A 57671-nucleotide genomic window follows, 5' to 3' on the forward strand; every position below is an offset into this window, starting at 1 on the left:
CGGGATATCATAGTATTTTCTTAATTCAAAACATACATCAAATCCATCCATATTTGGCATCATGATATCAAGAATAACCATATCGACTTTTACGTCATCCATTTTCTGAAGTGCATCTACTCCATCAATTGCCTCATATGTTTGAAAACCTTCTCGTTCTAAAAATACAGAAACGAGTTCTCTAATGTGTGGATCGTCGTCTACTATTAAAATTTTAGGTATCAAAGGAACCATTTCCTTTCTACTTAGCATCTAATATATTTTTTAAAAATGAATCATCAGTGGAGTAAAATCCCACTGATGATTCATTTTATAATGCACCCTCTTTAATTTTCAATTGCTGCGTTGCAAACTCACGATACATATCATGCGTCTGTAATAATTCATCATGCGTACCACTACCTGTAAGATTCCCTTTTTCAATAAAGATAATTTTATCTGCATCTACAACAGTAGAAAGTCTATGTGCAATCACTAATGTTGTTCTGCCTTTCATTAAGTTATTTAATGCTTTTTGAACGACAGACTCAGATTTACTATCTAAGCTTGAAGTTGCCTCATCGAGCATAAGAATTTGCGGATTTCGAAGTAACGCTCGGGCAATAGCAATTCGCTGTCTTTGTCCCCCAGAAAGCTTCACACCGCGTTCTCCAACTTCTGTTGCATAACCGTTTGGTAAGTCATGAATAAATGCATCAACATATGCCATTGCTGCTATTTTTTCAATTTCTTCATCCGTTACTTCGCCCTCAACACCGTAACAAATATTATCACGAATTGTTCCATCAATTAACGGACTATCTTGTGATACGTAACCGATTTGACGTCGCCATGACTCTAATGAATAACTCGTAATTGATTCTTCCCCTAATTTAATGGCGCCACTAGTTGGCTCATAAAAACGTTCCAGTAATGAGAATAACGTTGTTTTCCCACTACCACTTGGTCCTACAATCGCTGTCACTTTCCCAGATTCAATTGTGAAATCAATATTTTTCAAAACTTGCTCTTCTTCGTTATACTCAAAATGTACATTTTCAAGAACAATCGGTTGCTTAGCATTTGTCACTTTCACACCAGTTTCATGATCTTCTACTTCATATTCTAAAATCGTACTAATTCTTTCCGTTGCACCAATTGCCTTTTGGAATTGTGTAAAGAACATAGATAATTGACTCATCGGCATTACAATTTGAACTAAATACAAAATAAACGCTACAAGTTCACCGGTTGTTAATGCACCGCTAGAAACTCGCATCCCGCCATACCCTACGATAATAACAAGTAGTGCCATTAAAACAAACGACATAACTGGCGAAATTAATGCTTGCACTTTCCCTTCTTTCAAACCAAATTGTAATAACTTTTGTATACCTGTATTGCCCGTTTCATATTCTCTTTTTTCTGTATTTGAAGATTTCACTAAACGAATTTCTGATAACACTTGCGTTAACACACTTGTAAAAGATGCCGTTTCATCTTGAAGCGCTTTTGAAATCTTATACATTTTTCGTCCAAGTGGAACTAAAATTAATACAGACAACGGAATAACCGTTAAAAGTAACGCAGTCATTTTCCAATCTAAAACAAATAATACAATTAACGATCCAACAATTGAAATACCGCCTGTTAATAAGTTTGACAAATGCTCAGAAATTAACGTTTTCACTACACCTGTATCATTCGTCATACGGCTAATTGTATCACCTGTTCTATTTTGATCGTAATAAGATACCGGCAAGATAAGTACCTTTTTCCACAAACGTTCTCTTAGTCCCGCTACAATCTTCTGCCCAATATAATTTAGTAAATATATAGACAACCCTGCCGCAATAGTTTGCATTACAAAGAAAGCAACTAATCCAACAATTTGTCCTGCACTAATTGAAGAAAGCGAAAAATTATCTACTAATCCTTTTGTAAGCATAGGAATAAATAAACTCGCTCCCGTAGAAAGCAAACTCATTAATAACGCAAAAACTAAAATTCCTTTCGGAGGATTTGTATCTTGAATAAGGCGTAAAAACTGCCTCCAACTCCCTTTTTTCTTCATTCCATTTCTAACTTCCATTCCTGTTCATCTCCTCGTGGTAAACAAAACTGTTCTTTCTAAAATTAGAATACGATACAAATGTAAACTGAATGTAAACACACTTTTTCTATTTTTACAAAATATACATAAAAACTCATCTTTACAACAGGTATAAACATCTGATATTATTACCTGGTACTTAATATTATTCTATGTAAATTATAGATAAATAATTTACAACACGATATAAATCTCCAGTTAGTGAAAGGAGTATCCTTTTTGCAAACAAATATACATTCTAAAAAGGAAACAATTATTTTTATTCATGGATTAGTTGGCAATCGTCGCGCCTTCAAAAAGGAGCAAAAACGTTTTTCTTCCTCCTACAACATTATAACTTATGACTTATTAGGTCACGGTGATGATAAAGGAGAAGCAATCGACTTTTCATTACAGCGCCTCGTAGATCAATTATTAAACTTATATGAGCAAGAAGGTATTAAAAAAGCACATATTTGTGCGCTAAGTTACGGCTGTTACATCTCTACAATTTTTGCACAAATGCATCCAGAAAAAGTATTAAGTATTTGTCATATTGGAGGACATTACAATAACCCTTCTCGTTTATATAATGTATTTCAAAATTTTTGGGAGAAGCGAGGAGATGAATACTCTAAATGGCTCTCTCAATACGCAAATACTATTTTTCCAAGTGGTATACTAAAAGCAAATCCGTTCGCAGTCATTTCAAGAAATATTTACTACCGTTTCGGATTACAATTACATTCATCCATAATTGCCCAGTCATTACGACATCGGTTAGAATTCGATTTAAAATCTAAATTAAAATCACTTCCTCACCCTATACTATGGGTAATGGGAGAGCATGATCATCTCTATAAATCTTGCCTATTTGATTTAAAATCTATTTTACCCAACGTTTTATATAAGGAAATACCTTTAGCAGGACATGCAGCGAACTTATTTCGTCCTAACTATTTCCATGACTTATATGATCGATTTTTAAATGGAAAGTTAAAATAAAAACTATTAAACCTCCAATTTATTCAACTATAAAAAGGCTTCCCAAGTTTCCTTGGAAAGCCTTTTCTCTATACAAAAAGTATATAAAACTACTTTTTCTTAGTATGCTTTTGTGTAACCAGCTAGATGTTTGCTCCAGTATGAATTATTTACTGAACTAATTTTCACACCTGTTGAAGTTGTTTCCGCACTAATAAACTCACCATTTCCTAAATAAACTCCCATATGAGTTAAACCACCAGCTTCTGTAGTATTGCTAAAGTATACTAAATCTCCTGGTTGTGGATTGTTAGTTTTTGTTAACTGAGCCCAATATCCCTTAACATTTGTGCGCTCTATGTTGTGACCTGTTTTATTTAATACATAGTAAATAAAACCACTGCAGTCAAAACCAGCAGGTGTTGTACCAGCAGTTCTGTATGGTTTACCCTTTAAAGATCTAGCGAATCCAGCGATTGAAGATGTATCTCCACCTGTTGTTGGTTTTTGTACGTCTTTACCTGGTTGTTGAACGTTATTTGTAACGTTATTGTTATTGTTATTTGTAACGTTGTTTACTCCGCCTTTTACAAACTTAACGAAGTCTGCACTTACGTAACCTGTGCGGCCGTTATGGTTAATTTTGTACCAACCATTTTCAGCGCCAGTAACGTTTAATACTTTACCATTTGTTACTCCACCGATTACAGCGTTGTATGTAGCTGGGCCTGTACGTACTTTTAAAGCACCAGTGTTAACAACATAAGAACCACCAGTGTGAACTGTTGTAGTATTGTTGTTTGTAGTTGGTTGTTGTGTTTCGTTAGATACAGCAGAACCACCTTTTGTTACGAAGTCTTTGCTTACGTATCCAGTTCCACCATTGAAGTTGATTTTAAACCAATCTTGTACTTCACCTACAACTTGTACTGTTTTACCTTTGTTTACAGAACCTAATACTGTATGAGATGTACTTGGGCCTGTACGTACGTTAAGTGAAGAAACGTTTACTGTGTAAGTACCTGTTCCTTGTTGAACAGTCGTTCCTGTTTTGCCACCAGTCGTTACGAAGTCACCACTTACATAACCTGTTTGACCATTTACGTTTACTTTGAACCAACCATTTTCTTGTCCAACTACTTGTAGCACTTGGCCTGATTTTACTTTAGAAATAACGTTATGTCCTGTACCAGCACCTGAACGAACATTTAATACATCAGCAGTTACTGTGTATTTTAATTCAGAAGTTGTTTCTACAGTTTTTGTTTCAGTTACAGTCGTTTGAGTTTGAGTTTGAGTTTGTCCATTAATTTCTTTTAGCGCTTCATTTGAAACTTGTGCATGAGCAGAATCCATTCCTGGAACTGCAACGCCAGCTACAGAAGCTGCTGCTAAACCTGCAATTACTTTTTTCATAAGTTGTCTTTACTTCCTTTCCCTACTATCCTCTTAAAAAAAACTAAAACTTTAATACTTTACAATATTATCAAAGTAAAATATTCATCCAGTTCCATTTTTTAGCAAGAGTTTTATTTTTCACACAGAGTTCATTTTAAATGAACAAAGTGAAATCCGTGTGAACTTCATGTGAACTTTATCATTAAACACAGTGTTTTTGCAATGTTTTTTTCAAATTTCTTATATATCGCATGAAAATTCGACATTCTATTTAATATTTTAATATAAAATATCCCTTTTCTATCTATTATAAAAAATTCTATTAACCTAATACAAACTCAAGTATGTATTTCCTTATAAAGCTTCTTACATAAAGTATACTTTCATCATGACAAAAATCACTCTATTTATCAATAGTATAATATTTTTAGAAAACTAAATTTCTATACTATCTACAATTTTGAAATAATTTGACGAATTGTAAGATTTATTTCACAAAAGCCATTTCTCCTTTAAAGAAAACACACACTATACCAACTGTTCTCTTTTTCCGATAATGGAATTTATAGGATGTTTATAGTATTATATACATATCTTAATAAAAAAGAATTTTAGCGAACTGATTAAAGTTTCATTTTATAAAATGAAACTTTAATCAGTAAGGGTTTTATACATCCTCCGCTAATTTTTAACCCTCACCACTCGGGCTGCCCGTTAATACGGATTTTTATTGGAATAAAAAGAGGAGGCATATTTGTGAGAAATATAATAGATGATCCAATACAAAAAAATATAGAGCTATACTATGCTTTTATTCAATTCGTTTCAATGATAACATTACAAAAAGTATCCGCTATTGAAACACGTAAAAATGAATTAAAAAATCAGATGAAAAATGCCGGACAAAAAAACCCTTATTATGTATAAAAAAAGGTGAACAGGTTATATTCCTGTTCACCTTTTATCAAATTATTTTATTTATAAATTTTCACACGGTTTTCTAACGGTTGGAATTCTTTTTCACCAGCCTGTACTACTGGTTTACCAAATGGCATTTGCGCAGTGAGTTTCCAATTTTCTGGAACACCCCACTCTTTTCTCACTTCTTCATCAATTAGTGGATTGTAATGCTGTAATGTAGCACCAAACCCTTCAATTTCTAAAGCTGTCCAAATTGCAAATTGTAACATTCCTGATGATTGCTGAGACCAAGTTGGGAAATTATCTTTATATAATGCAAAGTTTGCTTGAAGGCCTTCCACTACTTCACTGTCTTCAAAATATAAAACCGTTCCATAACCACTTTTAAATGCATTCATTTTTTCTTCAGTAGGTACAAAGTTATTTTCAGGTACAATTTTTCGTAACGTTTCTTTCGTAATATCCCATAATTTATCATGTTGTTCTCCTAATAAAACAACAACACGAGCACTTTGAGAATTAAAAGCTGAAGGTGTATGTTTTACAGCATGATAAATCACTTCTTGAATTTTTTCATCAGAAACTACTTGCTCTTTACTAATCGCATAAATAGATCTTCTGTCTTCAATTGCTGAGTAAAAATCTTTTGCCATCATAATTCCCTCCAATTTTCAATTGAGGCTATTTCATATGTATATATCATATTACGCCCCTCAAACTTATTATTAATAAGCTTATAACTTTATAATATCACAGCAACAAATAAACTCAAATGTTAACACTTGTATTTAGACTCTTTTTCCTTTTTAAAATGAAAATAAAAAGACTGTTTGTTGTTATCTAAAATTAGTAACAACAAACAGTCTTACTTATGTAGCGATCTAGATTCGTATTTTACTTACTTAATTAACTAATCCAAATGCATACGACATTAACTTATTTGTCTCTGTAAAACGTTTTGTTTTACTTGATGTCCCCATGACCACTGTAATAATTCGATTATCACCTTGCTTTGCAGTCCCAGTAAAACAGTATCCTGCACTATCTGTAAATCCAGTCTTTAGTCCGTCTATTCCTTCTATATATAAACTTTTATTATTTTTATTTAACATGTCGTTTGTGCTTATAACATTAATATTATTAAATGCTAGCTGACTTTGACGTAAGTGAGTCACTTCTAATATTTCCGGATAATCTTTTATAAGATGATAAGCCAATTGTGCTACATCACCAGCCGTCATTTTTGTTTCACTTCCATCTGGCTCTTGTAATCCAGAAGCATTTGCAAATTTAGCATGTTCCGACATTTTTAACTGTTTCGCTTTTGCATCCATAAGCTGAACGAAATCTTTCTCCGATTTTGCCATATATTCTGCTAAAGCCACAGCTGAATTATTAGCTGACTCAATCATTAATGCATGATATAAATCTTTAACAGTTAATGTGTCATTAACTTGTACTGGGATTCTCGCTCCCTCTGTTTGTGCCGCCTTCGCACTCATTTTCACTGGATCTTCCCAGCGAACTTTCCCGTTATGTATACTCTCTAGTAGGAGATACGCTGTCATCATCTTAGACATACTAGCTGGTGCAAAAGCTTCATTTTCATTATATTGATAAATAATATCTCCATCACTCGCATCGATAATCATAGCTGCTTTTGCGTTAATTTCTGGTGGGATGTACTTTGGCGGGACTACTTTTTCAGTAAATCCTGCTTTAGGTAGTTCTGCCACTTGCAAAGGTTGTCCCTCTACATTCGCTACGCTCTTTTGATTTCCTTGGAATAAGAACCAACATATCCCTAAAATAATGACTAATAGGACTGTCATCCTTCCCCATTTTAACCGATTCATTTCAAAACTCCTTTAGCAAACCTTTTATACACTCACATTTAACCTTATCAACAATTCCATTATACAGTCAAGGTAAAAGGTATATTTATTCATATACAGCAATGATTATTTTAATTTATTTATGTTAAACTTACAATGTTGAAACGTAAGAATATTCAATAATAAAATCTCGTAAATAAAGCGAAACTTTAATCAGCCCCCCAATCGGGCTACCCGTCAAATAGCGAGATAAACTATTTAATAGAAGGGATTCATACAAATGCTACTTCCAAAATCATTAAAATACGGAGACACAATTGGGATCTACTCCCCTTCTTCACCAGTAACCTACACTTCTCCAAAAAGATTTGAACGAGCAAAATCTTACTTACAACAGAAAGGGTTTCATATATTAGAAGGTTCATTAACAGGTCGATATGATTTTTATCGTTCTGGTAGTATACAAGAGCGTGCTGAGGAGCTAAATGTCTTAATAAGAAATCCTAATATTTCTTGTATTATGTCAACAATTGGTGGGATGAATTCAAATTCAATATTACCTTATATTGATTATGATGCTTTTCTAAAGAACCCTAAAATAATGATTGGGTATTCAGATGCAACTGCTTTATTACTAGCAATTTACGCCAAAACAGGAATCCCTACATTTTATGGACCAGCTCTCGTCCCTTCCTTTGGCGAATTTGAACCTTTTGTTGATTGCACATACAAATATTTTGCTGAAACTTTACTACATGATCATTCTCTTCCTTATCATATAAAACAACCATTATTTTGGTCAGATGAATTTATTAATTGGGAAGAAAAGACGAAGGAGAAAGAACTTCGACCAAACGATTGGATTTCAGTAATTGATGGAAAAGCTACTGGGCGTATTATTGGCGGGAATTTAAACACGATACAAGGAATTTGGGGTAGCCCCTATATGCCACATATTCAAGAAGGCGACATTCTCTTCATTGAGGACAGTTCAAAAGATGCAGCTACTATTGAAAGAAGCTTTTCATTACTTAAAATTAACGGTGTATTCGATAAAATTTCAGGTATCATTCTTGGAAAACATGAGCAATTTGATGATTGTGGTACAAATCGAAAACCTTTTGAAATACTATTAGAAGTACTTCAAAATCAAAGAATTCCTTTTCTAGCTGACTTCGATTGTTGTCATACACATCCCATGATTACCATGCCTATCGGTGTTCAAGTAGAGTTGGATGCAACAAATAAAACGATACATATTGTAGAACCTTGGAAAAAATGAATGCATAGCTTCTATTGTTTTACAATAAAAGCCATGATACTATATAATTTGGAATGTGAAAGATTAAACAAAATACGTTCCAATATCTATCATTAGAAAAATTAGGTATAAATATATATTTATATGCAAAAGAGAGTGAATAAATGAAACCAACTATTAAAAATTACGTATTTTTACATGTAGCTTTTTTGATATATTCTATCATTATGGTTTACATGAAATGGGCAGCTAAATTCCCCATTGCTTCCATCTCATTTTTTGTTGCTTATTTCGGACTAGTTATACTTTTATTCGGATATGCAATTTTATGGCAACAAGTAATTAAACATTTCGAAATTTCAAAAGCATATTCACATCGCGGAATTATTATACTGTGGTCAATGCTTTGGTCAGTATTTCTATTTGGAGATACGATTCAGTGGAATCATTTACTTGGTGCAGCTATTATTATTGTCGGAATTGTGGTGGTGACAAAAGATGAATAGTTATATGTTATTATTTATTTTCGGGATAATTTTAGCTAATTACTCACAAATATTATTAAAAAAAGCTACTTTGCAACAATACGATTCTAGAATAAAAGAATATGTGAATCCTTATGTTATTATCGGCTACTCTTTATTTGTAATTAACGCCGGATTAAATGTTATCGCCATGAAGGGTATGGCATTAAAACAAGCATCAGCATTAGAATCCTTAAGTTATATCATCATATTAATTTTCGGTTGGTATTTCCTAGGAGAAAAAATAACGAAACGTAAACTCATCGGCAACATGATTATTATCGTTGGTGTAATCGTTTATTGTATCCAATAGTAAAAAGCTCCGTTTATCACAAACGGAGCTTTTTACTATTGACCTAAATTTTGCACTTTATCTTTCAAATCTCGAACTTGATCTACCGTCTGCATAAGCTCAGAGTTTTTAAATTGCTCTACATCCACTTTCCCTTCTTCTATCTTTGTCATCGCCGTATCAATTAACGTATTTAATTTTTCGTTATATCCGACGATTTGTTGATGAAGATCCTTTGCTACATCAGGTGGCGTTAATTCATTGAATGCGGGTATATCTTGTTTAATTTCACTAAGCTTCGTTTCTAATTCTTTTCGAGCCTCGCTATCATTAATGGCCTTTTCTGCTAATGCTGGCGCATCATTTGCAAATGCACTTATTTCATTTACATAATCTGTCGCCTTTTGAGCATAATCTATGGAGTTCTTTCCTTCCTCCACTATTGAACATCCCATTAAACCAATTGAAACTATAAATACTAATAAAATTGATTTTATTTTCATTTTAGACCCCCTTCGTCCTTATAATTGTCTGTAATTTTCTCTATACATAACTTCTAGCTAAATTGTTTATAACCTTTTTCAAATAGCTATTTACCCTCTTACATGCCCTATTATCGTTACAACATCTATTTCTATATGTACGCTTATAATATCTTCAATTATATCCATATATCCTTGTCCTATAGCTGTTCCATAGTGTAATGTAAGCCCCTTCTTTTCATACACTGACTTTGGCACTGAAAAAATAAATCTCCTCAAGTTTCTTTCATCAGCTGGTTCCATAATTAAAACAATCCCATCCTCATCAAACATATACGCTCGCCCTCCAACTTTACATTCACTATGGCTCAGTATTGCCTTGGTCAGCAAAATTTAAAACACAATAAGTTAAGATACTCTCTGCTCTATCATAAAGTGAAACTTTAATTAGCCCTCACCAGTCGAATCTTTATCGGCAAATAGCGGGATAAAGTGAAAGTTTAATCAGTGAGGATTTTGTTCATCCCCCACTGGCTATCAGCCCGATCCCCACCTAACTTCTTTACTTCCGCTGAATTTTGAGGTAGGGTCTTACTGCCCGGCAAATAGCGAGATAAAAATAAAAAACATTCATTCTTTTTTGTTAAGAATGAATGCTTTTAAAAAATCAATTTCTAACTCTAGCATCTTTTTTTGACGAGGTTTTACTTTTCTTACGGGAACTCCAGCGTAAATATACCAATCATCTAAACTCTCTTTTACCATACTCATCGCACCGACTGCCGTACCTTCTCCTACCGTTACATTTGGAAAAATAATAGAATTAGCACCAATAATCACATGTTTTTTTAAAATAACTTTTTCTGCTTTCACATTCCTATATTGATTCGGGACGGTTGGACCCATTAATGTATTTCCACTGAAATCATCAAGTACTGCATATATGATTGTTTTAGCTGAGATGTTTGCAAAATCATGCATTTCAATCCCAACTTCCCCTCCATATAACGCTGTATACGCTGATATGTGCGAATAACTTCCAATTGTGATTTTACCACTTAAAATGCAAAAATCATCAATTCTTACATGATTGCCAACTGATATAGCACTCGGATTATATATACTTGCTTTTTTACTAACCAATACATTTTTCCCAACAGATAAAAATCCAACTTTCTTTAGTTCTTCTTGACTATAAAAACTATTCATCTACCGACACCACCTTCTGCTCTAAACAAATTACAATTTGCTCTACTAGTTCTTTCGTCATTCCTTCCCATAAAGGTAAACTTACGATTCGTTTTGCTATTTTATTCGTCTTTGTTAAATCTGTAGACTTATAGTTTTTAAAAAGAACTTGTTGGTGGCAAGATGGTGAAAAGTATAATCTAGCTTCTATTTTCTGTTTTTTCAGTTCTTCTATTACTTGTATGTTGCGAACTTCTTCTGGACAAATGATAGGCATAAATTGGTGAATAACTGCTTCTGTCTTTTGGACTTTCCACCCTTTTTTCATTAACCCAGTATTTTGTAACAACTGTTTATACCATTCAGAAATACGGCTGCGTTCTTTTAATTTTTGATCCCACTTTTTTATAGTCGCAATCCCAATAGCGGCTGCGTATTCAGACATTTTACAATTAAACCCCATCATCGTACATTCACGATTTTTATCAAATCCGAAATTCCCCATTCTTTTAATATGTTGTATATCTTCTTCGTTTTTACTATATATGAGCCCTCCTTCACCAATTCCGAAAGGCTTTGTTGCATGAAAGCTATATACGATCATTCCACTAAAATCTTGACCGTAATGCATCCCTCCATTCATTAAACCAAATCCCGGCGCCGCATCTACGACAACCGGAATCCCCTTCTTCTCTAATTCTTCATATTTTTCTAAGTTCATCCATGATCCAAAAGTGGCGTACGGGATAACAATCGCAACCTCTTCTTTTAATTCTTCTATTTTATCCAAAAGTACGGTTTTATCCATATACCAATCATCTATTGAAATATCAATAAAGTAAGGTTCCAGTCCACACCAAATAGCGGCTAAGGCAGTCGCAGGGAATGTAAAACTAGGCATGAGAGCATACTTTCCCTTTCTTCTTTTCTTTAGTTGAATAGCCGCCATTAACCCTAACGTTGCGTTTGCTACTGTTGTAACAGCTCCCCTGTTTTGAAAAAATGACGACATAATTGTTTCCTCAAAACGTTGATTTATAGGTCCATAATTCGTATATATGTGAGATGTATCAATTTCCTTCAATTCGTCCAAATACTCACTTACAGGTACAGTTGAAGCACGTAAAAAAGGAATATTCTCCATATCTATCTATTCCTTCCTATCATTTTCGGACAATATAGAGCATATCTGTTTCAGATAATCCAAATTTCCTAGCACTTTTCATTCCTTGTTTTTCCGCTATGTTATATAATTCTACCTTAAATCCTGCATTCATTAATCGTTGAATAAATCCCGATTGATTGTAAATTCTCACATGATCTTCTTGACCAAAAGCTAATTTCCTCAATTGTGGTGTTACAATTAATTCATTCTCTATAATAAAATCTACATTCATTACGATCGGTACTTGAATAATTCCCCATCCATTTGGCTTTAACACTCTATATAACTCTCGCATTGCTTTGTCATCATCAGGAACGTGTTCTAACACATGGCTACATAATATTACATCAAAAGTATTACTATCATATGTAATCCTTGTAACATCAATTTCCTTCATTAATGGATCCTTTGGTTCTAAGTCACCACATACATACGTAATATTTTTATACTCGTTAAACCAATCTCTTAACTTCGCTTCAGGTGCAATATGAAGCATTGTATAGTTTCTATTTAACAAGTCCGTTTCCGTTTCAATGTACGCACGATACAATCTTTCACGATCCATCGAATTGCAAACTGGACATATCCCTGTATCTTTATTCCACATCTCAAATTTATATTTCGGAAAATCATAATGCGCTGGCCAAGGTGAAAATTTTTCAAATTGTTGATTGCAATATTGACAATAACAAGATTCTTTCTCAAACATATGAGCAACTAACTTGTTTAACCCTTTTTTTATCTTTTCATTATAAATTTGATCTAGTTCGCCATTTCTTACTGCATCCTTAACTATAAATCCCGCATTTTCTAAACAATAAGATAAACTCTCTTTATACTCACTTTCGGAGCTTAAAAATCCACTATTATATGCATCTATAATTAATTCAATCCACTCTTCAATTGTCATTAAAATAAAATGCATTTGTTTTTGATTTTGTCCACTATGTTGTCTAAAATAACTAAGAGGTTCTTGCATATAAACTACTTTTCCTTTCCTCATCATATCTAGCCAAGTTGCAATGTCATTAATAGCAGAATAAGCCTTTCCTTTAAAATATCCAAACTTCCCGTCAAACAAATCCCGATTAAACAAAACAGTTGTCGGCTCACCAACTACATTTTTTAAGTTTTTTAACATATAATTTCCTAATTCTTTTCCTTCAAAAAGTGTAGTTTCTTTCGCGATTTTCATATTTAATGTTGAAGGTGGTAATATCTCTCCATTCTCATCAATCAGTTCACGATATGACGTCACAAATGAAATATTTTCTAACGTCAAAAAGTATTTCATCATTCTCTCGATCTTTTCATGATGAAATAAATCATCATCTAATAAAAAGTTTATATAGTCCCCATTCGCAAGTTCTACACACTTATTAAAGTTTTCGGCAACTAACGGCGTTTCATTTTTAACATATGTAATACACTCATATTCACGTAAGTACGGTTGAATCATAGCATTGACTTCATTATTTGTACTATCGTCAGAAATAATAATTTCAATATTTTCATATGTTTGATTCAAAGCGCTGTTGAGTGCTAATTCCAAGTAATAAGGTCTATTGTATGCAGGAATAAGTATACTTACTTTCGGTAATGAAGAATTATTATTTATATGTTGTTTTTTCTTTTCTATGTTTATTTTCTTCGCTCTAATTTTTTGGTAATAGTCTAATGTATATAATATCGATGATGGAACTATCCTTCTTGCATAATCTAGAAAATTAGTTATTGCTTTGTCTAACTCTTTTTCAGTGGATAAGAAACCATATTTTTCGCCTGCTATAATACTGTGTGAAAAATCTTCTAACCCATCCATCATTTTATTAGATTCATTTAACTGTTGATCTGGATGTAATCGAAAGTAACTAAGCGTTTCTGCTATATATACTGCTTTTCCTTTACTTAATAAAGATAACCATGAAGCTATATCTACGTTACATAAATACCGCCTCTTATCAAAAATTCCATATGGTTCTTGTAAATCATTTTTACGAAATAAAACTGTTGTCGGTTCTCCAATATAATTTTTTTGATCCACAATTACCTTATTTCCTAATTCTGTTCCCTCTATAATCGTATCTTCTTCAAATAAACGGACAGTCGAATAAATATGTCGTAGCTCTTTCCCTTTATCATCAATGACTTGACGATGAGATGTTACAAGCTTAATTTCATTATCTAAATCATTGAAAAAATACTTCATCATTTTTTCAATTTTATTCACATGAAATACATCATCATCCATTAAAAAATTTATATATTCACCGTTCGCTTCATTAAATAACATTAGCGCATTTTCAAATTGTCCGAGAGTTGATCTATTTTTTATATAAATAATATTTGAATGATCACATAAGTATTTTTGTAACACTTTTTCTGTTTCATCATTCGTGCTGTCATCTCCAACTATAATTTCTATATTAGGGTACGTTTGTTCTAACACACTACATAACGCCTTTTCAAAGTAAAGAGGACGATTGTACGTAGGAATTAATACACTTACCAACGGAAGTTGCTCTACCACCTCTTCATTTCTTTCAATACGAGTTCTCATTTTAACTCTCTCACCTCTTCGCATATTATTTATATACGCGACACAAAAATCACATTACTTTAACTGTATGGAGCCTATATACTTTTATGCAAACATGAAACAAAATATCATACTTTTCGTTCCTAAATAAACATATTTAATAACGCGGACATTTTATTTGCACCTTTTTTATTCATATGATCACTATCATAAAAATCATCATCACAAAATAATGGTGAATCAAATAGATCTATAATTTGAAAAGAATATTGAGTTTGAAAATCATTTATAACTTTATAAAAATCTTCTTTTAATTTCTTACTACTACAATTGAAATAATGTGAAGTAACAGGGAACACAACAATTAATGGCTTTATATCATTTTTCAACAGTAATTCTAAATATTTCTTAAAAATCATTTTATTTTCAACTAAAGTATGAGGATACGCCAATTTAGCATGTGAAGCTGCTCTTATTTTCCCGTGTTCTTCAAAAGGAATATGAAGAGAAGTAGTATTCCATTCAGCATTTATCCAAGGCAGTATCAATGATTCATCTTTTAGTTCGTCTAATAAAATATATTCAAAATGCAAATTAAAAATAGAAAGAAGTGATTTCGGAGTATTTAGATGTGAGAATCCATCAGTGGGTAGAGGAGAGTGAACTACAGTATGATGACCATCTTGAAACAATGGATAATATACTTTGTGAATTCTATATGATTCAGATGATAACGACATATCAAAGTAAAACGAGAAATAGGCTATTCCTATTAAACAATATTGAAATGAATGATTGTTTGATAAAAGTTGTGACGCTATTAAATAATCATAGTATAGATCTTGCGATGGAAGTGTTAATTTTATTGACTTTTTTGAGAGAAGCTCCGTACTTATGCCACAATGTGGATAAGACAAACCGGTAGCAAACAATTCATACGTCGGATCACTCTTTGCTTTTTTCATAGAAATGTATAAAGACATAAGATCCGGATTTATTTGATAGATAGAAATTAATTTATCCTTCCATTCATACATGTATTTTGTTAAATTAATAATTTTTGAACTTTGCACGCCCCTATTTATCAATTCATTTGTAAGTTTTTCTGCGTCCCCTCTCCAAATGACTATATATTGAAAAGAACTTTCTATACGAACAACATCTGAAACGTCTACAACATGAACTATTGTTTTACATTTATTTTTGTCTAACGTATTTCGAATCCTCTCCCCTGATAATTCATCACTTAAAACAATGATTTTATATTGCTCCTTCATGCACATCCCCTCCATTATATGTATAATATGAAATTCATTTTTAATTCGTAACAATCATATACACCTGCAATCTAACAAAAAAATAGCTCCACCATTAGGCGTAGCTATTTTTACAATTATTGCTTATTCAAATTATATTCCTTTATCTAACTCATAAAGTTTACGATACTTTTCATTTTCTTTCAGAAGTTGTTTATGACTACCTTGCATGACAATTTGGCCACGATCAAGGAATATAACTTCGTCTACATGTTCTATTCCTACAAGATGGTGCGTAATCCAAATAACCGTCTTTTCTTCCGTTGCAGAAAACATTGTTTCGATTAAAGACAATTCTGTTTTTGGATCTAAACCGATAGTCGGTTCATCAAGTACAATAATTGGTGTTTCTTGCATAAGAGTTCTAGCAAAAGCAACCCTTTGTCTTTCCCCACCAGAAAACCGCTTTCCCATTTCATGCATTTTTGTTTGTAATCCGTCCGGAAGAGAAGTAACATGTGAAGCTAATTGTGCTTTCTCTAAAGCTTTCCATATCTCTTCATCCGTCGCCTCTGGTTTGCCAATTCGTACATTATTTCCAACTGTCGTATCAAACACATGCGGCTTTTGATTTAATACAGAAATATATTTAGATAAAAGATTCGTATGAGCTCGTTCACCATTCAATACAACTTGGCCATTTACTGGGCTTAACGCCCCTGTTAACAATTTTAGTAAAGTAGATTTCCCTGTCCCACTTCTCCCTAAAATAGCAATTTTCTTCCCTGCTTTTATTTGTAATGATACATCTTTTAATACAATCTCATTACTATCTGGATAACTATACGATACGTGATTCAGTTCAATATCTACATGTTTTGGTTCAATATAATCTTTCTCTCCATGCAAATCCGTTTCATCATGTAAAACACTATCACTTTCTACGCCATTAAGACGATGGGTAGATTCTACGTACGACGGTATTCGATCGATGGCATCTGCAATAGGAATAAGCGCGTTTGTTACAGATAAAGTCATTAATACGAAAGCTGCGATAACTGTAGGAGCAATTTGTTCACTTGCCGCTTCATTCCCAGTCCATATGATCATCGAAATAACTACAATACCTACTACTAATTGAATGATACTGTCCCGAATATGATACCAGCGTTTCACTCTCTTTTCGATTTTTAACAACTGATCATTTTGTTTTACATACTCATTAATAAATTCATCTTTACGACCACTTGCTTGCCAATCAGATAATCCAAAAACAGCATCTGTCAGTTGTTGATACAAACGGTTTCTTCCTTGCTTTAAAGTAACATGATGTTTCTTCATCAAAAGTAATGATACAAACGGAAGAAGAAAAACGATAATAGCTAACATACAACCTACAATAAGTGCAAAAACAAAATCAAATGCACCGATAACAAGTACGAAGATACTATAAACAACTAACGCTAATATGCTAGGAAATATTGTACGTAAATATAGGTTTTGCAAATGCTCTATATCTTCGGATAACACTCCTAACATATCACCCGTTTGAAATCGAGAACGGAAAAATAACGCCTGTGGTTCTACTATTCTATATAGCCTCGTTCTCATTTTTTCTAATATACGTAGTACGACATCATGTCCGACTAGGCGCTCTATATAATGAAATACAGCTTGCCCTATACTAAACGCTCTTGTTGCAACAATAGGAACATATACAGCCATTACATTTTCTGGTCTAAGGGCAGATTTTGAGATCAAATAACCTGAAATAAAAAGTAACATCGCTCCTGAACTAACTCCAAGAAGACCAAGGAAAATAGTTAAAGTCATTCTACCTTTATTTTGTTTTATATAAGGTTTAACCCAGTTACTCATTTCTCTCCCCTCTCTTCCCTATGAAAATGTAATGTCTCATTCTCTAAAAGTTCTTCATACGTCCCACTTTCTTTCATTTCCCCTTTATTTAGAATAAGAATATGGTCCATTTGTTTCATCCAATGTAGACGGTGAGTTGCTAAAAATACTAACTTTCCATTAAATAAACGTAACATCGCTTGCTTTATTTCAAATTCGGTTTCAATATCAAGATGTGCCGTAGGCTCATCTAATAAAATGATTGGTTTTTTACTTAAAAGCGCACGCGCCATAGCAACACGCTGTTCTTGTCCGCCACTTAGCATACGTCCACCTTCTCCAATTCTTTCGTGTATCCCATTTGGAAGTGATGTAACGAGTGAACGAAGGCCGACTTCATTAATAACTCTTTCAACTTCTTCATCTGTTGCATTTGTTTCATAAAAACGAATGTTATCCTTTAATGAAAGCGGAAAAATATAAGGTTGCTGCGGAATATAAGCAATATTTTTTTGCCAATCTTCACGAGTAGATCCATCAACTTCTACACCATTTACTAACATCTTTCCACTCGAAGGAGATAAAAAACCTGCTAATACGTCGATTAACGTCGATTTCCCTGCACCACTTTCACCAATAACACCAATAGCACCGTTACCTTCCCAAGTAAAATTAATTCCTTCTAATATAGCCTTTTCAGATTCAGTATTATTAACTTTGATATCTTGTAATTTCAAGCTACTAGAGGCATTCCATACTATATCTTCATTTAAATCTTTCTTTTGTATTCCTTTTTGTTGTTGCAAAATCTCTTCTATTTGCTCCATCGCAATTTGTCCATCTAATGTCGCATGATAATTTGCTCCCACTTGTTTAATCGGCAGAAAATATTCCGGAGCTAAAATCAAAATTGTAAGGGCTGGTAATAGTATAATCGTTCCATCTATTAAACGTATCCCTAATCCAACTGCCACAAACGCAATTGATAAACTCGTAAAGAAATCTAATGCAAAAGAAGAAAGAAAAGCAACTCGCAAAGTACGCATCGTTGCTTTTCTATATCTTTTACTTACTTTTTCAATCTTTCCTTCGTGCTGTTCACTTTTCCCTAAATACTTTAATGTTTCTAAACCTTTTAACGTATCTACAAAATGATTCGAAAGTACACGATATATCTCATACTGACTATCTGCCATTTTTTGCGCTGCTAATCCGAGAAGAATCATAAATATGATCACGATAGGAATCGTTACAACTAAAATGATTCCAGACTCAATATCTAGCGTAAAAACATATAGTACAATTAGACCTGGAACGATACTACTTCTAATCATTTTAGGAATCGTTAATTCAATATATGTTTTAAATTTCTCAATCCCCTCAATTGATAAGGTAACCAGATGACCAGTTCCAACAGTTTGAACATACCTTGGACCTAATGTGAAATATGCCTCTATCAATTGTTTTCTTAGTAACGACCCTGTTTTTTCAGCAAAACGTTCCACTAATATTTGTGATGTTCGAACTACTATGTTACGCGCTGCAAACGCGATACCAAAATAAACAACTTCACTTAATATTGTTTGTACTGTCTCTCCATGAAATAAAAACGTAATAGCTCGTGCTAAAAAGATTGTTTGCGCAATAATACTAAAAGCTTCTAAAATACTAATAATCGTTAACGCTACATATAAAATACGGCTACCGGGATAAGACGGAAGTCCTCTTTTTCTTTTCATTAGTACTCCAAATCGTTGTCTGACTTAACAGGTTGTCTAAATACATAATAACTCCATATTTGACTTCCGATAACGAAAGGCAAAATAGCAATCGCAAAGTAAGTCATAAGTTTTAATGCATAAGCTCCTGATGCTGCGTTGTAAATTGTCAAATCATTCATTGCTCCTAAAGAGCTAATCATAACACGTGGGAACATACCGATAAATACACTCGCACTTAGTAAAATGATTGTTAAACTCGTCATAAAGAAAGCCCAACCATCTCTTCTTCTTTTATTTAATAAAGTGGACACTAATAGTGCTACAAAAGCTCCGATTGGTACCATAATCCATTCTGTTCCATGAGCAGTGAAAATGTCGGTTTTCCATAACCCCACACCAGCAAAAACAAGAAGTGTAAGTAATGAAAATGGTGCAATTTTTATTGCAGCAATTCGTGCACGTTCTCTCAATTTACCAGTTGTACGTATCGTAAGAAATTGTAATCCGTGAACAATACATAGTAGGAGAAACATTACTCCTCCAAGTAACGCAAATGGATGAAGTAATTGCAAGAAGCCACCTACAACATTTTTACTCTCATCAATAGGTACACCTACCATAAAGTTTGCAATCGCAACTCCCCAAAGGATAGGAGGTAACATACTTCCAATAAACATCCCCCAATCCCATGCACTCTTCCATTTATGATTATCTATTTTCGCACGAAATTTAAAGGAAACACCTCTTAAAATTAAAGCAAGAAGCATAAATACAAATGGAATATAAAAACCACTAAATAAAGTTGCATACCAGTGCGGAAATGCCGCAAACATGGCTCCACCAGCACAAACAAGCCATACTTCATTCGCGTGCCAGAACGGTCCTATTGTATTTAAGTAAACTCGTTTTTCAAAATCATTCTTTCCTAAAAACCTCGAAACCATTCCTACACCAAAATCGAAACCTTCCAGTACGAAGAATCCAACAAACAAGATTGCAATAACTAAAAACCACAACTCATTAAGAGATAACATACTCTTCCTCCTTATCAAATGGATCATGGCTTTGATAATCCTTTTTCGTTTTCTTATTCGTGTGGCCCTTAATGGTACGAACGAATAAGTACACACAAATTCCACCCATAATTAAATACATTGATGTGAATGAAATAAGTGAGAATAATACTTCACCGAATGTTACATTTGGTGATACAGCATCTTCTGTTTTCATTACACCAAATACTACCCAAGGTTGACGACCCATTTCAGTCATAATCCACCCTACTGTATTACCGATGAATGGAAGAGAAATTGCATACACCATTAATTTTAAATACCACGTTTTTTCAGCTAAACGATCTTTTCTTGATAAGAACCATCCGTAAGCTCCTAGAAGAAGCATGAATGTTCCACTCATTACCATCGCTCTAAAACTCCAAAACATTGTATGCACTGGAGGAATATAATCTCCAGGTCCATATTTTTCCTCATATTGTTTTTGAATTTGATTCATCCCTTCAACTTGACCGCTAAACTTATCATACGATAATAGACTTAGCATATAAGGGATTTGAATTTCAAACGAATTTTCTTTCTTCTCTGTATCAATTTTCGAAAATACTGTAAATGGTGCTGGATCCTCACTTGTATTCCATAGCGCTTCAGCTGCCGCCATCTTCATTGGATGTGTCTTAATTAATTGTTGCGCTTGTGCATGACCAAAGAATAATACAAGCGCCGTTGTAATTGTTCCAACAATGATAGAAATTCGGAAAGATTTTTTAAATACTACAGTTTCTTGTCCTTTTGTAATTTTCCATGCACTTACACCAGCAATAAAGAATGCACCTGTTGCAATTGCCGCTGTAATTGTATGCGGGAATTGTACCCATAGTTGTGGGTTTTGAATAATGGCTAAGAAATCATTCATTTGCGCACGACCATCAGCTGCCATTTCATACCCGACAGGTGACTGCATAAATGCACTTGCAGTTAAAATCCAGAATGCTGATAACATCGTTCCAATTGAAAGGAGCCAAATACACATTAAGTGAATTCGCTTCGGTAATTTGTCCTCACCGAATACCCATAAACCTAGGAATGTAGACTCAATGAAAAATGCCAGTAATCCTTCAATTGCAAGCGAGGGACCAAATACATCACCTACAAAACGTGAATACGTTGACCAGTTCATACCAAACTGAAATTCTTGTAAAATACCTGTTACTACACCTACTGCAAAGTTAATAAGGAATAATTGCGTCCAAAACTTTGCCATCTTCTTATATACTTCTTGCCCTTTTACCACATACAACGTTTGCATGATCGCAATAATAAAAGCTAAACCAATTGATAGCGGAACAAAAAAGTAATGGAAAATCGTTGTTGATGCGAACTGTATTCGTGCCAATTCGAGCGTTTCCATACTAAAATCACTTCCTTCATAGTTTTTATAATAAAAGTTAATTGAGCAATCTTATCAAACTCAATTATTAAGAAATACGAAAAGACAAAAACATTTTGTATGTATTGTCGAAAAATATGAAGTTTCAGTTTTTCAAACTATTGTAATGCTATTTTTTACCTTTTCACTATTTCTGTAGTGTTTTATTCGTTAATCGAATTGTATAATATACCTGCATAGTAAATTCAGGTTATTTTTGACGTATTATTGACATCATTTTGTCTGAAATATGTCTTTTGTCATTTTTTTGAAGCAGATTTTTCTCATTAGCAAAATGTGTTTTTTCAATATACTTCTTACTTTTATATCTATAAAACAATCGTTTTTTCTTCATACGCTTGACTTTTACCCGAAAAAATGTCCTCGAAAGCAACCTCGATAAATGCTTATTTTTTGTCAAGAGAAAAATGTATTTCCAAAATTCAAACTCGAAATAATGTTATTCAAAAATAGAAAATAACTTCCCTCTTCCTCGACTAAAAGTTCATTTTTTTGTCATGTTTCCAGAACAAATAAAAAAACTGAGAGTCGATTAAACTCTCAGTTTTTTTATTTATTTTGCTGTATGTTTTCTAACGGCTGGTAAAATTTCAGTAGCAATGAATTCAATATTTTTCTCAATTTTATCAAATGATACACCGCCAAAATCAATTTGTGCCATAAAGCGTTGTTGGCCAAACAATTCATATTGGTAAAGCATTTTCTCAATGATTTGTTGTGGGCTACCAACCATTAAAGCATCACGGTAATCTATTGCATTTGTAAATTGCTGTTTCGGATACCCACCACCGCGCAGTGTAAGCATACCAGCATTAATGTGAGGGTAATATTCACTAAGTGCATCTTGTGAATTTTTTGCCGTATAAAATAAACTCGTTGTTGCAACTGGCAAACTTGTTGGATTGAATCCACTTTGCGCAGCCGCCTCACGATAAGCATCTACTGATCCTTTAAAGTTAATAGCTGGACCACCTAGTGTTGTTATCATCATTGGCACACCTGCACGTCCTGCTTTAATTGCACTAGCTGGTGGACCTCCAACTGCACGCCAAATTGGTAAGTTATTATTTTTCGCTCTTGGAATAACCGATGCATGTGCGAGCGGTGCTCTAAACTGTCCATTCCATGTTACATGTTCCTCGTTATTAATTTTTAATAAAAGATCCATCTTCTCTTCGAATAATTCTTCATAATCATTCACGTCATAACCAAGTAAACTATATCCTCCAATACGAGATCCACGACCAGCCACAATTTCTGCACGTCCATTAGAAATCAAGTCAATTGTAGCAAAATCCTCATATACTCGTACCGGATCAGATGTACTTATTATCGTTGCTGAACTTGCAATTTTTATATTTTTCGTAGCTTGTGCAATAGCTCCTAAAATAACTGTATGAGCTTGTGTTGTAAAATGTGTTTGATGACTTTCACCGACAGCAAACACATCAAGCCCTGCCTCATCTGCTAACTTAGCTGTTTCAATTAATTCATGAATTCTTTGTTCCGTACTAATTTTCTCTCCATTATGCGGATTTAAAACATGATCCCCAATCGAATATAATCCAAACTCCATCCCTTTACTTGTATCCATACGGTATTTTTCCATCATTACTCTCTCCTTTAATGAAGTGTTATTAGTTTCTCTTTTAAAAACGTTTGTAAGTCAAATGTATTTTCCTATTGCCTATAACTTCACTTGATTAGTCAATTGATAGTGTAAAAAAAATTACTCTTGCGGTAATTCTTTTTTTTCACTATGCTTATGAACTTTCGTCATCAGCTCATATAATATTTTCTGCTCTTCTTCATTTAATACATCATCAAAAAACGATGATTGAAATGCAAGTTGCTCTGGCAATGCTCTCTCTAAAGCTGCTTCTCCTTGCTCTGTAAGACTAATTGTTTTCGTTTTCCAATCTTGTTTTCGTACAATATACCCTTCCTTTTCAAGACGAGTTAACATTCGAGAAATGCCACCTTGTGTAACAGTTACCTTTTCAGCTAACTCCATTTGTGTTAGTGGTTGATACGTACGTATTTGCAAAAGCACATCAAATTGAGCTGTCGTTAAATCAAAACGTTTTAAAAACTCATTTGACATTTGATTACTTTGGTTCGTAAATCGTATTAAACGTAACCATATTAATGATCCTATCGTATTATCACGCATGTTTGATCACTTCCTATCGTGAATCTTACTATCACTTTACTACGCAAGTGATAGTAATGCAAGAGAAAATCACATTTTTTATATAACTCAACTTACTTTTACTTAACTAAAGGCATCACTCGTGTAGTATTAGGTCTACTTGCCATTCTCTACATCTTCATAAAAAAAGGATTAAGCTCCAACGCCAATCCTTATCATGCATTTATTTTTTGTTTTCAAAACAGTATGTTTGAAATTCACACCATCTAATCTATTATTTTCTTTTATCGTAACGTAAATTCATTTGAGCATACCGTCTTCATGTAAAACCTGTATAAGTTTGCATAAAAAACCTTGTTTACACCAATTGGGCTTTTACAGGATATATCATTTAAGTTCTACCTTTACTTCCTCTTTAGACATAACATCAGGTCTATAAATTAATTCAAGATTAGAATCACCTTTTTTCGCTTCAAACGTTATGGCTCCTGTTATCTTACCGTTTGGATCTACATCTTTAATTTTAAAAACGTTTTTATTACTAGTTGAAAATGTATGGTCCACGATACTTCCATCTCCTCTTTCAAGGTAAAAATCTAATGGATTAATTCTAACTTTTTGATTACCAATATTCTCTACTGTAACATGAACAATAACAAACTCATTACCTTTTTCCAGCTTATCATATTCTGCCACTTGTGCTATTTGTACTTTATGGACTGTTAATTTTTGATTTCTAATTTGAGTAGTTTTTTCAACATTATATTCTCTTGTATCTTCATTCTTCGTATTTTCTTTTTTGGCACTACTTTGCTCTTCCTTCGTATTATTTGATACAGTTTTAGCTACTTCTTTCTTCTCATCACATGCCGATAAACTGAAAGCTAACGTCCCTGCTAAAGTGACTGTCGCGATTTTTTTAAACATAAATTCCCTTCCCCCAATGTAAAAATGATAAAAGTTCCCAAAAACTATATATTATACTAACAGATAAATGAACAGCATATTGTCGTTATGTGTCGAATGTAATAAAGCTATGTATAAGTATGAAGTCTTACTTTGCTTCATCTCTCAACTGTTCGACATATGATAAAATTTTAACAATAAGACATCCACCTTACTTACGAACTCTTTATTCCCATAACTATGTGTATCATAAATTTTTAAATAAGAAAAAATTAAAATAAAATGATAAAATTAAACAAATCACTAATATAAAGGTGGGCAGAACATGCATATTTCTAAACAATTTATAAAACCATTCCCTGAATATGAAGACATATTTTATGATGATTTGGAACAACATAAAAAGCACTTTTTACCCATTTGTTCTATAAACTTACAATGTATTGAACCGGAATTGGACGAATGGGTACATATTGTGTCAGCAAAAGAAATCCATGATGGTTGCGTGGGTGATTTCACCAAACCATTTCACACAAATTTTACGAAAGCAGATACATTAGGATTCGATGTCATTAATGGAAAATATAAATTTGAAGCGGATTGGAATTATTTCGAAATCGAACAAAATAATTCTGACATAATAGAACAAGCCTATGAGAGTAATAAAAGAGATTATCAAATCCGTAAAGAGTATTTTCAACGTAATCAAAAAATTTATCCTTATTCTAGCTTAGGAAAAGAAATAACATCTGTAGAAGTATTAGAACAAGAGTTTGTTGAAAAACAAACAAATGGCTGGGGATTAAATTATCCTGTGGTAAATGGTATCCTAGATGATGTTCGTTTTATGACAGAAGAAGGTGAAGAATTATTAGAAGACTGCGATAACGAAGACGAAATTTTTGACTTTACGAATCTTCTATATATACCAAAAGATGAATATGGACATCCCTTTACATATGTTGGATTTGTTACAGGATATTATTTTCAAGCTTATGGTGCCGATCGTATTTACTTATTCTTTAATAAAGAATTAAGAAAAGCAGTAATTTGTTTTGAATATACATAAGATAATTAAGAAAAGTCCATTTTGAACATTATTACTTGAATCAAAATGGATTTTTTATAAATAATTTATTTCTATTTCAATTCCGCATCTACTGTGAAATGTGTAAAACCTCATATAATGTAATATCCTCTATCTCTTCAATTTCAGGCTTTACTTCATAAAATTCAAACTGACTATATCCCCACTTATCTGGGTTATACACTATTACATTCCCTTTACAATTTTCTGTAATCTGGACATTCTTATTAAAAAAGTTAAATTGAGTTTCAATCAATGAATTCTTTTGAGAAATACTCCCCACGTATTCAACAACATACTTACATTTCTTAAAATCATCACTTAGATTAACAACTAATGGAACACCTATATGTATTTGTTGCCAACCAAACGATTGTAAAATATTATCGTAATACCCTTCAAAGATAAATTTATTCATCCCTTCATGCCCATTCCAAATATATAAAGGTGCATAGCAGTTATAAAAATTCCCATCTTTCTCCGTTTCCGTAATTAAATAAGCTTTAAAATTTAGTGCTTGGAAACCATCAGTTTTATAGCCATTATCCTTTACCCTTTTCTTAATAATTTCCATGTCATAATCCTTTGGAAGAATGACCTTATATTGCATTCCAATCATGTTTATCACTCACTTTCAATCTTATATACATTATGATAAATCGATAAGTGGCTAACGTAAAATAGGTATAAATTATGTTTGGTATCATTTATAATGATAGTGCATAAGGGGCTGAGATACTTGGAAATAAATGATCTTATTATATTCAAAACTGTAGCCAGTGAGGGTTCTATTAGTAAAGCTGCTAAAGAGTTAGGATATGTTCAACCGAACGTAACTGAGCGAATTAAAAAATTAGAACAAGAGTTAGAAACACCTTTACTACATAGAGATAACAAAGGCGTTTCCTTATTACCTGCTGGTGACATTTTATTAGATTACACGAATAAAATATTAACTCTATTAGAAGAAGTAAAAGATGAAATTAAAACGAGTGGTTCTTCTTATATAATAGCGACGTCACAATCTATTTTGACAAATTATTTAAGTAAGCGTATTGAAGAAAACTTTAGAAATTATCAAATATATGTAGAAAGTAGTAGTCATTTGTAAAAATTACTGCAGCAACAAAAAGTTGATATGGTCATAACTTATGAGGATTATCCTGACGCATCGTTTAAAAAAGTGTTCACGACCTCAATTTCTGTAGGCTTATTAAAAGCGAAAGAAAAATGTACCATTGATTATTCAAAAGAAATTTTCTTCGTTAGCAATGACAAAAAGTGCCCTTTTAGAAATAAGACGATACAATTTCTAAAAGAAAATAATTTATCTCAGCGTCAACTTCAACAATTAGATTCTTATTCGCTTATGGAAGAGTTTATTCAGGACGGAAAAGGGATAGCCTTTTTGCCGATTAAAAATGATAAATTGGTACCAATTGAAGATGTTCCAGTTGAGAAATTAGCTGTTCATTTTTTTACAAATCAAAACTCTTTCAAACAAATCCCTGATGAACTATTTGGTTAATAAAAAATCCCTCCTTTATGAATCTAAAAGAGGGATTTTCATATTCTATACAATTGATTTTTCACACATTTTGCTCCACTTCTGCACTTTTCTCCTTCTTATTCCGTTTCATATTCTTCAGTCCCTTAACCGTGCCAACTAATCCTTTCGGGAAAACTAGCAATACGATAATGTACAATAAACCAAGAATAATTGTCCATCGTTCAAAGATCGGATACTCTGTAGCTAGTTCTGATAAATAATATTTTAGAGATTCAATAATTCCAGCTCCTGCAATTGCTCCAATTAACGTTCCAACCCCACCAATCATCGTCATCAATAATGCATTTAATGTCATTTCAATTGAAAATACAGTCGTATTAACAAAACGCAATGTGATAACAAATAAACCACCGCTAATCGCAGCTACTACTCCTGCAACAATGCTAGCAATAATTTTATAATGAAGCACTTTATATCCTAGTGCTTCAACACGTTGCTCATTTTGGGAAATTGCCTTTAATACTTTTCCAATAGAAGATTTGGTGAAAAGACGTAACAGAACAAAAATGATAAGTAAACATATAAGTGTTACATAATAAAACGTAAAACGATCACGGAATACGTCTGGTACCCCAAATGTAAAACCATCTCCTCCGTGAGTAAGCCCACGCCATTTTTCAGCAAGTACGAAAAATAACTGTGAAATAGCAAGTGTTAACATTGCATAAAAATGACTTTTCAATCGTAAAGAAAGCAAACCAATTATATAACTAACGATTGCTGAAACGATAATTGCAGCTACTATTCCAATTAAAAAGTTCGTTATTGATACGCCTTGTCGATCAAATAAAAGCGCTACCCCATATGCTCCTATCCCAAAGAACATACAATGACCGAACGATACAATTCCTGTATACCCAAGCAATACATCAAAACTCATTGCAAAAATAGCAAAGATGAAGATTTGAGTGAACAAAATTAACAGGCTCCGTGAATCATTTACGAACGGAAATCCACTTAAACAAATGAGCATACATACTCCGAAGTATACTTTAATTCGGTCCGATGTGTTGTTCACCATTTCACCCCTTTTCACCAACAAGTCCAGTTGGCTTCACTATTAAGAAAAATAGTAACATTAACATATTAATTGCAAGTGATAAATCTGGTATAAAATACGCTGTAAAAGCACCAGCTAATCCGACAATTAAAGAAGCAATAGCTGAACCTTGGACGCTTCCTAATCCACCGATAATTACTACTATAAAAGCTAAAATTGCATACTGCATGCCCATCTCGGCGAAAATAACGCCCGAATACGGTGCTAATAAGAATCCTCCCAAAGCTGCCATCCCTGCCCCTAATAAAAAGACGAAAGAAAATATCGCTTTTACATTAATACCAAGCGCTTGAACCATTTCTTTATCCATTACACCTGCACGGATCATAAGACCTATCTTCGTCTTTTTGAGTAATAATAGTAGTGCAATGTAAATAATTATCCCAATTAAAATAACGAATAGACGATATTTAATTAATATAATACCTCCGAACGTAAAACTTCCTTGTAACCATAACGGTAATTTTGCACTAATAGGGTTTGGCCCCCAAAATATTTTAATACACTCACTAAGAACGAGCATTCCTCCAAGCGTAACGAGCAGCTGTCGAACATGATTTCCATATACCGGTCTAATAAGAAACCTTTCTAAAATAAATCCTAGGAACATTCCCATGGCTACTGCTCCAACTAAAGCTAATATATAACTTCCTGTCATATTAAATAACCAAACACCTGTAAATGCTCCCCATGCAAATAAACCACCGTGTGCAAAGTTTAAAACGCTCATTAGACCGAAAATAAGTGAAAGACCTGATGCTAACAAAAAAATGAGCATCCCTGTTGAAATCCCATTTACAAATAAATTGATTAACACATCCATCCTTTTCACCTCGGATTCATGTTAAGAGATTCCTAAATATTTATGACACATTTCCTTATCCTTTTTTAATTCATTCATAAAACCGTTATGAACAATTCGTCCGTTATCCATAATGTAAAAATAATCGCCAATTTGACTGGCCATCATAAAATTTTGCTCAACAAGTAAAACTGTTGTTTTCTCTTTCATCTTCAAAATAGCTACCATTAATTTCTCCACCATTATCGGGGATAGCCCTTTGCTCGGTTCATCAATAAGTAATAATCCATCACTATTAATAAACGCTCTTGAAATAGCCAACATTTGCTTTTGCCCTCCGCTCAAGAGCCCACTTTTCTTATTCCAAAACTGCTTTAAATCCGGAAATAGTTCCAGCATCCACTCTATTTTCCCTTCTACTTCCTCACCTTTTCCCCTAGCAAGAGCGAAAGTTTCTTCTACTGTCAAATCATGAAAAATACCTTGATTTTCTGGTACATACCCTATTCCTTTCCTTGAAATTAAATGTGTAGGTAATCCACTCACTTTTGCACTATCATAATAAATTTCACCATCTGCAATGCGGTGAAACCCCATCACTGAACGTAATGTCGTTGTTTTTCCTGCCCCATTTCTACCAAACAGTACAGTAATCGTCCCTTTCTCAACAGCAAGAGATACTCCTTGCAAAATATGAAACTGATCTAAATACGTTTCTATATTATTCACTTGTAATAGTGCCACTATATAATCCCCCTAAATAAGCACTTTGTACACGCTCATCTTTCATAATTTCTTCTGGCAATCCTTCAGCCAATAACTCTCCATGAAATAAAACGATAAGATGATCTGACAAACCTAGTATCATATCCATTTTGTGTTCGATAAGTACAATTGTGCTCTCTGGATGTTTCTTAATATTTTCAATCACTTGTAATATAGCAGGGACTTCCTCAACCGAAATACCTGCCGTCGGCTCATCAAGTAATAACACATCCGTTTTTAAAGCTAATAACATCGCAAGTTCTAGCTTCCTTTTCTCTCCATGTGCCAAATCTTTCGCTAATACGTTCTCTTTTTCATGAAGTAATACTGTTTTTAAGAAACGTCTCGCCTCTCCAACTTGTTGCTTTAATTTTGCTGAACTCGGGAAAAAACTATAGTAATCTTGTACGAATGATTGAACACTTAAACGGACATTTTCAAGTACCGTTAATTCTGGGAATATGTTTGTAAGCTGAAAAGAGCGACCGATTCCTAAGCGTGTTCGATCTGAAATCGATAGTTTTGTAATATCTTGCCCTTTAAAATACACTTCACCTGTTGTGGGTGAAATCTGTCCACTTAGTAAATTAAATAACGTTGTCTTCCCCGCACCATTTGGCCCAATAATAGAAATGAGCTTTCCTTTTTGGACAGTTAAATTTACATCTTTAATAACTTGATGTTCACCAAAAGATACACTAAGATTTTTCGTCTCTAGCAAATGTGTCACGAAATCCCTCCCTTTAAAGCCGTGAGTATGAAAGAAATATGTATAAAGAGGGTCCCCCCTCTTTATACAAAAACAACAGAAAATTCAGTCTATTTATTTTGAACTGGTGGTTCTGTTTCTTTCATCGTTAATTCTCGCTCTAACACTGGCACCGGATAATCAACACCGTCTTGCTTTTTCAATGTGATAGAATACAGTGTCTGCATCGCTTGGTGGTCCTTCTCTCTAAACTTCATCTTTCCTTTCGGTGTATCAAATTCCATTCCTTCCATTTTCTTAATCAAGGTATCTACATCTGTATCACCTTTTGTTTTCTTTAAGGCTTCTACAATAGAAATTGCTGCTGACATTCCTCCTGCTGTAAACAAATCTGGCACTGCACCATTAAAACGTTTTTTATGCTCTTCAACTAGCCAATCATTCACTTTATTTTTTGGAAGTGTGTGATAATATACAGAAAAACCTTGCATACCTACTAATGCATCCATTGTTTTTAATGCTGGTATATCTGGCGCACCTGTAGAAATTTTAATACCTTGCGCTTCCACATTCATATCTTTCAACTGTTTCCAAGGTGAATTTGCCCCTGCCCAAACGATAAATAAATAATCTGGTTTTGAACTAATGATATTTTGAATATTCGCTGTAAAATCTGTTGAATTTGTATCCGCGTATTGCTCATTCACAATGTTCGCACCTAATTTTTTCGCACCCGCTTTAAATGCAGCAATCCCTTCACGACCAAAAGCGTTATCTGGGGCAAATGTTGCAATCTTTACATCTTTTTTCGCAATTGCTGCTGCTCCTGCAATCGCATCTTGTGAGGAACTTCTTCCAGTTCTAAAAATATATTTATTCCAGTTCTTCCCGGTAATACTATCCGCAACTGCCGGTTCTACAACCATAATCTTTTCATATTCTTCAGCCAGTGGTAAAACCGCTAACGTATCACTTGAACTAGACGATCCAACTAAAAAATCAACTTTCTCTTCTTCTAATAACTTCGTAGCTTTTTTAACTGCTACATCCGCTTTCGTTTCTGTATCTTCTACAACAAACTTAATCTTTTTCCCATCTACTTTCCCAGTTCCACCAGTTGCATAATCTAACCCTAATTCAAATCCGTTCACTGTTTGTTTTCCATACGATTCTAGCGGTCCTGTTAAAGAAGCAAGGACTCCTACCTTAATCGTTTTTTCATCCTCTGTACTTGTTTTCTTTCCTGAACAAGCTGCCGTTATTAATAATGAACCTAAAACACAACCAGTAAACATTGTTTTTAGCCACTTACGTTTTTTCATCGACATTGTGATCCTCCCCATACTTTACTTTCTGATAGAATCAAACACGCCAAAATCCCCTGTCCGTAATCATGACTAACTAATTCGATAGATAATGGAAAACTCTTGTAGTACCCTCTACATTCGGCACAAATATATAATCACCTTCCTATGTAATGGAAACGGACATACAATCAATATATATTCTGCAATCCAATTGAAAATACTGTTTCATTTCAGTAATGACCATACAAAAAGACTAACTTATTTTTAAGTTAGTCTTTTCCCCTTAATTAGAGTTAAGTTCTACTTTCTCTAACCCTTCAGCCAATTGTTTCTTATCTAGTCCTTCTCCTATTACTACTAAATTTGTCGGGAAACCGAAGTCTTGTTCTAATAAAGTTGGTACTCCGAACGAATATTGGAATAGGTGAGGGTATTTATCTCCATGGAATTTCACAAAACCTTTCACTCGATAAATACTATCTGGTAAATTCGAAAGCCATTCATATAATTTGTCTTGATCAATCGGTTTCGTAAATTGATATGTCATTGTTTGTATATGTAAATGCTGTTTGACATGTAGTGTCTCGTGTTCCTCATCATTTGGAAATTCTGCTTCTTCTATATCTTTTAAAGATATATTACAATACTTTGTCTCATACATTTTCGCATGATCATTTATTGCCTTTACTTCTTCAAATACTGTATTCTTATCTTCATCTGTTAGTAAATCTGCTTTATTAACAAGAATGTGACTACCAAATTTCAGTTGCTCATGCAATAGCTGTTGTACATTTGCACTTAATATACTTCGATTTAACCACCTTACTGCATCTAAAACGACTACAATTGATTTCACTTCCAGAAAAGGAGCTAAAATTGGCGAGACACACGCGTCTAACACTTCAATTGGATGCGCAACACCTGTCGTTTCTATATAAATTACATCTGGTCTTTCTTGTTGGTATAACGAATGTAATTGTATTTCAAGCTCTTCTTTTAACGTACAACAAATACATCCTTTAAGAAGTTCTCTTAAAACATTCTCTTTTCCAATAATATCTGTATCTACTGAGTATTCACCAATTTCATTCATTAATACTGCAACTTTTCTATTCTTCTTTTTCTCTGCTAACAATAAATTTTGTAATAATGTTGATTTTCCACTACCTAAAAAACCACCTAATATATGAATCTCCACTTTATTCATTCAACCGACCATCCATTTCTTTACTTCAAATGTATTCAAAGCGTAATAATTACGATTTATATTTATCATTTTATTAAAAGAATGACCATTTGTAAATATAAGAGATTCACTGTTCATTTACTTCATATGCAACTCTAACTCCAGACTCGATTGCCCCTTGCATCCATCCATGTGTTAATGTCGTATGCTCTCCTGCAAAATGTACTTTTCCAGATGGTGGTGTAATATACGGAAATAACTCGAGCTCTTGGCCTGGTTCGAAAGCTGTAAATGCACCGCAAGAATACGGATTTTTACTCCAGCTAAAAGATGTTCCAGTGACAAACTCACTATAGACGATGTCACCGTATATTTCCGCTAAATTTTTTAATGCGTAACGAATACGATCTCTTTGCGGGAGACTATCCCATGTTAACGCCTCATCTGCCCACGTATAACTTGCTATAACGATAGCTGGTCCTGGAGTATGAATGCCATAACTCGGATAGTATGTAAACCGTATCGGTAAATCAGTAATAGATTTACCGCCACACTGTCCCGCTTTCTCCCAAAATCTACTTTTAAACTCTATTGCAATTTTAGTTGCAGCAATATAATTTAATTCACGAATTGCTCTTTTTTTAAAATAAGAGAATAAATAGTATGGCTGAACTTCTACAAATCTTAACGCTGAAAATGGAATTGTAATAATAGCAAAATCACTTGTTATTGTAAATTGCTCTAACGTTTGTTCATGATTTCCTTGTAACATTACTTTATTATCTTCTTGTATAATTTTATCAACCTTATACGGCATTAAAATATGTTCCCTTAATTGTGGTAAGAATGCATTCGATAACTTATCCATTCCACCAGTTATTTCATAATATTTCGTTGTTGAAGTAAAGAAAATCATTTCACGTAATACTTCAATTAAGGACATTCCCATATAAGCTTCCATATCAAGAAGTACCCCAATCATATCTATCGCACCATCTGAATAATACTCCATTAAAAATGAACCAAGCGAATACGTTTTATACTTTTTTTCAACGATAAGCCAGTTTTTATCAGGATCCTTCTTAATGTAATTTAGTATTGGTTCTAATACTTCAATCATTAGCTCTTCTGCCGTTTTTCCTCTTTCTTTATCCAAAACCGGATATTCAAGTACACTTGGATCATTTTCAAACACATTCAATCTCGTTTGAATGTTATTCGTATAAATGATATCTGCAAAAGTTTTATTTATAAAAAGGTTTAAAGGTAGTTTAAATTTATGAATATACGCTAAGGTTAACTTATGGGTGTCAGGGATTCTCATCGGGCCCGCATTAAAATATAAACCCACACTAAATGGTTCCCGAATCGTATACACTCTGCCACCTATTCTGTTATTTGCTTCTATAATCGTTACTTCGTGCCCAGCCTCTTTTAATAAAGAACCTGCAACTAATCCAGAAATCCCTGCACCTGCAATCGTAATCCGTTTTGGGTTATTCTTTTTAACAAGCCCTGCATGAATAATATGAAGCATTTCTTCCATTGCTAATGGATTCCCCATGCCATTTCCCCTTTTACAAAGGATTTTACTGAATTATATTCGGTTCACTGAATTCCTATGTTTTGTTCGCTGATTTGCACGGATACATTTTCAAATACTTGAATATCTTTTATAAAATGTAATAAACTAGATATGACTCTATAGAAGTAAGACGTATTATCTTACATAATAAAATCAATGAAATTGCGAGGAATTTTGAAATGAAAAAAGGTATTAACCGTGTTGTATTAGTAGGAACAGGAGCAGTTGGATGTAGTTATGCTTACTGCATGATTAACCAGGCTGTAGCTGAAGAATTTGTTTTAGTCGATGTAAATGAGGCAAAAGCTGAAGGGGAAGCAATGGACTTAAGTCATGCTGTTCCATTCGCACCAGCTCCAACTAGAGTATGGAAAGGCAGCTACGAAGATTGTAAAGATGCTGACCTTGTAGTTATTACAGCTGGATTACCACAAAAACCAGGCGAAACACGTTTAGATTTAGTTGAGAAAAACGCTAAAATCTTCAAACAAATCGTTCGCAGTATTATGGATAGCGGATTTGATGGCATCTTCTTAATCGCAACAAACCCTGTAGATATTTTAACTTACGTAACTTGGAAAGAATCTGGTTTACCGAAAGAACGTGTAATCGGTTCTGGTACAACGCTTGATTCTGCTCGTTTCCGCTATATGTTAGGTGAGTACTTCGATATTGGTCCACACAACATTCACGCTTATATTATCGGAGAACACGGCGATACTGAACTTCCAGTTTGGAGCCATGTTTCCGTTGGTATCCAAAAACTACAAACACTGCTTGAAAAAGACAACACGTATAATCAAGAAGATTTAGACAAAATTTTCATAAACGTCCGTGATGCAGCTTACCATATTATTGAGCGTAAAGGCGCAACTTATTATGGTATCGGTATGTCACTTCTACGTGTTACAAAAGCAATTTTAAACGACGAAAATAGTGTATTAACTGTATCAGCTTACTTAGAAGGTCAATACGGTCAAAAAGATGTTTATATCGGGGTACCTGCTGTTTTAAATCGCGGCGGTGTTCGTGAAATTTTAGAGGTTGAATTAAGTGAAGATGAAGAATTAAAATTCGACCACTCTGTTCAAGTATTGAAAGAAACAATGGCTCCGGTTCTTTAATTAAGATAAAAAGCAATCCAATTTATTTTGGATTGCTTTTTATTTTCATTATCTCCTATGACTTTTTAGTGATTTTCTATCATTTCTTATTTTTTAGTCGCATCCTCATTATTTATATCAAGTACATCTAATAAAAAGATAAAGATTGGTATCCCGATAATAAGCCCCCATATTCCGAGGAAATGCTCTGAGAAGATAAGAATCATAAATGTGTAGAATATTGGTAAATTTGTTTTTGCAGACATAAACTTCGGATTTAAAAAATAACTTTCAAGAGCATGGATTACTGTTATGAATACGAGTATGTATACTACGTACATAACTCCGCCTACGTTGTAAGCAATGATACAAAGTGGAAACAAAGAAATAATCACACCTGCAACAGGAATCAACCCTAGTAAGAAAATCATAACAGCTAATACAAGTAGCTGTGGAAATCCTAAAACGATTAATGCAATGACAGTAAGAATACAATTTACAATGGCAATTAAAAACTGAGCCTCAATTACTTTGCCGAACGATCTTGCAAATCTTTCACCAAAATATGCAATTTCCTCATAAAAGATTTTTAACTTACTATCTTTAAACTTAGATGTAAATGTAATAATACGCTCTTTTTCTAATAAGAAAAATAAGCTTAAAATTAGAGATAATAATATTTGTAAACTTACCTTCCCTATATTTGCTATTGATTGATATATGACGTCTACACCTTGTTCTATATATTTTGATACTTCCATCCCATTAATTGTCGAAAGTGCATATTTAACGATTTCATTATCAGGTGGATTTTGAAAAAACAGTTTAAATTGATAAATTAATTGTGAAATTTGTATCGTCAGCACAGGTAAATATTTATATAATGTTGTGCCTATAAAGGAAACTAGTATTATATATAAACATGCAATAACAATTTTCCGGTTTACTTTCAATTTTCTTGAAATAAAACGTTGAAATCGATCCATTAAAAACGTCAGTATAAACGTAATTAATATTAAATTAATCATACTTTTTAATGCGTATAATACAAGCGCTACTATTATTAAAACGAGAAACCGTTGAAACCCTCTACTTCGAAAAAAACTCTTTACTTCATTCATTAAGAATTAACCTCCCCCTTCAATGGATGGAAATTGAATATATTACATTTTATGAACTCCTATAGACAATCTTTCTTACTAATTGAGAAGAATCCTTTTTTTCTTTTCATATTGTTAGATTCGTTTAACTGGAATCCACCAACATAATTTCGGTGGATTCCAGTTATTTTTCATATAACCTTTTATAAACTAGGTGATTTTCTATTTTTAGACTGCTGTTCATACGCATATCCAATATTGAAAAGCTCTTTTTCACAAAACTGTTTCCCTACAAACACTACACCGATTGGTTCTCCATTTTTATCATATCCAGCAGGAACCGCTAATTCCGGATAACCAGCTACAGCTGATAGAAGGACTTCATCGTTATTAATCATAACTAGAGCATCCAAACCTTTTTCTACTAAATACCTATCTAGCTCTTTTCTTGCATTTTCTTGACTCGTTTGCACTACGTTTTCAAACTCTTCTTTCGTTATAGCAGATTTTTCAGACCCTTCAATTAATGTTTGTCCGTATTTTATTCGTCTTTTACTATCCTTTTTATTAAACGCTATAATCTCTTCTAACGATTTTACCGGTACATTCTTTTGCTGTGAAAGATAGTCGTTTACATTATGCTTGAACTCATATTCTAATGTTTGCAAATTATCTACACCCTCAGCACTTAACTGGATATTATCAGTTAATATCGCACCTGCATCTTGAAGGTCTTTTCTAATTTTTTCTGCTACTGCTTTTCTATTTTCATCTTGTTGGTCTACAGAAAAAAGAAGCCCTATCTTTTTCCCTTTTAATCCATCTATTGATAAATCCTTTGTATAATCAATCCTTTCTTTATCTTTCATTTTTTCTGTCATAATATCTTTTTCATCATAACCTATCATTGCATTAAATAGCGTTGCTGCATCTTTTACTATTCTTGCCATAGGTCCTGCTGTATCAAGAGTTTCAGCTAATGGAATAATTCCTGTTCTACTTACCATACCTAAAGATGGACGTAACCCAACTACTGATTGCTGCGCCGCGGGTGCAACAATCGATCCCGTCGTTTCTGTTCCAATTGCAAGCGGCGCAAAATCTGCTGCAACTACTGTAGCAGATCCTGAACTTGATCCTGAAGTATCGAATGTAATCGGACCGTACGGATTTAAATTTTGTCCTTTCTTCCCGCTATACCCGCTTGGCATTGTAAAAGATAAATAGTTCGCCCACTCAGACATATTCGCTTTTCCTAAAACAAATGCTCCTTCTTCTTTCAACTGCTTCACAATTGTTGCGTCTTGATCTGCAATCCAATCTTTTAATACATAAGTTCCTGCACTAGTCGGCATCACTTTTTCCGTCTGTACATTATCTTTTACAACGACAGGAATACCATATAAATTCGACTTTTTGTTTCTCCCCCGCTCTTGATCTAACTTTCTTGCTTCTTCCATCGCATTAGGATTTATCTCTGTAACAGAATTTAATGTTATTCCATTTTGATCATGTTCTTGTATTCTAAAGAGATAAATACTCGTTAATTCTTCATATGACAACTTTCCATCATCAATCATTTTTTGAAGCTCATCTATAGTCGCATTTACGACTTCTTTTTCTTTTATCTTTACATTTTCTATATTGATTCCTTTAAGCTGATTATGTATCGGTTGTAGCACTCTTTCTTTATCATATACAATACGCTCAGGTTCCTTTGGAAAATAATTTTTATACACGTAATATCCGCCGGCACACGCTAATAAGACAATGCCTCCAGTGATAGACAGCGTTACCTTTACCCATTTCTTCATGTTGCTTCCTCCACTCTATAAGATGCTTAGCTATACAAAAAAGAGAGTTACCTTTTACTTAACTCTCTCCAATCAAAATGCTAAATGAAAAAATGAAAGATTTCAATCTAATTACTTCTTTTTTTGCATTTGCTTTGCTAACATTTCTTTCACTTGATTATACGTTAATCCTGAATTTTTATTTAAACGCTTTACTTCCTCAACATCAGTACCTACCACTGTATATTTTTTCTCATCATTCATTTTTCTAATTCCCTTCTCACCGTATTATTTCTTATATTTCTTCCCTAAATGCGCATAAATTAACACCACTACAAAAAAGGAAGCTGTTTTTTAGCACAGCTTCCTTCTCGTTACATATTGTATTTCTTAATAAAATTTCACTACATCTTCAGTAGGCAAGAACGTTCTTTCTGCTGGTTGTTCGTTTGGTTCACCAAATGGCATTTGACCTACTAAGCTCCACTCTGCCGGAATGTTCCAAGTTTCTTTCACTTCAGCATCTACGATTGGGTTGTAATGTTGTAATGACGCCCCAATTCCTTCAGCAGATAATAGCATCCACACAGTATGTTGTAACATCGCATTTCCTTGATGAGACCAGAATGGAAACTGATCTTTGTATAATGGGGCATTTTCTTGCATTTTTTCTACAGTTGCTTGATCTTCAAAGAATAGAACTGTTCCTACACCTGCATGGAAGCCTTTTAGTCTTTCTACAGTCGCTTCAAAGTTTTCTGCTGGTACGCGTGCTCTTAGTGTTTCTTTAACGATATCCCAAAACTTTTCATGCTCTCCATCCATTAATACAACCATACGACCACTTTGCATATTGAAAGATGTTGGTGCGTGTAAAGCTGTTTTTAACACTTCTTCAATTCTTTCTTTCGTAATTGCATCGTTTTTTGTTACTTTACGAATTGAACGGCGGTTCACGATTGCTTCTTTTAAGTTTGTTGTAGTTGCTGACATTTTAATTCCTCCAAATGTTTGTTTTATCATTTATTTTGTTATTTCATAACAAGCGAATTAGCAATATCCATCGGTATTACATTGCATACCTTCAAATGAATTTGTTTTATCCTTTTCAATTTCTTTATCAATGACCCTTTCTAGTGTTTCTTTACTAGCAAGCCCTTGAATGACTTCATCTCCAATCATGACAGTTGGAACAGCCATAATATTCGCTTCATCATATGCGTGTTGAATTGCTTCTTGATGCTTTTCTTTATATTTACGAGTTACTAAAGCATCTTTAAATTCCGCCTCAGGAAGTCCTACTTCTACCGCTAATTTTGTTAACACATCAATATCTTCAATGTTTTGCTCTTCTTGGAAAAATGCTGTGAATACGCGGTGATGATACTCATTACCTAGTCCACGTTCTTTCGCAAATTGACATCCTTCGAAAGCTAAATGTGTATATGGATGTGGTGAAACACGTGGCAAGCGCATATCAATTCCTAACTTCTTCGCTGTCGGAAGAATGAAAGCATCCCATGAACCTAATTTTTCTGGTTCATTCCATGGATCTATTTTTGAATATGGACTTGGACGTAATTCAAATGGCATCCATTCAATCTCTACATCTTTCTCTTTCGCTATCTCATCTAATGGACCTTTTGCTAAAAAACAAAACGGACATATAAAATCTGAGTATACTTTCATTTTTACAGTCATAACTTTTACACCTTACCTTATCGTTGTAATCAAACCAGTTACATTGATGATAAAAAAAATATAAATATTATTTAAACATTCATTTTTTCTTGCAAAGTTTCAAACAACTGCCCCATCGTAATATTTCTCAAAACTTCTTCCATCGCGGATTGCGCTTGAATTAAAATAATTTCTAACACCGCTTGAATATTCGCCCCAATTGGACAATCTGGATTCGGTTGCTCGTGAATATGAAATAGCTTGTCTTCTTCGACTACGTTCACTGCATGATACACATCTAACAATGTGATTTCATGTAAATCCTTTAGTAATCCCGCGCCACCCGGTCCACGATTTACGTAAACAAAGCCAGCTTGTTTCAAGTACGACATGATTTTACGAATGACTACTGGATTTGTATTGACACTCTCAGCCATATAGTCTGAAGTACAAAGTGAAGATGGATTGTTTTTCAAAATAGATAAAATATGAACAGCTATGGAAAAGCGGCTACTAATTTTCATCGTAATCACCACCTAGATGTAATCATTATAGTTACAAATAAAAAATAAGTCAATCCTTTTCATAGATTTTTTATAAGCAAATTAAAAAGTGCCCCATTATGATATATGAGACACCCCTTTTTATTCTGCAAATAGCGCTTGAAATTCTTCAATAAATAGCTGTACAGCGATTGAAGAATCCTTTAATGAAGGAACAGCTAAAGCAATTTCTCTCCATACTTGCGGTTCCAATTCTCTCGTTTGCACATTCTGTGGTAAATTCGTTAAAGATAATTCAGCTAATATTGCAATGCCTAATCCTTCTTGAATCATATTTAAAGCTGTAGTAACGGTAGAAATTACATACTCAGCCCGAAGTGGTACGTTGGCTTGTTTAAACATATCAATGATGGGTGGTTCGTATCCGCCCTTACATAATATGATCGGTTCATTCTCCAAATCACGAATTGTAATAGAGTCCTTCTTACAAAGAGGATGATCCTCTCTTAAGATAGCAACCATTTTTCCCTTCGTTAACGGGACAATCTCCATCTCTTTATTAGGCAAAATAACAATTCCTATATCAACAACCCTCGATATTAACCAATCTTCAACTTCTTTAATTGTTCCTTCACAAAGAACGACCTCTAAGCTCGGATACTTCTCCTTAAAATGGTTTATCATTTTCGGTAAGAAATGTGCAGAAGCACTCGGAAAACTCCCAATTCGAATCGTCCCCACTTCGTGTCCTTTCTCCATCGCAACTTCTTGTTCAATCTTCTCTACACCGTTCAAAATCTCTCTAATATGTACAAGAATTCTGTTTCCTACATCCGTAACGAGTAATCCTTGTCGTTTATCACGTATAAGAATCGTAACTCCTAACTCTGACTCAATACTTGAAATGGCATGACTTACAGCTGGCTGCGTCATATTTAACACCCTGGCAGCCTTCGTAAAACTACCTAACTCAATAGTTTTTATTAATACTTGCAGTTGTGTAATAGTCATAACTAATCACTTATACTCCTTATAAAAAAGATTCATTTTATTTATTACATTCGATATCATATCATAGTGAAATGAATAACAACAAGGAGGTCTTACCGTGACACAGCTTTCTCGAACTAAGACGGCCATAATCCTTACCTTTCTCGTTTTCATGTGGGGAATCAATTGGCCTTTATCTAAGTTTGCCCTGCATTATACACCACCCGTTTTATTTGCAGGCGTTCGAACTTTAATTGGAGGATTCATTTTACTCCTTTTCGCTCTACCCAAATATAAAGAATTACATTTAAAAGAAACGTGGCATTTATACGTTATTTCTTCTTTACTTAACATCATTATATTTTACGGGTTACAAACTGTTGGTCTTCAATATATGCCTGCTGGGTTATTTTCCGCCATTGTATTTCTACAACCAGTTTTACTCGGTATTTTCTCGTGGATATGGCTTGAAGAATCAATGTACGGCTTGAAAATTTTCGGGCTTGTTCTCGGATTTATTGGTGTAGGTGTTATTAGCTCAAGCAGTTTAACAGGACATATTTCTGTTATTGGAATCCTTCTCGCGTTAGGATGTGCGATTGGCTGGGCACTTGGCACAGTATTCATTAAGAAGACTGGTCACCGTGTGAATGCCATTTGGATGGTAACAATTCAGCTTCTTATCGGTGGTCTTTGTTTAATCGGATTTGGCTCAGAATTTGAAAGTTGGTCTAGTATTGCTTGGAGTATGCCATTTGTTAGTGTACTACTCTTTATTTCATTCTTTGTTATTGCAATGGGGTGGCTTGCATACTTCACACTCGTTGGAGCTGGTGAAGCGAGTAAAGTAGGGGCTTATACATTCCTTATTCCCCTTATCGCTATTATTGTAAGTTCAATCTTCTTACATGAAGCCATTACAATGAGCTTATTTATTGGCCTATTATTTATTGTTGTGAGCATTTGTTTTGTAAATATAAAGCCGAAAACACTTGCTGTAAGGCAGCAGGTTGAAGTGAAATAAATATGAGAAAGAGCCTACTATTTGTAGGCTCTTTTTTATATCTTATTTTTTACGACGCACTACAAAAACACACGCACCTACCGAAGATACAATTGCCAAAATAGATAAAACAATTGCTATCAACTGCATATTACTAGTACCTTCATTCTTTTCTACATTAGATACTTCACCATGTTCTCCTGTTAATGACGTACCTTTTGCAATTGTAGTAAGTGAATGCGGTTTTTCAGCTTTCTCATCGCCTGTCCATTCAACAATTTCTCCGTCTTTATATTGTTGATATGCATCCCAAGCTATTTTTTGTTCTTTATCCGGATTTTTAGCGACGAAAGTAAATCGCTGGAACTGACCGGGTAAAATCCCTTCTCCTATTGCTTCCCATACTACAGTTTTCACTTTTCCGGCATTATCTTTCTGCTCTTCCACTTTCCACCCTGGCACTGGTTCATACTGTTGGAATTCCACACCAGACGGTATTTTCAGTGTAACTTTTGTTGTTGCTATATTCTTTTCAACTGGTACTTTTATCGTGTAAGTCTCCCAAGAACCGATGTCAGAAGTTGCTGGCTTCACAGTAACGTGCGCACTAACAGGTAACGAAAACATTCCCATTGTAATTGCTGTTGCGATCATTGTTGTTCCTAATTTTTTTATACGTTCCATTTTCAATTAGCTCCTTTTTATCTATACCTACTCTTTATCCCGCTATTCGCCGGGTAGCCCAATTGATGAGGGCTGCTTAAAGTTTTACTTTATCTGCCACCTACAATAAATTTATAATCCGTATCGAAGCTATCAAGCGATTTCGTTAATCCATGTACTTGTATATTCCAGTTTCCTGTCATGTTAATATACATACCTTCTGCTTCATATTCTCCCGGTGAAACTGCCGAAACTTTAAATGATCCTTTTCCCATATTCATATCTAACGATTGAGTCGTTAATATAATTTGTTCCATATCAGTAACGGGTTGTCCGTTCTCATCCTTTAAAGTAATATGGAATATATTTTGTCCTACTCTATTAGGACTTACATTTAGCGTCATTTCATATCCATTATCTAATTGTTTACTCTCTGTAAAAGGTCCAGTAGGAGGCATCGGTGGTGTTTGTACGTTTGTCATAAAAGCTACGATGACGAAAATGATAATTCCAATGATAAACTCTACTTTCACCGTAGCACCTAATCCTTGCTCCGCTCTCATTTTCCCTTTCACATAATGAATAATTCCCAATATCCCCATGAAAACGAATAAAAGTATCTTTGCTAGTAAAGCTAATCCATACTTCGTATCAAATAACGAGTGGATTGTTGGAATAAAAAATGTACTGTTAAAAAGACCTGTTATTAAAATCACAATGACAGCGCATGTTGCCCACGGTGAAAAACGCTTAATCATATCCCAATACATATTCCATTTGTTATCCTCTTTACGTAACAGAAGAATAATAGACGATAAACCACCAATCCATAATGAAGCTGCGAATAAATGTAAAAAATCCATAACAACAGCAATATCTTTAAACTTTAAACCATATGCGTGACTATTAAATGCTTTCATAACAAGTATTCCAATAAACAGCACTATTGGAATACTCCATACTTTAAACGACGAAAACTTCTCATGCTTCACCGCAAAATACGTAACAATTATAAGCGTACTAATGAGAATCATTTGAGTGATCCATATATAACCAAAAACAGAAAGCTGTAATGTTTCTTTTAATAGTAAAGGGTTGAATGCTTCTAGCCACGAAACATCGGCATTTATTTTCGCTTGCAATGGTAGGTTGAATAACAAGCTAATAAATATCCCAAATAAGGAGATCCATATTATGTTCTTACTCCTTGATCGAACCGAGGTTGCATTCCCTTTATACATAATAAGATTAAAGAAGAGAACTCCTAAAAATAGCGAGAAACTCGTATATAGAATCCCACGTTCCATAATCATATCGATTTGCGGGACATACCCCATCTCTTCCACTTGTATATCGTCTGTTTCCGCTTCCGCTAATCCAATCCGAAACGGGATAACTCCTTGAATTGGATGTCCATCAGCTGAAATCACTTTCCACTGAATGGAGTAAAGACCATTTTTGAGGTTTTCTTTTAATCCAGCTTCTAATAGCTTTTTATTTTTTTTATCAATATGAGCATCTTTTAAATCGACTCTTTTACCTGATGTATCTCTCACGTACAATGTATTAAAACTTGAAACTTGTATGTCCTCATCGAATTCGATTTTTACAACAGATGGTGCTTTCTTCAATGTTTCATTTTCAGTAGGGTTTGATTTCACAACGTACGCATGAGCAGATGCACTTTTCGGTATCAATATGATAAGCACACATGCAAGTAATAACCATGTCCCTAATCTTCTCATTACTTTCATACTCATTTCACTTCTTTCTTCCTCATCGCTCTATTTTCATTCCTTTAACTTCCGAAGTTTGATTCTCCGGCGAAATATTAACCTGATTAAATATAAACTTCTAGAAAGTATAACTCTTTATTTCTCTTCCACCTCTAAACTTCTAATATAATAGTAACTATCATGATAGATACAACTTACATTTTTAAAGTCGATTGTTATTATATCATAAAATATATTTATGTAAGTTATCAAAGAAGAAAAGTTATCGTGAATCATTTGTGAAGAAAATGTGAAATACATAAATAAAAAGGTATTACGTTATTACGTAACACCTTTAAAAAAATATCCCTCTTCTATTTCTCTTCCGGATAATCACAATACTCGATAATCGTTCCTTCAGTATCCGCTGGGTTAAGATAAATTAACCTTCTACCGTGCTTATTAATGCGTAGTGTATGCTCTAATGTCCGAATACCTTGTTCTTTTAACTCTTCTAGAGCCACATCTAAATCATCGACACGATACGCAACGTGATGAACACCTTTACCTTTTTGTTTAATAAAACGGGCAATTGGAGATGTCGTATTATTCGTCGGTGCAAGTAATTCAATTCTATCTCCATCCACTTCAAGAATGGCTACTTCGCTTTCCACACCAGGAGCTTCACTTACGTAACGATCTATTAAAGTTCCTAGTAACACATTTTCATAAAAACGTATCGTACTATCTATATCACGAACTGCGATTCCGATATGATCAATTGTTTTTTTCATTTTATTTCCCCTACTACTTTATTTTTTCTCATTATTAATAGTAACAAAAAAAGCTATAGAAACAAGTTCTATAACTTTTTTTATTTAACCTATTTTTTTATCCGCTCTAGTTGCTGGTTGAACTTGGTTTTTCACTTTTAAAATACTAAGTCCATATCCGATAAATCCACCGATAATCGCTGGGAAGATCCAGCCTAATCCTACTTCCTGCATCGGAAGGAATTTAGTGAACACTTGGCTTACTACTTCAATGTTAACTCCAGCTGCACTTAATCCATCGAATAAGCTGATGATAAATGTTACGATTAAGCTCACTTGATAAACTTCAGCTCTTCCTTTGAATAATGAATGGAAGAATGTTAAGAAAATCAATACGATTGCTAGTGGATAAATTGCTGTTAATACTGGAACAGAAACTGCGATTAACTGTGTTAATCCTACATTTGCAACAATTGCACTAAATACACATAGCGTGATTGCAATTGCTTTGTAAGGAACATTTGGGAATAACTTATGGAAGAATGAAGAACATGCTGATACAAGTCCCACACTAGTTGTTAAACAAGCTACTGTAATCATTAATCCTAATAATACTCCGCCATATGATCCGAAATAGTAGTTAGAAACTTTCGCTAATACTTCTCCGCCGTTCTCTAAATGTCCAAGCTTTGCAACACTTGAAGCACCCATATAAGAAAGTGCTGTATAGATAATTGCTAAAATAGATGCTGCAATAATTGTCGCTTTTGCACAAACGACCATAATTTGTGTTTTCGTTTTCGCACCTTTTTCTTTAATAGCATTGATAATGATAATCCCGAATACGAATGATGCAAGCGTATCCATCGTTAAGTATCCTTCTTGGAATCCTTTAAAGAATGCATGTGATGTATAAGCTTCCACTGGTGCTTGCATATCTCCAATCGGATGTATAAAAGCAACGATTACTAAAATACCGATGAAAGTCAACTTAATTGGTGTTAAGATTTTTCCAACAATATCGACAATTTTCGCGGGATTTAGCGAAAAAAAACAAGTGATACTAAAGAATATAATTGTGAAAAGAATTAAAGGTGTAGAACCTACTCCTTCTGGCATAAACGGTTTAAGACCAATTTCATAAGAAACATTTCCTGTTCTCGGTATTGCAAATAACGGACCAATCGCTAAGTATAAAACTGTTGTAAACACAATCCCAAACACTGGGTGAGCACGACTAGCTAACGACTGCAAATCATCTTTACCTGAAAAACCAAATGCTAGCACACCTAGTAATGGTAATCCAACACCAGTTACTAAAAATCCAGCGTTAGCAATCCATACATTCTCTCCTGCTGATTGACCAAGCATCGCTGGGAAAATTAAATTTCCCGCTCCAAAAAATAGTGCAAATAACATTAATCCAATAACTACTATGAACGAAAACGGTACTTTATTCGCCATAATATAACCCCCATTCAAGTTTCCTTATCTCATTTTCCAATTTTAACTAATTGAATTTTCTGAATATTTAATTTAAGTATCAACTATTCTTGAACTCATTATAGTTTGCTATATAATATTTTGCAATACTATTTTCGAACTTTTCTTTTATTTTATAAATATACATTTTTTAACATGAAAAATAGACTAAAAAACCAACATGGTCATCCATGTTGGTTTTTCCATTTACTATCATGAATTAAAATTTTGCTGCTACTTTTTTAACGTTTTCTAGACCTTCTTCAACAATTTGTTGTGAACGATCTGGATATTGATTGTGTCCTTCAATTACAACTGTCTCTGGATTTGTAATTCCCCAGAATCCAAGTACCGTTGTTACGTAATTAACTGCCATTTCCATAGGAGCCATTTGCTCTGAAGAGTAATCTGAACCACGAGCACCTAACACAACTACTTTTTTACCACCAACTAAACCTTCTGGGCCATTTGCTGTATATTTAAACGTTTTTCCAGCTTGAGATAAGTATGAAATATATGTGATTAATGGAGCTGGTACTGTAAAGTTCCATAATGGGAATGCAAATACAACCTTATCAGCTTCTAAAAACTGATTTAAATATTGATCTACTGTAGCAACTGCCTTCTCTTCTTCAGCAGTTAACTCCATGCCTTGGCTACGTTTATATCCACCTGAAATCGCGATATTTCCGTAATAAGGAAGATCTAATGCAAATAAATCTAATTCCGTAATTTCTGTATTTGGATTTGCTTCTTTATAAGTACTTACAAATGTTTCATACATTTTTGAACTAACTGCTTGCTCCGCTGGACGATCGTTTGCTTTTACAAATAATACTTTTGACATTTTTTTATTCCCCTCTACATTCGTATTTTCTTCTTTTTTACCAAATAATGAGCTAAATAGTCCCATTTTCTTCACCTAATCTTTCTTTTCATATTCATTATTCATCATCATAAAAATTCTTATTCTAAGAAAAAGTTCCAATAGATACCTTAAGTTACGCTATCACAACTTTTTGTTATTTAATTACCTTATGTAAGTGATTGTAATATAGCCACTTACTTTAGTCAAGTAACTTTTAATAAAAAAATAAAATCTCAAATTAAAAATATTAACTAAAATACAATTGAACACCAAATACATCTTTATTACTTGTATAATAAACTTTGAGAGGAAAATTCATATATAGAAAGGATTTATTCATGAGCACTATAGAAAAGCTTCAAACTTTTATTATTCTTTTTGCTGTTACATGCGGCATCGTACTCGGACAATTTAATATGATACATACGTATTCAGACAAATTTATTGTCCCCTTCTTATTTTTCATGCTATATGGATTATTCCTCAGCATTCCATTAAAAGAAATAAAAAACGGATTTCGCAATTTAAAATTTGCTGGAACAAGTCTTACTATTAACTTCTTATGGACACCTTTACTCGCTTGGGGGTTAGGAGCACTATTTCTTTCCGATCATCCAGCACTTTGGGTTGGATTTATAATGTTAATGGTTACTCCATGTACAGATTGGTACTTAATCTTTACTGAAATAGCGAAAGGTAATGTAGCACTTTCTACTGCAATTTTACCTGTAAATTTAATTTTGCAAGTACTGCTCCTTCCCATTTATTTATTTTTATTTGCTGGTGTCATGAAAACTGTAGCGATTTCTGTTTTAGTAGAAAGTATTGTTATCGTAATCGTCTTACCATTTATACTTGCACACGCTACAAAGTTCATTATGAATAAAATGAAAAAAGCTGAAACTCTCGAGAATAAACTCATTCCGTTTTTCAGCTCTGCTCAAATTATATTTTTAAGTTTAGCAATAGTAGCGATGTTTGCATCACAAGGTAAATATTTACTGCAAAATATGAATGTCGTTTTATTATTACTCGTTCCTGTTCTATTGTTCTTCATCATTAATTTTTTACTAGGACAATTTATCGGGCGCATGATGCATTTATCTTACAAAGATACAGTAAGTCTAAGCTTAACAACGTTAGCAAGAAACTCACCTGTTGCACTCGCTATCGCTGTGACCGCTTTTCCAGACGAACCTCTTATCGCACTTGCACTCGTTATTGGACCATTGATTGAGTTACCGGTACTAGCTTGTGTGTCACAAGTTTTGTTGCTTATTAAGAAAAAACGGCAATATGCATAATAAAAAACGTCCCATTTTGGGACGTTTTTTATTATGGAAAGACTACATACAACACTTACTTCTTATTTATCAATACAAATGAAATTACCGAAACTACAAACGTAATAATACCAATTATAAATTGATCGGCTCTAAAAATTTTATATGTTATAGAGAATTAACTTTTCGTTACATTAACAGATCCTTTCTAATTAAAAATGATAGGAAACGTAAATATAACGAAAGCTGCCCAAAGTCCGTATATTGGCAAATACTTCGTAACGGCATCTTGGATAGCTTTTGGTCCTGATTTATTTTGCAAGAAACGCATATAGGAAAACATAATCCAAATTAAATTTGCCCAGACCAGTATGTTTACACCTAAAACAGCAAGTCTATTAGGTGTAATCCCGTAAGAAGAAAGTCTGAATACTATGGCTGACAATGCGACAGTGTCAATAATAAGCGCCAGAACAATTAAGGAAAAATTTATATAATCTGAAATGTTCTTTTTCTCGTCCGAGTCACTCTCAACGATAGAAAATATAGTAACAGCCAATACGCCAAGCAGTATTCCGTTGAAGGCCATTAGGAAATTGCGATCCAAGAATGGATTTTTCCCGACCCAAATTACCGTTATAAGATAGATAAGCAAGGTAATCAGGACGAGAGGACTAAAAATTTTAGATATGTATGGTGTAATATTTTTAGCAAGCTTAAGATTCATTGATACTAAGTATGCAGTCACAATAGCGAGAGCCGCTGCTCCAAATAAAACAACATTACTAAAATAGAATTCTCCTATATCTAAGTCAACAAAGCTAAATAAACGCATGGTGAATACCGCAAGTATCATTCCGCTCACTGCCATGCTCCCGTAGAGAAGACAATATTCTAAATTAAATTTAATATAGGCTAATCTTGTACTGCCTTTTGAATATTCATTTCCTGTAAATGCAAGCCCTACTAAGACCCATAAAAATATAGGAAGATGTAAATAAGCAAGTATGGTACTGTCTTTATAATTTACTGGCAGCGTATTAAGATAATACCCGGAAATTAGGAACAACGCTGCAAGGGAATAAATAATACTTTTTTTCGGAGTATTATTGTAAACAAAATAAGCAGCAATAAAGGGAATTACACCAAAAGCCAAATTAATTGGAGCAATTGCTTCCTGCTCAACAAAGTGGAAAATGATTCTAGTGCTTATGCCGGCCAAAATAGCTAAAAGGCCCATGAATAAGAAACCATTTTGAAACAAAGATGTTTTTTCTTTATTTACCTTCTCCTTGAAATGCAACCTTTCATACCAAGCAGCTAGAACCTGAGAATCAGGTTTTTGGTCCCATGCTTGTGAGAATGATTTTTTAAAAGCTTTCGGATCTTTTCTATACATCTTCTCCAACTCATGAGGGTTATCCATATTTTCGATAATCAAATTTTGATTGTTCATAATTTTACCTCCTCTAATAAAAAACAGCTTTGTTACCTTTCTATAAAAAGCATCTCACTGATTTATTATGATAATGATTTTAATACACAATTTATTGTTTTACAATAAATAATTATCAATTATAAAGATTTTTTATTGTATATTTCATTTCAAACAAAAATATATAGTACTACTTATTCAAAAAAATATCCTATAGAATAGACTTTTTTAAGCGTCTATTCTATAGGATATTTTTTAATTATCATATTTTTATTTGTTAAAACAACTTAATTCTCAAACACAAAATTAATCTTATTATCTTTCCACTCTAACTTCGCATCAAATGTTTTCTCGCCCTTTTTAAAGCCTTTAATTAAATCGGTCTTTTCACCTTTTAATAGCTTTGTCATATTCTTTTGCGAAATTGTTTTACTTAATATTTTCTTCGAGATGGTAAAGTCACATTGTGTCGTGTTGTAATTAGAACAGCCGTAAAACGTTGACTTATCAATTACATCGCCATCACATTTTTTACAGCTACCAACCTTTTTACCTGTTGTAAATTTCGATCCTTTTCGCTCAATCGATTCAACATGCAATCCAGTAAAGTCCCATTTCTCTGACATTTCCACTGCATCTTCAATAATTTTAGCTGAAAGCTTTTTCGTCTGTTCCATAAATGTAGCTGGTGAAGCTGTACCTTCACCAATTTCCGCAAGACGTTGTTCCCATTTCGCAGTCATTTCTGGTGAAGCTAGTATTTTGTCACCAATTGCGGTAATTAATACTTTTCCTTTATCAGTTGCATACACTTGGTTTTTCTTTACATCTATATACTTACGGTCTTTCAGCATCGTAATAATACCTGCGCGAGTCGCTTCCGTACCTAAACCTTCTGTTTTCTTTAATACTTTCTCCAGCTCTTCATTCTCTAAATACTTACCAGCTGTTTTCATTAACGTAATAAGTTGTCCTTCTGTATAGCGCTTCGGTGGCTGTGTTTTTCCTTCTTTCACTTTCACCTTTACAACTTTTCCTTCTTCGCCTTCAGCTACAATTGGAAGAATGGTTTCGTCATCTTTATCGTCTTGGAAAATAACTTTACGCCAACCTTCTTGAATTTGCTGTTTTCCTTTTGAAATGAATTCAGCACGTTCATCTACAAGCGTAATGATTGTTGTATAGTCAAAGATTGCAACTTCATAATGAGCTGCAATAAGCCTTCTTACGATCATATCGTATATTTTCTTTTCATCACCTGATAGTCTGCTTGGGTTTGTAACTTGCTCTGTCGGAATAATTGCGTAGTGATCTGTTACTTTCTTTTCATTTACATAACGCTTGTTATTCATAATGGATTCAACCGGAGCCGGTAATAAGCCTTTATATTCATCAAACTGACTTAACTTCTGTAAAATATCAGGGAACGTCGCTGCTTCTCCTTGTGTAACATAGTTAGAATCTGAACGTGGATAAGAAACAATCCCTTTTTGATATAGTGCTTGCGTTATATCAAGCGTCTTTTTCGGTGAAAACTTAAAGGCTTTATTTGCCGTTGCTTGCAGTGATGATAAGTTAAATAAAAGCGGCGGCTGAAACTCTTTACGCTCCGTTTTCATTTCCTTCACAACAGCCGGTTTCCCTTGGCAAAATGCCGCAATTTTATTCGCCATATCAGGGTCTTTTAAGCGGGATTCATTATCCTTTTCCCATTTCCCGTCATATTTCTTTCCTTCTATATTAAAGGTTGCAAACACTTCCCAGAAAGGCTCTGACTTAAAGTTTTCAATTTCTTTCTCTCGCTTTACAATCAATGCTAACGTTGGTGTTTGGACACGACCAGCAGAAAATACATCATTCATTCCTTTTTTCTTTAACAAAATACTAAAGACACGTGATGCATTCATACCAACAACCCAGTCAGCGCAAGATCTTGTGTATGCTTCGTAATACGTATTAATTGTATCTGATTCATCAAGTAGATTTTTAAATCCTTGGTAAATAGCTTGCTTCGTTAAAGATGAAATCCATAGACGTTTCATCGGCTTTTGCACGTTACAAAGATTAATAATATTTCGTACGATCAGTTCCCCTTCACGCCCAGCATCTCCTGCGTGAATGATTTCTGTTACCTGTGGATTATGTAACAGCTGTTTCACAACGTTAAATTGCTTATACTTTGACTTTGTTACTTCAAATTGAAATCGTTCAGGAATCATCGGTAACGTATCAAGTGACCATTTTTTCCACTCTGCGTGATAATGCTCTGGATTACATAACTGCGTCAAATGACCAATTGCCCATGTACAGTACGCTCCATTTGGAAATAACTCATTCGCTTCTACTTCTAAATATCCATCTTTCCGGCGATATTTAAACTGTGAAACAAGAGCCAACCCTTGATCTGGTTTCTCGGCAATAATTAATTTCATTTTATAACTCCCTATCTGTATTCCAGTGTTACTTTCATTGTCTATATGTTTAGAAGCGATGATAAAACAACAATCTTATTTATCATTCGCGGTTTGTCTCGCAAATGGGAGACCTATAATATTATACGCTTATTCTTTATGGCTTCACAATAGAAACTCATAATATAACAATTTCTTTGATATCCTTAAACAAAAAAAGACACCATAAAATTTGGTGTCTTTTTCTCTATTTTTTAACCACTATCTTTTCATTTACATTGTTTTTTATACTCTCTTCATTGCAATTAATTTTATCGATACTATCTACCTTCAATTTACCATCATTTTTCTAAAAAAGATGGTACTGTAAGGAAATGCCACAATAATTTATGTATTAAACTTTAAAAAATTAGAATTTTTTTTCATTTTATCCATAGAATACTTTAACTATCTCGTTGTAGTAGACAAATCATAATTTGCTCTTTAACAGCGAGCTTTCTCTACATGATTATTAACTCTCTTTAAAATCTATCAATCAAGTTGTATCCATTTCACTATACTCGCTCTAGAACTTTAAGGTTAGATTTTGTACTTTTTCCAAATTCAATATATTTCCCGTCTTTATATTTAGCCCTAAACTTTTATCATTATCAAACCAATCAACTTCTAATTTTGTAAATTTAAGATTTTCCTCACTCCTTATTTCATAAGTGTAGAGTTTATCCCATAATCCCCATAAATGAGGATATAATCTCACTTTCAAATTAAAGGGTTCTAATATACATGTAAATAATTTTTGTTTTTTATTCTGACCTACATGTATTGATTTAAATAAATTATAGGCTACCAAACGTGATTCTCCATTTCTATTCTTATCAGCAATCAATAAACATAACGGTTTTTTTAATGAACATAATAAATTAATTGCTTCTGATTTAAATGTTAGGTTTAAAAAAGTTGTATTATTATCTTCTGTACTAATCCGCTTACACAAAAAGTTATCTAAAAATAACAAACCAGGATAAATCTCATCTTCCTTAATCTTTTTTAAATCGGAAATATTCAAATATTTACTTCGAGTTAAAAAAACATTTGTTTTAAATATTTTACATAATTGATAATCAATGAGATTAAAATCACCAAATTGAAAAGTACAAAAAAATCCCTGAGCTTTTTTACACAAATAAATGTTATCTAATCCTACTATTTCTTTAAATCCTTTGTAATAATGAGGGGTTAATCTATATTTTCTTTGTATATATTTATTAATCCGATACTTCCGCCAAAGGTCTATTACTTCTACATTTGTAAATCTATTAAAAGATGCTAGTTCTTTTGATAGGTTAGCAAGGGCTATAAAATCACTATATTCTGACCCAATTATTTTCTCAGTAGCTATTTGGCAATCTATAAAGGATTCAGCCAGATAATTTAATTCCTCATTCACGTAATTCCTCCTAATTTCTAGATAATTTATCTTCATTTTGATTTTATTAAAATGAAGCTTTTTAATATACCTCTACAAATATTAAAAGATGTTTATGTTATATATATTTGCACGACACCTAACTATTACAATGATCTTATATCCTCACTTATTACATCATGAAGCACACAATTGTATGTATCCTTAAATCTTTATATTTTGTCCGCACTCAACTTGCATAATATTAAGTACGATTGATAGGCAGTAAACCATACATATTTCCCCTTTTTTCACACCCGATAATTAAAATTATGGAATACTAATTGTTTTCAATTAACAAAAATCCCCTATCTTCATAATCCTCGTTAGTAATTTTTTAATTATATTTTTATTTATAATTTCTTGTGCTATAAATTCTCCATTATAACAAATACTAAAAACCGCAAAAAAACACTGTATTTTCTTTTGTTATTAATCTATGAGTATTAAAAGAAACTTCTTTATCACTCTTCTAGGTCCCCACAAACCCCCAACAGCAATTTTGTTTTAGTATAAGCCGTTATTTTAGTTAAGCATTCTCTTTCATTAAAGAGATAATCTCTTTAATCTTTTTAAATACAATTTCATTAGATATTTGTGGATGCATAGTACAGATAGATAATTTATGATTTTCATCTATGAATAATTTTTTTAAATAATAATATCGATTATCCAATACACTTTTCATTTTAATTATTTCTAAATAATTTCTTAAATCAATTGAAAATGACTCCAAAGGTATCGATAACCCTCTCCCAATCGCTTTAATATAACTCTCTTTTAAAGTCCATAAATCGTAAAATCTATTAATTTGTTCGTTTTGTGATTTAATGGAAAATACATATTCCGCTTCTTCAGTGGAAAAAAAAGATAGCACTAGACTTAAATCTATCAATTTAATAATTTCTACATCAATTCCCACTGGTGATGAATCAAATGCACAAACCACCCAATCTCCTGAATGTGATAGATTGAAATAATTTCCCTCTATCTTTATATAAGGCTTGCCATAGGCATTGTAATATATATTAATATCTTTGTTCTTTAATGATAATTGTTTACCTAGTATAGATCTAACTAATATTTCTCCAACTAATGTTCGTTTTGCATCTTTAAAATGCAAAAAACTCTTTATTTTTTTTTGTTTTTCTAATGGAACATAGCTAAGAAGTTCTTCAAAATCATTGACAGAAAGCTCCTCTGATATATTTACGGCGATTATTTGCATCTGCTCCTACCTCACATTAAATTTCATAAAATCTGTACTACACAAACTGCTTATGATTTTAAATAATATACAGATTCCTGTCTTTTTGCTGTATTAAATACCGAAAAAATAATTCCTAAAATCAAAATAATACAACTATATCTATACGTATTATTAAAACTATTAGTAATCGCTTTTTTATATTGCTTCTTTGCATCCTGATATATATCCGAGATTGTTTTTTCTTGTAATTCAAAATCTTGATTTACTTTTTCTGCAAGCTCTTCAGGAGTATTATGTATAGCAACTTTTTTTCTTTCTTCTATTTGATAAATAAATTTCTCTAAAGAATCTTTAGAAGATGTGTCTTTCATATGTTTTCTATCTATTTGTTGAACATTTATAATTAATTTCTCTTTTATTTCTTTTGGCATATTTGTATGTTCAACTTTGTTTACCATTTCTTTTTTGACCAGATTTAGTTGTGATTCCAATTGATTATTTAGTAATGCTACTAAAACTGCTACACCTAATATACTACCAATAGTACGAGATATATTTGTTATGCTAGAAGCCATACCCGACTTATTAACAGGAACACTTAAAATTGCAGTAGTAGATATTGGAGCAAGTGTGCATCCTGTTCCTACCCCACCTACTGCTACTCGCCAAATATAATCTAAACTTGTAAAATCTGTAGACATTGTAGTAAAAGAGTAAGTAGTAACAGCTAATAACAACATTCCTGCCATTCCTATCCATCTACTACCTTTTTTAGTGGCTATAGGTGTCATTATAGTTGTCACAATCATAGAAAATATGGCCAATACACTAATTATCAGACCTGCTTTCAATTCACTTATTCCTTGAACCTGTGTTAAAAAAAATGATAATAAAAAAATGATATTCATCATACCCATTCCTACTATAAATAGCAATAGATTTCCGACTGAAAATTGACGATTATTAAATAGCCAAAGTGGTAATATTGGATACTTTGATTTTTTTTCAATATTAATAAAACTTATAAAACTAATAATAGATATTACAAATAATAAAATTATATACTCTTTGTTCCAACTATCGTCATTCACTTTTAATAAAGCTAAAA

Annotated in this window: 53 protein-coding genes and 1 pseudogene (2 of these 54 running past the window's edge); 10 read left to right on the plus strand and 44 right to left on the minus strand. The window is 33.3% G+C overall.

Annotated elements, in window-relative coordinates:
• On the minus strand, positions 1-225 hold the 5' portion of the coding sequence (gene hitR, locus HMAS_RS14635; protein WP_000612413.1) for an envelope stress response regulator transcription factor HitR. It extends 453 nt beyond the left edge of the window; 225 of the gene's 678 nt are visible here — the first part of the coding sequence; its start codon is at positions 223-225; its stop codon lies beyond the left edge, outside the window.
• 85 nt (positions 226-310) lie between these two features.
• Positions 311-2071, minus strand: a complete 1761-nt coding sequence (locus HMAS_RS14640) for an ABC transporter ATP-binding protein (RefSeq protein WP_116344895.1) — start codon at positions 2069-2071, stop codon at positions 311-313.
• Between the two features lie 240 nt (positions 2072-2311).
• Between HMAS_RS14640 and HMAS_RS14645 the strand changes: the two genes are divergently transcribed.
• Positions 2312-3076, plus strand: coding sequence for an alpha/beta fold hydrolase (locus tag HMAS_RS14645; protein WP_001194314.1), 765 nt, complete (start codon positions 2312-2314; stop codon positions 3074-3076).
• A 99-nt stretch (positions 3077-3175) separates the two neighbouring features.
• On the opposite strand, the gene entFM is transcribed toward HMAS_RS14645, so the two are convergent.
• The gene (gene entFM, locus HMAS_RS14650) at positions 3176-4471 is read right to left on the minus strand and encodes an enterotoxin EntFM (protein ID WP_116344896.1); all 1296 of its coding nucleotides are present in this window, start codon (positions 4469-4471) and stop codon (positions 3176-3178) included.
• 738 nt (positions 4472-5209) lie between these two features.
• Here entFM and HMAS_RS14655 point away from each other — a divergent pair.
• The gene (locus HMAS_RS14655; RefSeq protein ID WP_001244279.1) at positions 5210-5380 is read left to right on the plus strand and encodes a hypothetical protein; all 171 of its coding nucleotides are present in this window, start codon (positions 5210-5212) and stop codon (positions 5378-5380) included.
• Positions 5381-5427: 47 nt separating this feature from the next.
• On the opposite strand, the gene HMAS_RS14660 is transcribed toward HMAS_RS14655, so the two are convergent.
• Both HMAS_RS14660 and HMAS_RS14665 read right to left on the minus strand, forming a co-directional pair.
• Positions 5428-6030 (minus strand): nitroreductase family protein, encoded by a 603-nt coding sequence (locus HMAS_RS14660; RefSeq protein ID WP_175879510.1) that lies wholly within the window; start codon positions 6028-6030, stop codon positions 5428-5430.
• Positions 6031-6276: 246 nt separating this feature from the next.
• Complete coding sequence (locus tag HMAS_RS14665) at positions 6277-7230, minus strand: D-alanyl-D-alanine carboxypeptidase family protein (RefSeq protein ID WP_097862606.1); 954 nt, start codon at positions 7228-7230, stop codon at positions 6277-6279.
• Between the two features lie 259 nt (positions 7231-7489).
• Here HMAS_RS14665 and HMAS_RS14670 point away from each other — a divergent pair, with 259 nt between their 5' ends.
• The 3 genes from HMAS_RS14670 (at position 7490) to HMAS_RS14680 (ending at position 9307) form a co-directional block, all read left to right on the plus strand.
• Positions 7490-8491, plus strand: a complete 1002-nt coding sequence (locus HMAS_RS14670) for a S66 family peptidase (protein ID WP_000926318.1) — start codon at positions 7490-7492, stop codon at positions 8489-8491.
• Between the two features lie 143 nt (positions 8492-8634).
• Entirely contained in the window at positions 8635-8976 is a 342-nt protein-coding gene (locus HMAS_RS14675) for an EamA family transporter (RefSeq protein ID WP_000805125.1), read from the plus strand.
• Positions 8969-9307, plus strand: coding sequence for an EamA family transporter (locus HMAS_RS14680; protein ID WP_001089868.1), 339 nt, complete (start codon positions 8969-8971; stop codon positions 9305-9307). The genes HMAS_RS14675 and HMAS_RS14680 overlap by 8 nt, the downstream gene beginning before the upstream one ends.
• Positions 9308-9342: 35 nt before the next feature.
• Here HMAS_RS14680 and HMAS_RS14685 read toward each other — a convergent pair whose 3' ends face one another.
• From HMAS_RS14685 to HMAS_RS14745, 13 genes are all read right to left on the minus strand, one after another.
• On the minus strand, positions 9343-9789 hold the full coding sequence (locus tag HMAS_RS14685; protein ID WP_000695198.1) for a DUF6376 family protein: 447 nt from the start codon (positions 9787-9789) through the stop codon (positions 9343-9345).
• A 90-nt stretch (positions 9790-9879) separates the two neighbouring features.
• A complete protein-coding gene (locus HMAS_RS14690) occupies positions 9880-10101 on the minus strand; it encodes a hypothetical protein (protein ID WP_000459099.1) in 222 nt (73 codons plus the stop codon).
• A 297-nt stretch (positions 10102-10398) separates the two neighbouring features.
• On the minus strand, positions 10399-10977 hold the full coding sequence (locus HMAS_RS14695; RefSeq protein ID WP_025710350.1) for an acyltransferase: 579 nt from the start codon (positions 10975-10977) through the stop codon (positions 10399-10401).
• The gene (locus tag HMAS_RS14700) at positions 10970-12100 is read right to left on the minus strand and encodes a DegT/DnrJ/EryC1/StrS family aminotransferase (protein WP_000427966.1); all 1131 of its coding nucleotides are present in this window, start codon (positions 12098-12100) and stop codon (positions 10970-10972) included. The genes HMAS_RS14695 and HMAS_RS14700 overlap by 8 nt, the downstream gene beginning before the upstream one ends.
• A 19-nt stretch (positions 12101-12119) precedes the next feature.
• Complete coding sequence (locus tag HMAS_RS14705) at positions 12120-14681, minus strand: glycosyltransferase (protein WP_001260405.1); 2562 nt, start codon at positions 14679-14681, stop codon at positions 12120-12122.
• A 122-nt stretch (positions 14682-14803) separates the two neighbouring features.
• The gene (locus HMAS_RS14710) at positions 14804-15937 is read right to left on the minus strand and encodes a hypothetical protein (RefSeq protein ID WP_116344897.1); all 1134 of its coding nucleotides are present in this window, start codon (positions 15935-15937) and stop codon (positions 14804-14806) included.
• 132 nt (positions 15938-16069) lie between these two features.
• Positions 16070-17794: a thiol reductant ABC exporter subunit CydC gene (cydC, locus tag HMAS_RS14715; RefSeq protein WP_097862601.1), complete on the minus strand. Its 1725-nt coding sequence runs from the start codon at positions 17792-17794 to the stop codon at positions 16070-16072.
• The gene (cydD, locus tag HMAS_RS14720) at positions 17791-19512 is read right to left on the minus strand and encodes a thiol reductant ABC exporter subunit CydD (RefSeq protein ID WP_000824039.1); all 1722 of its coding nucleotides are present in this window, start codon (positions 19510-19512) and stop codon (positions 17791-17793) included. Before cydD ends, cydC begins: the two co-directional genes overlap by 4 nt.
• A complete protein-coding gene (gene cydB / locus HMAS_RS14725; RefSeq protein ID WP_000950085.1) occupies positions 19512-20528 on the minus strand; it encodes a cytochrome d ubiquinol oxidase subunit II in 1017 nt (338 codons plus the stop codon). The genes cydD and cydB overlap by 1 nt, the downstream gene beginning before the upstream one ends.
• Positions 20515-21918 carry a cytochrome ubiquinol oxidase subunit I gene (gene cydA / locus HMAS_RS14730; RefSeq protein ID WP_000448870.1) on the minus strand — a complete coding sequence of 468 codons (1404 nt, stop codon included), beginning with the start codon at positions 21916-21918 and terminating at the stop codon, positions 20515-20517. The genes cydB and cydA overlap by 14 nt, the downstream gene beginning before the upstream one ends.
• Before the next feature lie 592 nt (positions 21919-22510).
• Positions 22511-23566, minus strand: a complete 1056-nt coding sequence (locus tag HMAS_RS14735) for an LLM class flavin-dependent oxidoreductase (RefSeq protein WP_000417583.1) — start codon at positions 23564-23566, stop codon at positions 22511-22513.
• 120 nt (positions 23567-23686) lie between these two features.
• Positions 23687-24130 (minus strand): MarR family winged helix-turn-helix transcriptional regulator, encoded by a 444-nt coding sequence (locus HMAS_RS14740; protein WP_001205523.1) that lies wholly within the window; start codon positions 24128-24130, stop codon positions 23687-23689.
• Positions 24131-24496: 366 nt separating this feature from the next.
• Complete coding sequence (locus HMAS_RS14745) at positions 24497-25036, minus strand: DUF4352 domain-containing protein (protein ID WP_000473159.1); 540 nt, start codon at positions 25034-25036, stop codon at positions 24497-24499.
• Positions 25037-25340: 304 nt separating this feature from the next.
• On the opposite strand from HMAS_RS14745, the gene HMAS_RS14750 reads away from it, so the two are divergent.
• Positions 25341-26084, plus strand: a complete 744-nt coding sequence (locus HMAS_RS14750) for a hypothetical protein (RefSeq protein WP_000548214.1) — start codon at positions 25341-25343, stop codon at positions 26082-26084.
• An 88-nt stretch (positions 26085-26172) separates the two neighbouring features.
• Here HMAS_RS14750 and HMAS_RS14755 read toward each other — a convergent pair whose 3' ends face one another.
• Positions 26173-26721 carry a DUF4865 family protein gene (locus HMAS_RS14755; RefSeq protein WP_116344898.1) on the minus strand — a complete coding sequence of 183 codons (549 nt, stop codon included), beginning with the start codon at positions 26719-26721 and terminating at the stop codon, positions 26173-26175.
• A gap of 120 nt (positions 26722-26841) precedes the next feature.
• On the opposite strand from HMAS_RS14755, the pseudogene HMAS_RS14760 reads away from it, so the two are divergent.
• Positions 26842-27630, plus strand: a pseudogene (locus tag HMAS_RS14760) (LysR family transcriptional regulator).
• A 61-nt stretch (positions 27631-27691) separates the two neighbouring features.
• Here the strand turns inward: HMAS_RS14760 and HMAS_RS14765 are convergent.
• The 8 genes from HMAS_RS14765 to HMAS_RS14800 all read right to left on the minus strand — a co-directional run bounded on the left by HMAS_RS14765 (position 27692) and on the right by HMAS_RS14800 (position 35065).
• On the minus strand, positions 27692-28645 hold the full coding sequence (locus tag HMAS_RS14765) for a branched-chain amino acid ABC transporter permease (RefSeq protein WP_041184025.1): 954 nt from the start codon (positions 28643-28645) through the stop codon (positions 27692-27694).
• 49 nt (positions 28646-28694) lie between these two features.
• Complete coding sequence (locus tag HMAS_RS14770; RefSeq protein ID WP_000382787.1) at positions 28695-29555, minus strand: branched-chain amino acid ABC transporter permease; 861 nt, start codon at positions 29553-29555, stop codon at positions 28695-28697.
• A gap of 21 nt (positions 29556-29576) precedes the next feature.
• Entirely contained in the window at positions 29577-30278 is a 702-nt protein-coding gene (locus HMAS_RS14775) for an ABC transporter ATP-binding protein (RefSeq protein WP_001196696.1), read from the minus strand.
• On the minus strand, positions 30256-31029 hold the full coding sequence (locus HMAS_RS14780) for an ABC transporter ATP-binding protein (RefSeq protein WP_000149338.1): 774 nt from the start codon (positions 31027-31029) through the stop codon (positions 30256-30258). Before HMAS_RS14780 ends, HMAS_RS14775 begins: the two co-directional genes overlap by 23 nt.
• A gap of 89 nt (positions 31030-31118) precedes the next feature.
• A complete protein-coding gene (locus HMAS_RS14785) occupies positions 31119-32336 on the minus strand; it encodes a substrate-binding domain-containing protein (protein WP_000061996.1) in 1218 nt (405 codons plus the stop codon).
• Between the two features lie 262 nt (positions 32337-32598).
• Complete coding sequence (locus HMAS_RS14790; RefSeq protein ID WP_001044939.1) at positions 32599-33522, minus strand: CobW family GTP-binding protein; 924 nt, start codon at positions 33520-33522, stop codon at positions 32599-32601.
• The gene (locus tag HMAS_RS27950) at positions 33523-33639 is read right to left on the minus strand and encodes a hypothetical protein (protein WP_001987043.1); all 117 of its coding nucleotides are present in this window, start codon (positions 33637-33639) and stop codon (positions 33523-33525) included.
• Complete coding sequence (locus HMAS_RS14800) at positions 33629-35065, minus strand: flavin monoamine oxidase family protein (protein WP_000528002.1); 1437 nt, start codon at positions 35063-35065, stop codon at positions 33629-33631. The genes HMAS_RS27950 and HMAS_RS14800 overlap by 11 nt, the downstream gene beginning before the upstream one ends.
• A 200-nt stretch (positions 35066-35265) precedes the next feature.
• Between HMAS_RS14800 and HMAS_RS14805 the strand changes: the two genes are divergently transcribed.
• The gene (locus tag HMAS_RS14805) at positions 35266-36210 is read left to right on the plus strand and encodes an L-lactate dehydrogenase (protein WP_000715321.1); all 945 of its coding nucleotides are present in this window, start codon (positions 35266-35268) and stop codon (positions 36208-36210) included.
• Positions 36211-36296: 86 nt separating this feature from the next.
• Here HMAS_RS14805 and HMAS_RS14810 read toward each other — a convergent pair whose 3' ends face one another.
• From HMAS_RS14810 to HMAS_RS14835, 7 genes are all read right to left on the minus strand, one after another.
• Positions 36297-37310 carry an AI-2E family transporter gene (locus HMAS_RS14810; protein ID WP_006922064.1) on the minus strand — a complete coding sequence of 338 codons (1014 nt, stop codon included), beginning with the start codon at positions 37308-37310 and terminating at the stop codon, positions 36297-36299.
• Positions 37311-37492: 182 nt separating this feature from the next.
• The gene (locus HMAS_RS14815; protein ID WP_025710356.1) at positions 37493-39103 is read right to left on the minus strand and encodes an amidase family protein; all 1611 of its coding nucleotides are present in this window, start codon (positions 39101-39103) and stop codon (positions 37493-37495) included.
• A 111-nt stretch (positions 39104-39214) separates the two neighbouring features.
• On the minus strand, positions 39215-39346 hold the full coding sequence (locus tag HMAS_RS28250; protein WP_000997344.1) for a hypothetical protein: 132 nt from the start codon (positions 39344-39346) through the stop codon (positions 39215-39217).
• Between the two features lie 126 nt (positions 39347-39472).
• Complete coding sequence (locus HMAS_RS14820) at positions 39473-40075, minus strand: nitroreductase family protein (RefSeq protein WP_001277021.1); 603 nt, start codon at positions 40073-40075, stop codon at positions 39473-39475.
• Positions 40076-40132: 57 nt separating this feature from the next.
• Complete coding sequence (locus HMAS_RS14825; RefSeq protein ID WP_025710357.1) at positions 40133-40783, minus strand: DsbA family oxidoreductase; 651 nt, start codon at positions 40781-40783, stop codon at positions 40133-40135.
• Between the two features lie 71 nt (positions 40784-40854).
• Complete coding sequence (locus tag HMAS_RS14830) at positions 40855-41286, minus strand: Rrf2 family transcriptional regulator (RefSeq protein ID WP_033695258.1); 432 nt, start codon at positions 41284-41286, stop codon at positions 40855-40857.
• A 120-nt stretch (positions 41287-41406) separates the two neighbouring features.
• A complete protein-coding gene (locus HMAS_RS14835) occupies positions 41407-42276 on the minus strand; it encodes a LysR family transcriptional regulator (RefSeq protein ID WP_000156743.1) in 870 nt (289 codons plus the stop codon).
• A gap of 97 nt (positions 42277-42373) precedes the next feature.
• Between HMAS_RS14835 and HMAS_RS14840 the strand changes: the two genes are divergently transcribed.
• Positions 42374-43279: a DMT family transporter gene (locus tag HMAS_RS14840; RefSeq protein WP_000192812.1), complete on the plus strand. Its 906-nt coding sequence runs from the start codon at positions 42374-42376 to the stop codon at positions 43277-43279.
• A gap of 42 nt (positions 43280-43321) precedes the next feature.
• Here HMAS_RS14840 and HMAS_RS14845 read toward each other — a convergent pair whose 3' ends face one another.
• The 5 genes from HMAS_RS14845 to HMAS_RS14865 form a co-directional block, all read right to left on the minus strand.
• Entirely contained in the window at positions 43322-43942 is a 621-nt protein-coding gene (locus HMAS_RS14845; protein ID WP_116344899.1) for a YcnI family protein, read from the minus strand.
• A gap of 89 nt (positions 43943-44031) precedes the next feature.
• Complete coding sequence (locus tag HMAS_RS14850; RefSeq protein WP_000062150.1) at positions 44032-45681, minus strand: copper resistance CopC/CopD family protein; 1650 nt, start codon at positions 45679-45681, stop codon at positions 44032-44034.
• A 329-nt stretch (positions 45682-46010) separates the two neighbouring features.
• A complete protein-coding gene (locus tag HMAS_RS14855) occupies positions 46011-46430 on the minus strand; it encodes a VOC family protein (protein WP_000750850.1) in 420 nt (139 codons plus the stop codon).
• A gap of 84 nt (positions 46431-46514) precedes the next feature.
• Positions 46515-47873 carry a branched-chain amino acid transport system II carrier protein gene (gene brnQ, locus HMAS_RS14860; protein ID WP_001284786.1) on the minus strand — a complete coding sequence of 453 codons (1359 nt, stop codon included), beginning with the start codon at positions 47871-47873 and terminating at the stop codon, positions 46515-46517.
• 238 nt (positions 47874-48111) lie between these two features.
• Positions 48112-48804, minus strand: a complete 693-nt coding sequence (locus HMAS_RS14865; RefSeq protein WP_000522528.1) for an FMN-dependent NADH-azoreductase — start codon at positions 48802-48804, stop codon at positions 48112-48114.
• 293 nt (positions 48805-49097) lie between these two features.
• Here HMAS_RS14865 and HMAS_RS14870 point away from each other — a divergent pair, with 293 nt between their 5' ends.
• Positions 49098-50063: an arsenic resistance protein gene (locus tag HMAS_RS14870; RefSeq protein ID WP_000103825.1), complete on the plus strand. Its 966-nt coding sequence runs from the start codon at positions 49098-49100 to the stop codon at positions 50061-50063.
• Between the two features lie 187 nt (positions 50064-50250).
• On the opposite strand, the gene HMAS_RS14875 is transcribed toward HMAS_RS14870, so the two are convergent.
• The 5 genes from HMAS_RS14875 to HMAS_RS14900 all read right to left on the minus strand — a co-directional run.
• The gene (locus HMAS_RS14875) at positions 50251-51498 is read right to left on the minus strand and encodes a DUF4153 domain-containing protein (protein ID WP_001064721.1); all 1248 of its coding nucleotides are present in this window, start codon (positions 51496-51498) and stop codon (positions 50251-50253) included.
• A gap of 266 nt (positions 51499-51764) precedes the next feature.
• A complete protein-coding gene (gene topB, locus HMAS_RS14880) occupies positions 51765-53909 on the minus strand; it encodes a DNA topoisomerase III (RefSeq protein ID WP_000766734.1) in 2145 nt (714 codons plus the stop codon).
• A gap of 544 nt (positions 53910-54453) precedes the next feature.
• The gene (locus HMAS_RS14890; protein WP_116344900.1) at positions 54454-55335 is read right to left on the minus strand and encodes a hypothetical protein; all 882 of its coding nucleotides are present in this window, start codon (positions 55333-55335) and stop codon (positions 54454-54456) included.
• Between the two features lie 547 nt (positions 55336-55882).
• Entirely contained in the window at positions 55883-56581 is a 699-nt protein-coding gene (locus HMAS_RS14895) for a 4'-phosphopantetheinyl transferase family protein (RefSeq protein ID WP_016122317.1), read from the minus strand.
• A gap of 50 nt (positions 56582-56631) precedes the next feature.
• A protein-coding gene (locus tag HMAS_RS14900; RefSeq protein WP_016122316.1) for an MFS transporter crosses the window boundary here: on the minus strand, positions 56632-57671 show its 3' portion. 634 nt of this gene lie beyond the right edge of the window; 1040 of the gene's 1674 nt are visible here — the last part of the coding sequence; the start codon falls outside the window, past its right edge; the stop codon is at positions 56632-56634.

Origin of the sequence: Bacillus sp. HMA207, assembly GCF_003402455.1 — a bacterium.
GTDB classification, from domain to species: Bacteria; Bacillota; Bacilli; order Bacillales; family Bacillaceae_G; genus Bacillus_A; species Bacillus_A cereus.

Bases quoted from the DNA above. Each gene is read 5' to 3' on its own strand.
- HMAS_RS14640 (WP_116344895.1), bottom strand. From the start codon at position 2,071: ATGGAAGTTAGAAATGGAATGAAGAAAAAAGGGAGTTGGAGGCAGTTT.
- entFM (WP_116344896.1), bottom strand. From the start codon at position 4,471: ATGAAAAAAGTAATTGCAGGTTTAGCAGCAGCTTCTGTAGCTGGCGTT.
- HMAS_RS14660 (WP_175879510.1), bottom strand. From the start codon at position 6,030: ATGATGGCAAAAGATTTTTACTCAGCAATTGAAGACAGAAGATCTATT.
- HMAS_RS14665 (WP_097862606.1), bottom strand. From the start codon at position 7,230: ATGAATCGGTTAAAATGGGGAAGGATGACAGTCCTATTAGTCATTATT.
- HMAS_RS14670 (WP_000926318.1), top strand. From the start codon at position 7,490: ATGCTACTTCCAAAATCATTAAAATACGGAGACACAATTGGGATCTAC.
- HMAS_RS14675 (WP_000805125.1), top strand. From the start codon at position 8,635: ATGAAACCAACTATTAAAAATTACGTATTTTTACATGTAGCTTTTTTG.
- HMAS_RS14680 (WP_001089868.1), top strand. From the start codon at position 8,969: ATGAATAGTTATATGTTATTATTTATTTTCGGGATAATTTTAGCTAAT.
- HMAS_RS14685 (WP_000695198.1), bottom strand. From the start codon at position 9,789: ATGAAAATAAAATCAATTTTATTAGTATTTATAGTTTCAATTGGTTTA.
- HMAS_RS14690 (WP_000459099.1), bottom strand. From the start codon at position 10,101: ATGTTTGATGAGGATGGGATTGTTTTAATTATGGAACCAGCTGATGAA.
- HMAS_RS14695 (WP_025710350.1), bottom strand. From the start codon at position 10,977: ATGAATAGTTTTTATAGTCAAGAAGAACTAAAGAAAGTTGGATTTTTA.
- HMAS_RS14700 (WP_000427966.1), bottom strand. From the start codon at position 12,100: ATGGAGAATATTCCTTTTTTACGTGCTTCAACTGTACCTGTAAGTGAG.
- HMAS_RS14705 (WP_001260405.1), bottom strand. From the start codon at position 14,681: ATGAGAACTCGTATTGAAAGAAATGAAGAGGTGGTAGAGCAACTTCCG.
- HMAS_RS14710 (WP_116344897.1), bottom strand. From the start codon at position 15,937: ATGAAGGAGCAATATAAAATCATTGTTTTAAGTGATGAATTATCAGGG.
- cydC (WP_097862601.1), bottom strand. From the start codon at position 17,794: ATGAGTAACTGGGTTAAACCTTATATAAAACAAAATAAAGGTAGAATG.
- cydD (WP_000824039.1), bottom strand. From the start codon at position 19,512: ATGAAAAGAAAAAGAGGACTTCCGTCTTATCCCGGTAGCCGTATTTTA.
- cydB (WP_000950085.1), bottom strand. From the start codon at position 20,528: ATGTTATCTCTTAATGAGTTGTGGTTTTTAGTTATTGCAATCTTGTTT.
- cydA (WP_000448870.1), bottom strand. From the start codon at position 21,918: ATGGAAACGCTCGAATTGGCACGAATACAGTTCGCATCAACAACGATT.
- HMAS_RS14735 (WP_000417583.1), bottom strand. From the start codon at position 23,566: ATGGAAAAATACCGTATGGATACAAGTAAAGGGATGGAGTTTGGATTA.
- HMAS_RS14740 (WP_001205523.1), bottom strand. From the start codon at position 24,130: ATGCGTGATAATACGATAGGATCATTAATATGGTTACGTTTAATACGA.
- HMAS_RS14745 (WP_000473159.1), bottom strand. From the start codon at position 25,036: ATGTTTAAAAAAATCGCGACAGTCACTTTAGCAGGGACGTTAGCTTTC.
- HMAS_RS14750 (WP_000548214.1), top strand. From the start codon at position 25,341: ATGCATATTTCTAAACAATTTATAAAACCATTCCCTGAATATGAAGAC.
- HMAS_RS14755 (WP_116344898.1), bottom strand. From the start codon at position 26,721: ATGATTGGAATGCAATATAAGGTCATTCTTCCAAAGGATTATGACATG.
- HMAS_RS14765 (WP_041184025.1), bottom strand. From the start codon at position 28,645: ATGCTCATTTGTTTAAGTGGATTTCCGTTCGTAAATGATTCACGGAGC.
- HMAS_RS14770 (WP_000382787.1), bottom strand. From the start codon at position 29,555: ATGGATGTGTTAATCAATTTATTTGTAAATGGGATTTCAACAGGGATG.
- HMAS_RS14785 (WP_000061996.1), bottom strand. From the start codon at position 32,336: ATGTCGATGAAAAAACGTAAGTGGCTAAAAACAATGTTTACTGGTTGT.
- HMAS_RS14790 (WP_001044939.1), bottom strand. From the start codon at position 33,522: ATGAATAAAGTGGAGATTCATATATTAGGTGGTTTTTTAGGTAGTGGA.
- HMAS_RS27950 (WP_001987043.1), bottom strand. From the start codon at position 33,639: ATGAACAGTGAATCTCTTATATTTACAAATGGTCATTCTTTTAATAAA.
- HMAS_RS14800 (WP_000528002.1), bottom strand. From the start codon at position 35,065: ATGGGGAATCCATTAGCAATGGAAGAAATGCTTCATATTATTCATGCA.
- HMAS_RS14805 (WP_000715321.1), top strand. From the start codon at position 35,266: ATGAAAAAAGGTATTAACCGTGTTGTATTAGTAGGAACAGGAGCAGTT.
- HMAS_RS14810 (WP_006922064.1), bottom strand. From the start codon at position 37,310: ATGAATGAAGTAAAGAGTTTTTTTCGAAGTAGAGGGTTTCAACGGTTT.
- HMAS_RS14815 (WP_025710356.1), bottom strand. From the start codon at position 39,103: ATGAAGAAATGGGTAAAGGTAACGCTGTCTATCACTGGAGGCATTGTC.
- HMAS_RS28250 (WP_000997344.1), bottom strand. From the start codon at position 39,346: ATGAATGATGAGAAAAAATATACAGTGGTAGGTACTGATGTTGAGGAA.
- HMAS_RS14820 (WP_001277021.1), bottom strand. From the start codon at position 40,075: ATGTCAGCAACTACAACAAACTTAAAAGAAGCAATCGTGAACCGCCGT.
- HMAS_RS14825 (WP_025710357.1), bottom strand. From the start codon at position 40,783: ATGACTGTAAAAATGAAAGTATACTCAGATTTTATATGTCCGTTTTGT.
- HMAS_RS14830 (WP_033695258.1), bottom strand. From the start codon at position 41,286: ATGAAAATTAGTAGCCGCTTTTCCATAGCTGTTCATATTTTATCTATT.
- HMAS_RS14835 (WP_000156743.1), bottom strand. From the start codon at position 42,276: ATGACTATTACACAACTGCAAGTATTAATAAAAACTATTGAGTTAGGT.
- HMAS_RS14845 (WP_116344899.1), bottom strand. From the start codon at position 43,942: ATGGAACGTATAAAAAAATTAGGAACAACAATGATCGCAACAGCAATT.
- HMAS_RS14850 (WP_000062150.1), bottom strand. From the start codon at position 45,681: ATGAGTATGAAAGTAATGAGAAGATTAGGGACATGGTTATTACTTGCA.
- HMAS_RS14855 (WP_000750850.1), bottom strand. From the start codon at position 46,430: ATGAAAAAAACAATTGATCATATCGGAATCGCAGTTCGTGATATAGAT.
- brnQ (WP_001284786.1), bottom strand. From the start codon at position 47,873: ATGGCGAATAAAGTACCGTTTTCGTTCATAGTAGTTATTGGATTAATG.
- HMAS_RS14865 (WP_000522528.1), bottom strand. From the start codon at position 48,804: ATGGGACTATTTAGCTCATTATTTGGTAAAAAAGAAGAAAATACGAAT.
- HMAS_RS14870 (WP_000103825.1), top strand. From the start codon at position 49,098: ATGAGCACTATAGAAAAGCTTCAAACTTTTATTATTCTTTTTGCTGTT.
- HMAS_RS14875 (WP_001064721.1), bottom strand. From the start codon at position 51,498: ATGAACAATCAAAATTTGATTATCGAAAATATGGATAACCCTCATGAG.
- topB (WP_000766734.1), bottom strand. From the start codon at position 53,909: ATGAAATTAATTATTGCCGAGAAACCAGATCAAGGGTTGGCTCTTGTT.
- HMAS_RS14895 (WP_016122317.1), bottom strand. From the start codon at position 56,581: ATGCAAATAATCGCCGTAAATATATCAGAGGAGCTTTCTGTCAATGAT.